Raw genomic sequence first — 55632 nt, 5'->3', positions numbered from 1 at the left:
GGAATGATGGCGGCGGTGTCGCAGATCTTTTCGCGGATGGTGTCGTAATTGGCCGCGAAACCGGTGGAGAGGCGGATTTCTCGCACCGTGGTGTCGAGGCCGCGTTCCAGCATGGCGTGGCGGATGTTCATCCAGCCCATCTCGACCATCGCGCCGAGGAAGACTGCAAACAGCGGCAGGACGATGGCGAATTCGATGACCGAGGCCGCGCCGCTTTCGTCCTTGCAGAACCGGGCGGTTGCCTGTTTCAGGTTGCGTGTCATTGGATCAGCCTCAGGTTGTTGATCTGGCGGGCAATGGCGTGGAAGGTTTCGGTGATCTCGATCCCCTCCACTGCAAAGTAATGCGAGTCCGAGGAGGCGCAGTCCTTGAGCGCGTTCTGCCCCGCTGTCGGCGCCTCGAAGGCGATGGCAAAGACCACGATGCCCTTGTCCCTGGCTGCCTGGCACACCGTCGACAGACGGGTGTCGGCCGAGGTCGCACCGACGATGCCAGTATAGCCGTAGTAGATGTTGGAATAGGCGCTCTGCGAGATGAAGTTGTCGCGCTCGGGCCGTTCCCAGAACTTCTTGGCCACGCCCTTGACCCCCCAGCGGGCATAGACTTCGGCGTTGGTCATCCGGCGAGCCGACGTGCCACCGTCGAGATAGTTGCGATAGCGGTAATCCCAGCTCCAGCCGTCGTAGCGCACCCAGTAGTATGTGTCGTTGCTGGTGCCCGTGTTGTCATCGACAAGCACCGAGAAGCGGTCATCGCTCATCGACGTGGTGCCCCGGTCGTCGATCCAGACGTCGGACCATTCGGTCTTGAACTCGGGTTTGAGGTCATATTGCGTGGTGTTCTGCCCATCGGTCATCAGCACCACCACTTTCATCGCCTCGGTGTCGGTGAAGGTTGCCGGACGCTGGGTGGCCGATTCCGACAGGTGGCCGTCGGCGCGCATCTGGTCGAACACCGGGGCGGCCGCGTCGGACAGCAGGGCCGTCCCCCATTTCATGCCGAGGTCGATGGCGGTATTGCCGCCGGCCCCGAGCGAGTCGATATGGGCCTTCAGCGCATTTGCATCGCTCGAGGCCACGACGATCTGGCCATAGTCGTCATCCGGGCACCAGGGATTGGAGATCTCGGTCGTGGTCTCGCTTGACGAATAGGGATCGAAATGCGCCAGACGCTTGAGCAGCTGGTCCTGTGTGATATCGACCGTGTCGAATTCATTGTCGTTGAAGATCACGCAGTTGGAATAGTCGTGCGTGTCCTCGATGTTGAAATATTGCGAAACGGTCGGGCCGAGGTTCACCGTGGCATTGTACGGCACCACGGAAACGGTGGTCTGATCCATCGCGTCGGTAGTCGGGGTGATCACCGTATCGACGAATTCCTTGGCGGCGGCGCGCAGGTTCTGGATCTTGCTGTTCGATCCCATCGAACCCGAGATATCGAGGATCATCGAGATCTCGACCTTGGAAATCTTTTCTTCCGCGACACTGTGGGCCGGCGCGTTCAGGCTGTCGATCCCGGCCATGCGCATGAACAGCGTCTCGACATCGGTGTTGCCGGTGGCCGAGACCGTCCGATAGTTGAGCCCCTCATCGACGGTGACCTGCGTCAGCGCACCGGCGACGCCGGCGGTGGCGACGTAATCCTGGGCGACGCCGGACGGATCGGCCTCCTGATCGAGATCGGCGGCAGCCAGCACGGCACGGTCGAGCACGTGCTGCATCTTGGTGCGGATCGATTCATAGCGCATCACGTCAATGGCCGCGCCAGTGGTCAGCAGGATCGCGAGGCTCAGGTAGACGCACACGATGGTGGCGTTGCCGGAGTCATCCTGCCAGAAGCGGCGTACAAAGGCGCGGTGCCCTTTCGCAAATCCTGTCATGTTGTCGTTCCCTCTGTGACCACGGAGCGGATCTCTGTGAGGCATTTACTATTGGGTGAGAATTGGTGCGTGCTGAGGGCACAAAAACGGCAAAAAAAGGGTTTTACCCGAGGAATTTAGAAAATCCTGCCACATCTGCGCCACGGCAGACATGGTGTTTTCCTTGAAAACCAGGTGGTTGGGGGAATTCAGCGGAACAGGGCCAAAAGCGGGCCGCGCGTGATCGCGCCGTTATCTTTCCGTAAAGCGCGGCGATCTCCGCCGCATTTCGCCGCGGGTCGGCCCCGCGGCGAAAGCTGTCTGGCCCTAGAGCCCCTTGGCGCGATAACTCGACGCCACCTTGCCGATCGCCACCAGATAGGCGGCGGTGCGCAGATCGTCGACGTCCTCACGCTCGTGCCAGACATCGCGCATCGACTGGAATGCGGTGCGCATGGTGTCATCGAGGCCCGAGCGCACCAGCTCGAGCTCATCCGCGCCCCTGAGGTATTTCTCCTTGAAGTGCGGCGTCATCGACCATTTGTCGCCCAGGTGATCGCTGAGCCGCTCAAGCTCCTTGACGATCAGCTCGTGGCGCGCCTCTTCCTGCCGGCGCTGCATCCGGCCAAAGCGGATGTGCGACAGGTTTTTGACCCATTCGAAATAGGACACCGTGACACCGCCGGCATTGGCATACATATCGGGGATGATCACCGTGCCCTTCTTGCGCAGGATATCGTCGGCCCCGGCCGTCACCGGGCCGTTCGCCGCCTCGATGATCAGCGGCGCCTTGATCCGTTCGGCGTTCGACATGTTGATCACGCCCTCGAGCGCAGCCGGAATGAGGATGTCGCATTCCTCCTCCATCACCGCTGCGCCTTCGGAATGATGCGCGGCATCCGGATAGCCGGTCACACCGCCATGTTTGACGATCCATTCACGCACGCCCTCGACGTTGAGACCTTCGGCGCTGAACAGCGCACCGTCACGCTCGATGATGCCGATCACCTGGCAGCCGTCCTCTTCGGACAGGAACTTGGCGGCGTGATAGCCGACATTGCCGAGCCCCTGAACGATGACCCGCTTGCCGTCGAGCGTGCCCGAGAGACCGGCCTTGTCAACGCCCTGCCGGTCGCGAAAGAACTCGCGCAGGGCATATTGCACACCGCGCCCGGTCGCCTCGACCCGACCGGAGATGCCACCGGCATTGAGCGGTTTGCCGGTCACGCAGGCCCGGGCGTTGATGTCGGTGGTGTTCATCCGGGCGTATTGATCGGCGATCCAGGCCATCTCGCGTTCCGAGGTGCCCATGTCGGGCGCCGGCACGTTCTGCGACGGGTTGATCAGATCGCGCTTGGCCAGCTCATAGGCAAAGCGGCGCGTTACCTGTTCCAGCTCGTGCTCGTCATATTGCCGCGGATCGATGCAGAGCCCGCCCTTGGAGCCACCGAACGGCGCTTCGACCAGCGCGCATTTGTAGGTCATCAGCGCCGCCAGCGCCTCGACCTCGTCCTGGTTGACGGCGTTGGAATAGCGGATGCCGCCCTTGACCGGCTCCATATGCTCGGAATGCACCGACCGATAGCCCACAAAGGTCTGTATCCGCCCCCTTAGCCGCACCCCGAAGCGCACCGTATAGGTCGCGTTGCAGACCCTGATCTTTTCCTCCAGCCCCGGCGGCAGGTCCATGAGAGAGACCGCGCGGTTGAACATCAGATCGACGCTCTCGCGGAATGTCGGTTCATTGGCTGGCTGCATTGGGTTCCTCCATTGGGTCCGGGCAGACGACTCGCCCATTTGATTAATCTTTTGGCATCAAGCCTATGACGCTAAGGTTAAGGCGCGCGAGCATTTTTTCCGGTTTTTCCTTGCCGGATTTTCCCCGCCGCCCCGGGCTTCGGCGCACGAGATGGCCGGGCAAGCCATGCGTCGGACAGCTGACACCGCGCAGTAGGCCCAATTTCCCTCAAATTGTTTCTAGCGCCCAGACAATCCCCCGAAAGAATTTGCACTAACGCTGAAACAGATACAAAAACACGTTATTATACAGTGACTTGCCTTAATTTCGCCGAGTTCGTCGGGCATAGATATTGCAGCACGAGGTCCGTCCCGGGAACAGCTGCTTCCACCGCCATTTCGGCGCCAGACTGAAACTTCGGGGCTTCAGTGAGTGAGGATTGTAATAATGCATAAGGACATTTCTGGTCCGCCGCTTTCCGTAAGGGAAAGGATGGCGACCCGGTTGCACCGGTTCCGGCGCGACGACGCGGGCACCATCACCGTACTTGCCATGATTATTTTTGTCGGCATCATCGCGATCTGCGGCTTCGGCGTCGATCTGATGATGAACGAGATGAAGCGCGCCAAATTGCAGGCCACGCTTGACCGGGCCGTCCTGGCCGCGGCCGATCTCGAACAGGATCTCGATCCTGCCGCGGTGGTCGACGATTACTTCGTCAAATCCGGCATGGACGGCACGCTCAGCTCCACTTCGGTGGACGACGGGCTGAATTACCGCGTGGTCTCGGCCACGGCCCAGCAGTCCTCCAACCCGCTCTTTCTCGGTGTGCTGGGCATCGATCAGATGATCGCCCCGGCCGCCGGCGAAGCCATGGAACGAATGTCGAACGTCGAGATCTCGCTGGTGCTCGACCGCTCCGGTTCGATGGGATCGAACAACAAGATCCAGAACCTGCGCGCCGCCGCCCGCGAATTCGTCGATACGGTGATTCAGCCCGAAGGTGCCCCCAGTCTGACCACGGTCAACCTGGTCAGCTACAATGCCACGGTGAACCTCGGATCGGTGGTGTCGCAGTATTTCAACCTCTCGGCCGAGCACAATTATTCGAGCTGCGCGATCTTTCCCGATACCGCCTTCGACACCCTGGGCATTTCGCGCACTTCCGAGCTTGACCGGTTGAGCCATTTCGACCCCTGGAGCAGCAGCGAATACACCACCGAGATCTCGCAGCCCTGGTGCCCGGATGACGATTACGGCGCGATCGTGGTGCAAAGCGCCGATGCCACGGCGCTCAAGGGTCACATCGACAACCTCGGGGCCGGCGGCAACACCGCGATCGACCTCGGGATGAAATGGGGCACCGCCCTGCTCGATCCGAGCGCGCAATCGCTGGTCGACGACATGATCGCCGATGGCCAGGCCGATCCCATCGTCGCCGGCCGTCCCAGCGCCTATACCGATCCCGACGCGCTCAAGATCATCGTGCTGATGACCGACGGCGCCAATACCACCGAATATGACCTCAAGCCCGAGTTCCAGACCGGCATGTCGGAGATCTTCATTGACGACCGCGGCGACAACAATCCGTCGAACGACCGGTTCTCGTCCCGCATCGTCGACCAGTCGGGTACATCCTCGGATGTCTACTACTGGGATCGCTACGAGAACTACTCGAACAGCTACAAGTACCGCAATTCGCCCGACGGCGGCAGCAACGCGCGGCAGATGAGCAATGCCGAAACCTTTGCCCGCTGGGGCACCCGCGGCCGCGCCACCAAGTTCTATCGCACGCCCTACCGGGATGGCCGGGTGTCCTACAGCACCTATGCCGGGCAGTACAACGCCTATGAGGGTATCGTTTACGCCGACCACGCCGACACCCGGCTTGCCGCGATCTGCGGCCAGGCTCGGGATGCAGGCATCGTGGTCTTCGCCATCGGCTTCGAGGCGCCCCAGCGCGGCCTGAACGCGATGGAGAACTGCGCCTCCTCTCCGTCCCATTACTTCGACGTCGCCGGTGTCGAGATTTCCGACGCCTTCAATTCCATCGCCCGGACCATCACCCAACTGAGGCTGACCCAATGACCCATCGCCTGAAACTCCATATGCGCCGGTTTGTCCGCGAAGAGTCGGGCTCTGTCGAAACCGTGGCCTTTGCCCTCTGGATGCCGATGATCGTGCTGATCCTGCTGACCATGCTCGAAGTGGGCGCCTATACCGCCCGTGCCACGATGCTGGAACGCGCCATGGATCAGACCGTCCGGTCGATCCGGCTCGAGACCGGGGCGGCGCCGCAACACGATGCGATCAAGGACATGATCTGCGAACGCGCCGTGATCCTGCCCGATTGCACCACCAACCTGCGGCTCGAGATGGTGCAGCGCGACCCGCGCGGCTGGACGGCCCTGCCCGGCTCGGCCGACTGCACCGACACTGCGCTCGAGGTCGCGCCGGTGCGCGCCTTCGTCAACGGCCAGACCAACGAGCTGATGGTGCTGCGCGCCTGTGCCAAGGTCACGCCGATCTTTCCGATCACCTTCCTGGCGCCGTCTCTCCAGAAGGACAACGCCGGAGACTACGCCCTGTTGGCCGCAACCTCCTTTGTCCAGGAACCGAGGTAATTCGTCATGATTGTTAAAAATTTCGGAAAACTCGCCTCGCAACTGCGTAAATTCCGCCGCGATGCCGATGGCAGCGTCAATATCGAAGCCATCATCCTGATGCCGGTTCTGCTGCTGACGATGGCGGTGTCGATGGTGTTCTACGATGCGTTCCGCCGCGACAGCATGGGCGAAAAGGCCACCTATACCCTGGGCGACATGCTCTCGCGCGAGACCGCCTATATCACGCCGGCGTATGTCGACAGCGCCAAGGACCTGTTCGGCTTTCTCACCGGCACCGGCGATGCCGACAACACCATCCGCGTCAGCGTCGTGTCCTATGACGGACCGGGCGCAAGCTACAACGTCGAATGGAGCGAGGTGCGCGGCGCCCATGCCATGACGCTGACCGATGCCGAGCTTGCCGGCCAGCATGACCAACTGCCGGTGATGGTGAGCGGCGAACAATTGATCGTGGTCGAAACCTATGTCGATTACGACTGGCCATTGGAGCTCGGGTTCAATGACGGCGTGCTGACCGCGCGCGTCTTTACCCGCCCCCGGTTTGCGCCACAACTCGTCTGGCTGGGAAGCTAACCCCCCAACAGGCACACCGACAGACGTGTTGTGACCAGCGACAGGCCGGGCAGCAATGTCCGGTCTGTTCCTCCTGTCAGAGCCCGCCGCGCCGCTCGACCAGCTGCATGTTCATCAGGTCGGCCATGTATTTCGCATCCGCCGCCGCCGTCACCCCGCCGACCCCGATCCGCTTGCCCATCACCCAGTAGAGCCCGGGCCGCCAGCGCCGGGGCTGTCTGGTCCGGGTGACGATCATGAAGCCGTTCGACGGCTTCATCGCCAGCATGCCGCGTTCGACGGTGACGATATCGTCGAAGGCCGCCAGCAGATGACCTTCGGAATCGAAAAGCCCGTCATCGCGCAGCTCGAGTCGCAGCGCGGTGGCCTGAAGCATCCGCATCGCCGCATAAAGTGCCGCGCCACCCAGCGCGATCAGCGCCAGCTGCCAGTAAAAGGCATCAAAGCTCTGAGACAGCGCCAGATAAAGCACCAGCAGCCCCAGCCCGAACATCGTGCCGACGCCGAAATACCGCCGTGCGGGCGATGCCGCCAGTTCCGCCAAAACCTCTGCCATATGCGCGTTCTCCTCAGCTCCGCCGCCTCTTACCCTGCTTTGCGGCCGGGTGCGAGGGGGCTTGCGGGCCAATGGACTTGTGTCCTGACGCACATGACCCCTTCGGCGACCGCGATTGCAGCGCGCTGATGCACGACCTATCTTTGCCGCAAGAGGCAAGAAAGGACCATACCATGTCTTTGCGACCCACATTGGAAACCCGCCGCGCCCAACCCACGATGGAGGGTGCCGGCGTCAAACTGCACCGCGCCTTCGGCTTTCAGGATCCGAGCGAGCTCGACCCCTTCCTGTTGTTCGACGATTTCCGCGGCGAGACGCCCGGCGACTACAGCGCCGGCTTTCCCTGGCACCCGCACCGCGGCATCGAGACGATCACCTATGTTCTGGGGGGCGCGGTGGATCATGCCGACAGCCTCGGCAATTCCGGCACCCTGGGCGCGGGCTCGGTGCAATGGATGACCGCCGGATCGGGCATTCTTCACCAGGAGATGCCCAAGGGCAACGCCAAAGGCCAGATGCACGGCTTTCAGCTCTGGGCCAACCTGCCGTCCTCGCTGAAGATGACCGCGCCGCGCTATCAGGACATCCATGCGCCGGACATTCCCGAAGTGGTGGATGACGACGGGACGCGGGTCAAGGTGATCACCGGCGAGTTCTGGGGCAAGCGCGGGCCGGTCGACGGTATCGCCGCCGATCCGCAATATCTCGATGTCTTTGTCCCGGCGGGCGTCAAGAAGACCTTCCGGGTCGACACCTACCGCCGCGCCTTTGCCTATGTCTTCGAGGGCGCCGGCGCCTTTGCCGATGCCTCCGGGCCGCAGGGCGTGCTGCTCGAGAAGGAGGTGGCGGGCCAGGAGGTCAATATCCGCGACCTTTCGGGCAACCGCACGCTGGTGCGCTTCGGCACCGGCGACGAGGTGACGGTGCAGGCCGGGCCCGAGGGCATTCGTTTTCTGCTGATCTCCGGCGCGCCGATCAACGAGCCGGTGGCTTGGCACGGGCCGATCGTGATGAACACCCGCGAAGAGCTGACCCAGGCCTTTGCAGAGCTGCGCAACGACACCTTCATCCGCCCGGCGCATTGATCGCACGCGGGGCGCCCGACACCGGGCGCCCCGATCATTTTCGCCACGACATCAGCCGGCGATCAGGATGCCGATCTTGCCCATGTGGGATTTTTCCAGAAAGGCCTCCTGCGCCTGGCGCAGATCGTGCAGCGGATGGGTTTCGGCCACCACCGGGCGAATTTCGCCCCGCTCGATATAACCCACCAGATCGGTGAAGACCCGCGGCTCCTGCCGGGTGCTGCCGATCAGGGTCAGGTCCTTGAGGTAGAGGGTGCGCAGGTCGAGCTCGACAATCGGCCCGGCAATGGCGCCGGAGGTCACATAGCGGCCCCTGGGCGCAAGCGCGTCGAGCAGCCCGGGCCAGCGCGTGCCCCCCACCAGATCGAGCACCACGTCAAAGGCGTCCTGCGGCAGCTGGTCGTCGCGGCCCAGGGTGGCATCGGCACCGAGCGTTCTGAGCGCCGCGGTCTTGGCCGGGCTGGTCACCGCCGTGACATGGGCGCCACGACGTTTGGCCAATTGCACCGCAGCCGAGCCGACCCCGCCGGAGGCGCCGGTAATCAGCACCCGTTCGGCGCCCAGGGCGGCGCGCTGGATCATCCCTTCCGCGGTCGAGAAGGCGCAGGGGAAGGAGGCCAGCTCCACATCCGAGAGCGCGCTGTCGACCGGGACGGTATTGGCGGCATCGATGGTGGTATATTCGGCGAAACCGCCGTCACGCTCCGAACCGAAGGTCTCCAGCGCATCGGCATCGCCCCCTTCAGGCCGGTACATCGGACGCACCAGCACCCGCGCGCCCAGCCGCTCCGGCGCAACACCGGCGCCCAGGGCGACGATCTCACCGCAGCAATCGGCGCCCTGGATCCGGGGAAAGCTCAGCGCACCCGACCAGCCGCCATCGGCATCCGAGGCACCGTCATAACCCCCGGCGGCGGCCGAGCCGGTGTCGCCGCGCACCGCCTTGGAATACCAGCCGGTGCGGGTGTTCACATCGGTGTTGTTCACCGCCGAGGCGCCGACCCGGATCAGCACCTCGCCGGCCCGCGGCTGCGGCACCGGCACGTCCTCGCGCCACTCGAGCCGGTCGAGCCCGCCATGGCCGGTCAGGACAACGGCTTTCATCGTTCGGGGCAATGTCATTGCGGAATCTCCACGTGTAGAATGATCTCTCTACTTGCCCAGGTAGAGCAACCATTCTACATCGTCAAGCATGACCGACACGATGACCAGGATCGCCAGCGGGCTTGAGCGCGCATTTGCCAGCGGCGGCTTTGCCGCGCCCAGCGTCGAGGATCTGCGCGATGCGGCTGGGGTAAGCCTGCGCACGCTTTACAAATACACCCCCTCGCGGGTCGAAATGGTGCGCGCGGCGCTGGAAAACCGGCACCGGCGCTATCTGGCGCGGGTGTTCGACGATCTGCCGCCGGCGCCGGAGGCGGCGCTTGACGAGATCCTGACCCGGATCGGCGGATGGATGGAGACCGAAGCCTCGCATGGTTGTCTGTTTCACGCCGCCGTGGCCGCCGATCCCGGCAATGCCGACCTGCGCGCCCTGCTCGAGCGCCACAAGACCGAAGTCGCCGCCCGCGCGGCGGCCGCCACCGGCCTTGCCGGACGCGAGACCCATCTGCTGCTGTTGTTCGAAGGGCTGACGCAGACCTGGCCGCTGCGCGGCGCCGCGGCCATGGCCGCGGCCGGCGCACTGGCCAAGACGCTCACGGCCGACGCATCGGCGTGAACGCGCCCTGAGCGCCCTGAGACACGCCTCTGCGCCGGGATCAGACGCCCAGGCACCAGCGCATGACGGCCTTTTGTGCATGCAGCCGGTTTTCCGCCTCGTCGAAGACCACCGAATGCTTGCCGTCCATGATCTCCGAGGTCGCCTCTTCCTCGCGGTGGGCCGGCAGGCAATGCATGAAAAGCGCGTCCGGCCGGGCGTGCTGCATCAGCGCCGCATTGACCTGATACGGCCGCAGCATGTTGTGACGCCGCTCCTTCGAGGACTGGCTGTCATGCATCGACACCCAGGTGTCGGTCACCACCAGATCGGCATCGGTCACGGCCCGCACCGGATCGCGCTCGATGGTGACGCTGACACCCTGCTTGCGGGCATGGCCGATGAACTCGGCCTCGGGATCGAGCTGCGACGGGCCGGTAAAGACCATGTCGAAGCCGAACTGCCCGGCGGCATGCAGGAAGGAGGCGCAGACATTGTTGCCGTCGCCGGCCCAGACCACGCGCTTGCCCCGGATCGGCCCGCGGTGTTCCTCGTAGGTCAGGATATCGGCCATGATCTGGCAGGGGTGGGTGCGGTCGGTGAGACCGTTGATCACCGGCACATCGGCATATTCCGCCATTTCGATCAGCACCGATTCATCGAAGGTACGGATCATGATCAGGTCCACATAGCGCGACAGCACGCGGGCGGTATCGGCGATGGTCTCGCCATGGCCCAGCTGCATGTCCTGCCCCGAGAGCACCATGGTCTGCCCGCCCATCTGGCGCACGCCGACGTCAAAGCTGACCCGGGTGCGGGTCGAGGGTTTTTCAAAGATCAGCGCCACCATCCGGCCGGCCAGCGGCTGGTCGTCGTCGGGCGCGCCGCGCGTCCGGCCGAGCCGGGCCTTCTTCATCGTCTGGGCATTGTCGATGATGGTCCGCAGGTCGGCGGCGGCGGTCTTGTGGATGTCGAGGAAATGGTTCATGGCTATTCGCTTTTCTGGCGGAAGATTGGGGGCCAGCCCCCAAGCTCCCGCGGTATTTTCAAACAGAAGAAGATCAGGCAGCGAGCGCGGCGGCGGCCCGGTCGAGACGGCGGGCGGCCTCGGCGATGTCGTCCTCGGTGACGGTCAGCGGCGGCAAGAGGCGCACCACGTTGTCGGCGGCGGGCACGGTGATCACCTGGGCGTCATAGCCGGCGGCGACCAGATTTCCCGGGGCGACCCGGCACTTCAGCCCGAGCATCAGACCCTGGCCGCGAACCCCCTCGAAGATGCCGGGGTGATCCGCCACCAGGCCTTCGAGTTTCTGGCGCAACAGCCCGGCCTTGCGGTTGACGCTGTCGAGGAAGGCCGGCGTGCCGACGTGATCCATCACCGCGCAGCCCACCGCGCAGGCCAGCGGATTGCCGCCATAGGTCGAGCCGTGGCTGCCGGCGGTCATCGGGTCGCCCGCCGCCTCGGTGGCCAGCACCGCGCCCAGCGGGAAGCCGCCGCCGATGCCCTTGGCCACCATCATGATATCCGGCGTCACCCCCGACCATTCATGGGCAAAGAGCCGGCCGGTGCGGCCCATGCCGCATTGCACTTCGTCGAAGATCAAAAGCAGACCGTGGGCATCGCAGAGCGCCCGCAGCCCCTTGAGGAAGGCGTCGGAGGCCGGGCGAATGCCGCCCTCGCCCTGGATCGGCTCGATCAGCACGGCGCCGGTGGTCTCGGTGATCGCCGCCTCGACGGCATCGAGATCGTCCCAGGGCAGAGACGTGAAGCCGGGCATCAGGGGGCCGAAGCCCTGGGTCATCTTTTCGCTGCCCGAGGCGGCGATGGCGGCCGTGGAGCGGCCGTGGAAACAGCCCTCGAAGGTAAGAAAGCCGGTCTTTTCCGGCTGGCCGGCAGCGTGATGATACCGGCGCGCCATCTTGATCGCCAGCTCGGCGCATTCGGTGCCGGAATTGGTAAAGAAAACGGTGTCGGCAAAACTCGCCTCGACCAGCTTCCGGGCCAGCGCCTCCTGCTGCGGGATCTCGTAGAGGTTGGAGACATGCCACAGCGCCTGCGCCTGATCGGTCAGCGCCTTGACCAGCGCCGGATGCGCATGGCCCATGACATTGACCGCGATGCCGCTGCCCAGGTCGAGAAATCGGCGCCCGTCCTCTTCGATCAGCCAGCTGCCTTCGCCCTTGGCGAAGTGCAATTTTGCCCGGTTGTAGGTTGGCAGGACAGGAGGGATCATGGCGTCATCCTTTGCAAGAAGGCCGATTGGTGCCAAGGGCACGCGGTCAAGTCAAGGTTTTGATGGGATTGAAAACAAACAGGCCGGGGCCGCGCGCGGGGCGGCGCGGCGGGAAGATCAGAAATCTCGTCGGATCCGGGGTGTCTGTGTCATGCGCGCTGTCTAGGGCGGAACGCCGCCGCGCGCAAGGGCTCATCGCGCAAAGGGATCCTCGGGATAGCCCACGCCCATCAGGTAAAGCCCCTGCGGCGGGCAGACCGGGCCGCAGGCGGCGCGGTCGCGGGCGTCGAGCGCGTCTTTGACCCGATCGGGCGGCCAGGCGCCCGAGCCCACCCGTTCCAGCGTGCCGACGAAGCTGCGCACCTGGTTGTGCAGGAACGACCGCGCCGCCAGGCGGAACTGGTATTCAGGCCCGGCATCGGTCTCGGCCAGGGTGATCTCGAGGCTGTCGAGCGTCTTGACCGGCGAGGCCGCCTGACAGATCGACGAGCGGAAGGTGGTGAAATCGTGATGCCCCACCAGATGCGCCGCGCCCGCGCGCATCGCCTCGAGATCGAGCGGATTGTTGACTCGCCAGACCTGCCCCGCCTCCATGGTGCAGGGCGCGCGGCGCGACAGCAGCCGGAAGAGATAGCGCCGCTCCAGCGCCGAGAAGCGCGCATGCCAGTCATCGGCCACCGGCGCGCAATCGCGGATCGCCACACGGGCGGGTTTCAGGTGGTGGTTCAACGCCTCGGAGAGCCGGAAGGGATCCCACTCCTTGAGCATGTCGCACTGCGCCACCTGGCCGCGGGCATGCACCCCGGCATCGGTGCGACCGGCGGCGGCGATGGTGTGGTCGCGCGGCTCCAGACGGGCCAGCGCGGCCTCGATCGCACCCTGCACCGAGGGTTGATCGGCCTGCCGTTGCCACCCGGCGAACCCGGTGCCGTCATATTCCACTTTCAGCGCATATCTGGGCATGGCCGCGCATCTACCCCGAGGGCCGGGCCGAAACAATCCCCCTCGCGCCACTGGAACTGCGGCGTCGCGGCGCCTATCCTCTGGAACAGTCAGAACGAGGGGGCAGGTTTGGTCATCAATACTTTGGCCGATGGTGTGTTGCGCAGCGTCGAAGCGGTGACCGATACGGTCAGCGGCACCTTCTTCGAGCCGGTGATCCGGCTGGGCGTCACCGGGCTGGCGCGCTCGGGCAAGACGGTGTTCATCACGTCGCTGGTGGCCAATCTGATGGATCGCGGGCGGATGCCGGGGCTGGTCGCCGCCGCAGAGGGCCGGCTGCTCACCGCCTATCTTCAGCCGCAGCCCGACAATACCGTGCCGCGCTTTGACTATGAGGCGCATCTGGGCGACCTGACCTCGCGCAGCCCGCATTGGCCGGAAAGCACCCGGGCGGTGAGCGAATTGCGGCTCTCGCTCAAGGTGCAGCCCGGCGGGCTGCTTTCGGGCTTGCAGGGGCCGCGGGTCATCCACCTCGACATCGTCGACTATCCCGGTGAATGGCTGCTTGACCTGGCGCTTCTGGACAAGAGCTATGCCGAATGGTCGGAAGAGGTGATGCAACGGATCAAGGGGCGCTCGGAAGCTGCTGATTTTCTGGTGCTTTCCGGTCAGACCGACGCGACGCAGCCGGCCGGGGAGCCGGTCGCCAAGGCGCTGTCGGCGAGCTTCACCACCTATCTCAACGCCGCCCGCGACGCCGGATACTACGACTGCACGCCGGGGCGGTTCCTGCTGCCCGGCGATCTGGCCGGCGCGCCGGTGCTGACCTTCGCGCCGCTGCCGCAGCCGGAAGAGACCCCGCGCAAGGCGCTCTGGCGCGAGATGGAGCGGCGCTACGAGGCCTACAAGCGCGAAGTGGTGAAGCCGTTCTTTCGCGATCACTTTGCCCGGATCGACCGGCAGGTGGTGCTGGTCGATGCCCTCGGCGCGATCCACAAGGGGCCGCAGGCGGTCGAGGATATGCGCCATGCGATGGCCGACATCCTCTCGGCCTTCCGCCCTGGACGCAACGATTTCCTCACCCGCCTGCTGATGGGCAAGCGGGTCGAGAAGATCCTCTTTGCCGCCACCAAGGCCGATCACCTGCACCACGTCCAGCACCCCCGGCTGACCGCGATCATGGAGGCGCTGACCCGCGACGCCCGCGACCGGGCGCGCTTTGCCGGCGCCGATACGGCGGCGATGTCGATCGCGGCGTTGCGCGCCACCACCGAACATACCCTCGACCACAAGGGCCGCAGCCTCGATTGCGTGCGCGGCGCGCTGCTCGACGGCGGCCGGCAGGCGGCCTTCTACCCCGGCGAACTGCCGGAGGATCCGAACGCCCTGCTCGGCCCGGCGCGCGACGGCGCCGAGCGCTGGCTCGACGGCGATTTCCAGGCGATGCGCTTCGCCCCGGCGCCGCTGACACTCAAACCCGGCGACGGCCCGCCCCACATCCGGATTGACCGGGCGGCGCAATTCCTGATCGGAGACAAGCTGTGAGCCCCGACATCCGAGACGCCCGTTCGACTGACGCCGGCAAGATCGCCGCGATCCTGACCGAAGCCATGGACACGCCGCCGTGGAAGCCGAACCTGCACAGCGGCGCGCAGGACGTGGCCCATTGCGGCCGGATGATCGACAAGGGCTGGGTCCGGGTGGTCGAGAGCGGCGACGGCCGCATCCTGGGCTTTATCGCCCGCAATGGCGAAGAGATCGATGCGCTCTTCGTGGCGGCGCCGGAGCGCGGCCAGGGGGTCGGGGTGGCGCTGCTCGACGACGCCAAGGCCCGGGCGAACCGGCTCGAGCTCTGGACCTTCCAGCGCAACACCGGGGCGCAGAAATTCTATGAACGCGAAGGCTTTGCCGAGGTGACGCGCAGCGACGGCGCGGGCAACCAGGAGCAATTGCCCGACGTGCGCTATGCCTGGGAGGCCAAGACATGAGCAAGGGACCGGTGCTGATCGAGCTTGACGAAGACACCCCCTCGCCCGCCGAGGCGCCGCCAGTGCCCGAACTGGGCGCGCCGACGCCCAAGGGCCAGGCTATGCAGACGGCGGCGGTGCTGGCGGCGCGGCGGCCGTCGCGGCTGGCCCGCTGGTTCTGGGGGCTGCTGGGGGCCGTGATCGGCGCGGCGGTCTCGGTCGCGGCCTGGGATTTCGCCACCGCGATGATCGACCGGCAGCCGATCCTGGGCTACGCGGTGACCGCGCTGATCACCGCGCAGCTGCTGGTGATGGTGCTGATCTCGCTCAAGGAGGTCGCCGCCTTCGGCCGGCTGCGGCGGATCGACAGGCTGCGGCTCCGGGCGGATGAGGCACTGGCCAATTCCGATCTCAAGGCCGCCCGTGCGGTGGCCGCCGATCTCCTGACCTTCTACGCCGGGCGCGAGGACACGCGTTGGGGCCGCGACAAGCTGCGCGACGGGATGGAGGATGCCTTTGACGCCGACGCCATGCTCGGGGAGGTCGAGCTTGACCTGCTGGCGCCGCTCGATGCCGCCGCCCGGCGCGAGGTCGAGGCGGCGGCGCGGCAGGTGGCGACGGTGACGGCGGTGGTGCCGCTGGCGCTGGCCGACGTGTTGGCGGCGCTGACCGCCAACCTGCAGATGATCCGCCGCATCGCCGAGATCTACGGCGGCCGCTCGGGCACGCTGGGCAGCTGGCGTCTGACCAAGGCGGTGATGGCGCATATCGTCGCCACCGGCGCGGTGGCGGTGGGCGACGACATGCTCGAGCCGCTGCTCGGCGGCTCGCTGCTGGGCAAGCTCTCGCGGCGCTTTGGCGAGGGCATGGTCAACGGGGCGCTGACCGCGCGGGTCGGCGTCGCCGCGATGGATGTCTGTCGCCCGGTGCCTTTCGGGGTCAAGACCCGCCCCTCGGTGCGCGGCATCGTGCAGAGCGCGCTGACCGGGGTCTTCAAGAGCGATCGCTAAGGCCGCGCTTGCGGCAATCGGGGGGCGCTGCTAGGCAGGCGCGGAACCAAGGAAAGGCCCCGCGCCCATGCGCATCTGCATCGTGACCGGTGAGTATCACCTGCCCGGCGAGACCTTCATCAACCGTCATATCCAGCACATCTTCGGCGGCGCGGCGGCGGTGGTCTGCGGCCGCTATCACGGCGAAAATCCCTATGACGTGGCCTGGTTCAACCGGCGCGGCCGCGACACCGGGCTGGCCGACCGGCTGATGATGCCCCTCGCCGTCGGGATCAACCGGCTGCGCCACGGCACCGGGCGGCTGCCGTTCGGCCAGGCCAAACGCGAGCTGAAGGCCTTTCTGAAAGCACAGCGCATCGAGGGGATCCTAGCCGAGTTCGGCACCCAGGCGCTGGCGGTGGCGCCGCTGGCGAACGAGATGGGCATTCCCTGCTTTTCCTATTTTCGCGGCACCGATGCCTCCAAGGCGCTGAACCAGGGCAATATCCCCGGCGCCTATGCCAAGATGATGCCGCGGCTGGCCGGGGTGTTCTCGGTCTCGCAATTCTTGCTCGACAATCTGGCGGCGCGCGGCGTCACCCATCCCAATGCGCACGTGATCCCTTCGGGGGTGAACGTGCGGCTGTTCCGGCCCGCCGAGAAACGCCCGCTCTCGTGCCTCGCAGTGGGGCGGATGGTCGAGAAGAAGGCGCCGCTGGTGACCCTCCGCGCCTTCCTGAAGGCGAGCGAGGGGCTGGCGGGGGCGCATCTCGATGTCATCGGCGACGGCCCCCTGCTCACGCCGGCCCGGGCCCTGGTGGCCGAAGCCGGAGCCGAGGCCAGGGTGAGTTTCCACGGTGCCCAGCCGCATGAGGCGGTGCGCGACCGTCTGGCCGGCACCGAATTCTTTCTCCAGCATTCGATCACCGCCGCCAACGGCAACACCGAAGGGCTGCCCACCGCCATCCAGGAGGCCATGGCCTGCGGCTGCCTGACCGTCTCGACCCGCCATGCCGGCATCCCCGAGGCGGTCGACGAAGGCCGCACCGGCTGGCTGGTGGACGAGCACGACGAGGCCGGTTTTGCCGACGCGATCCGGAGCGCCATGACCGCCGGGAACCGCGCCGCCATGGCCGCCGAGGCCCGGCAGGTGGCCGAGGACCGCTTTGACAACCAGAAGCTGCTGGAAAAGCTGGAACGGGTGATCCGGGAGACGGTGGCGGGCTGATCCTTCCGCAGCTTCAGCCCCGGTGGCGGCGCGATCAGCCTGCCTGCCGGGCGGCGCTTACGGCATGGGCCGCCCGCTCCAGCGCCGGATACCGCGCCAGGAGGCTGAGGCCGCGGGCGGCAAAGGAGACATGCAGCGCCAGCCACAGGCCATGGTTGGCCCAGACCGGGGTCAGCAACCAGACCGCGGCGAGATAGCAGAGTGCCGCCAGCAACATCATGTTGCGCATGTCGGCCGACCGGGTGGCGCCGATGAAGATGCCGTCGAGCATGGTCAGGCCGATCTGCATCACCGGCGCGGCGATCATCCATGGCAGGAATTCGCGCGCCAGAAGCCGCACGTCGGGGGCCTTGGCCAGGATGTCGATGAAGGCCGGGCCGAACAGCCAGAACAGGAGCGACAGCAGCCCGGCGGTGATCGTCGCCCAGAGCGTGGTGAGCGCGGCGCCGCGCCGGACCCTGTCTACCGCGCCGGCGCCGAAGGCCTGGCCGACCAGCGCCTCGGCGGCAAAGGCGAAACCGTCGAGCGCATAGCCGGTCACGTAGAGGAATTGCAGCAGCACCTGATTGGCCGCCAGTGTGGCATCGCCAAAACGGCCGCCAAAGAGCAGAAAGCTCACCAGGATTGCCTGCAACAGCGCCGAGCGGATCATGATGTCGGCATTGACCACCGCCATCCGCTTGAGCCGCACCCGGTCGAAGACCCGCGCCCAGTCGCGCCAGGACGGGTGACGAAAGGCGGCGCGGCACATCCAGAGCCCCATGGCCAGCCCGCTCCACTCCGCCAGGAAGCTGGCCAATGCCACGCCGCTGACCCCCCAGCCGAGGCCCAGCACGAAGATCACGTCAAGCACCATGTTGGCGCCGTTCATCCAGAGTTGCAGCCCGAGCAGCGCACGCGAGCGTTCCTGGGCGATCAGCCAGCCCGAGATGCCGTAGATGGCGATGGCGGCCGGCGCCGACCAGATGCGGATCTGCATGTAGTCGCGCGCCATTGCTTCGACTTCCGGCGAGGCCGGCGAGACCGCGAAGGCCAGCGGATAGAGCAGCGGCTGAAGCAGGATGAACATCACCCCCGCCGCCAGGCCGATCATCAGCCCGCGGGTGAGCAGCGCCGCCACCTCGGCGCTATCGCCCTGCCCCGCCGCCTGCGCGGTCAGCCCGGTGGTGCCCATGCGCAGAAAGCCGAAGATCCAGTAGACCGCCGAGAGGATCACCGCACCGACACCGACCGCGGCAATCGGTTCGGCGGCGGGGATCTGGCCCACCACGCCGGTATCGACCACCCCGATCAGCGGCGTCGTCATCGCCGCCAGCATGATCGGCAGCGAGATCTTCAGCACCCGCCGATGGGTCAGCGGCGCGGGCCCTGGCGCCGGTCCCATGGCTGGGTCAGTCACGGGGCAGCATCAGGAAATGCCCGGTCGCCTGGGCATGCGGCCGGTTGCGGTTGTCCTGCCAGGCCTCGGCGTGCACGCTGGCATAGCGCCGGCCCGAACGGGTCACCCGGGCGCGGGCATAGCTGTCGCGCGGCAGGCCCGAGCGCAGGTAATCGACGGTGAAATCGATCGTCTTGGGCAGGCGCGGCAATGTGCCGGCCTCGACCTCCTCGAGCGGCAGGGCGCCGCTTTCCATGTCTTCCCAGATGAACGACCACGACAGGCCGACAATCGCCGTCACCTCGAGAAAGGCCGCCGTCACCCCGCCGTGCAATGCCGGCAGCATCGGGTTGCCGATCAGCTTGTCGTCATAGGCCAGCAGCGCCGTCAACTCGTCGCCGCGCCGGTCGAAGGTGATGCCCAGGTATTGCGCATAGGGAATGCCGCCGGCCAGGGCGCGCAGGGCGGCGTCGCGACGGTGCTTGACCTGTTGCAGGGGTTCACGGCGGTTCTGGGGCATGGGGCGACCTCGGGGTCAGGCGGTTTCGGGGCTCAGCTTTTCTCGACGGTGAAGGCGCCGGTTGCGGTGGCGACCGGCCGGTCGAAATCCTCGTCGTAGGTGGTGGCGCGGACAAAGGCCACCGTCCGGGTGACATGGTAGCATTCCGCCCGCGCGGTGATCGTCTGCCCCGGGGTGGCGGCCCGCATGTAATCGATCCGCAGATCGATGGTGGCGGTGGCGCCGCCGACCTGCGGATGGCTCATCACCGCGGTGCCGCAGCAGGTGTCCATCAGCGCCGAGACCGCGCCGCCGTGGATCACCCCGGTTTCGGGGTCGCCGACAAAGCGGGTGTCATATCCCATGGCGATCTCGGCCTTGCCGTCCGAAACCTCGGTGATCGTCATGCCAAGCTCGCGTGAATGCGGGATGCTGCCGATGAACTGTCGGGCAAAGGAAGTCTTGTCGGTCGGCATGTTCTGTCCTTGCAGTGTTTCCGATTTATGCGCATTCCCGCTCACCGGTTGCAAGCGGCGAGCGGTCATTGCGCCCCCCGCCCTTTTTGGCCTAATCTGTCCGCGGATGGCCCGATGCCCGGAGCGCAAGCCGCCTTGGGGGTGGTGTTTCGGTGTGAGGCAGGCAGCAGAGCAACCGGGGGAATGCGGCATGAGCGAGACAAGGCTCAGCTTCAAGGAGATGTGCGCCAAGTTTGACGTCACACCACGAACCTTGCGTTATTACGAGTATATCGAATTGCTTTCGCCAGAGCGCGAAGGCCGTTCTCGGTTTTACGGCCCGCGCGAAATCGCGCGGATGGAACTCGTCATGCGCGGCCGGCGCTTTGGCTTCTCGCTCGAGGAATGCCGGCAATGGCTGATGATCTACGACCACGAAGGCACCCGCGCGCAGATGCGGGTGTTTCTCGATATGGCCGACCGTCAGCTGATCGCATTGGCCGAGCAGAAAGAACAGCTCGACGCCGCGATGCGCGAGCTGAGCGACCTTCGCAAAGAGACCGCAGAGACCTTGAACGACGGGGCCGAAGCGGCCTCCGGCCCTTTTCAAAGCGGTTAGAATGTTGCGCTGACGTAGGGTGATGCGCAGTGATCTTACGTCACCCTGAAACTGACGTAGCGTTTGGGTTACGTCACCCATTTTTCCCATTGTAGGCAGAGGGTGCGATTTGCAACTGCACCTTGGTCGACGATGATCAACAGGTGCTACCAATGACAGAACAAACGATGACAATCCGCGAGATGTGCGATGAATTCGAGGTCACTCCAAGAACTCTCCGCTTCTATGAAGCCAAGGAACTCTTGTTCCCCCGACGCGACGGGCAGAAACGTCTGTTTTCCCGCCGCGACCGGGCCCGGCTCAAGCTCATCCTGCGCGGCAAGCGGTTCGGGTTTTCGCTCGAGGAAATCCGCCAGCTTCTCGACCTCTACGATATCGGCGATCAGCAGCAGACGCAGCTGCGCCAGACCTACGAGCTTGCCAGCAAGCGGCTTGACGATCTGGAGCGCCAGCGTGCCGAACTCGACGCCAACATCAAGGACCTCAAGGACCAGTTGAAGTGGGGCGAAAAGATGATCGCCTCGATGTCCGCTCACAAGAAGGCCGCAGAATAGCGGCCATGTAAGACCCCTAGGGAGACCCAGATGCCCAGCTACTCACCGCCTACCAAGGATCTGCAATTCATTCTGCACGAGGTGCTGAACGCACCGGCGCAGGATGTGCCCGGCTATAACGAGCTGGATGCTGATTTCACCAGCGCGGTGCTGGAAGAAGCCGGCAAGATCGCGCGCGATGTGCTCGCACCGCTCAACGTGGTGGGTGATACCGAAGGCTGCACACTGGAGAACGGCGTCGTGCGCACGCCGAAGGGGTTCAAACAAGCCTTCGATCAGCTGCGTGAAGGTGGCTGGACCGCCCTGGATTGTGACCCGGAGTATGGTGGGCAGGGGCTGCCATACCTGGTTCAGACCGCGGTGGGCGAAATGCTGACCGCATCGAACATGGCGTTCCAGATGTATCCGGGCCTGACCCATGGCGCCTATTCCGCCATCCATGCCCATGGCACGGCGGCACAAAAAGCGATGTACCTGCCGAAGATGGTCACCTGTGACTGGACCGGCACCATGAACCTGACCGAGCCGCATTGCGGCACCGACCTCGGGCTCATGCGCACCAAGGCCGAGCCGCAGGCCGATGGCTCCTACGCCATCACCGGACAGAAGATTTTCATCTCGGCCGGCGATCATGACCTCAGCGACAACGTGATCCACCTGGTGCTGGCGAAAATTCCCGGCGGCCCCGAAGGGATCAAGGGCGTCTCGCTCTTCATCGTGCCCAAGATCCTGGTGAACGACGACGGCAGCCTCGGCGACCGCAACGGCGTCTCGGTCGGCAAGATCGAGGAAAAGATGGGCATCCACGGCAATTCGACCTGCGTGATGAATTACGACGGTGCCAAGGGCTGGCTGCTCGGCACCGAACACAAAGGCATGCGGGCGATGTTCACCATGATGAACGAGGCGCGCATCGCCGTCGGCCTGCAAGGCCTGGGCCAGGCCGCGGTGGCCTATGACAATGCGCTGGCCTATGCAAAGGACCGGCTTCAGGGCCGGGCGGTGACCGGCACGGAAAACCCGGATGGCCCGGCCGATCCGCTGATCGTGCATCCCGACATCCGGCGCAACCTGCTCGACCAGAAGAGCTTTGTCGAAGGCGCGCGGGCCTTTGGCCTCTGGGGCGCCAATTTGATCGACCGGGCGCACCGCAACGATGACCCGCAGGCCGAGGGGCTGATCTCGCTGCTGACGCCGGTGATCAAGGGGTTCCTCACCGACAAGGGCTTTGACTGCACGGTCGCCGCGCAGCAGGTTTACGGCGGCCATGGCTACATCGAGGAATGGGGCATGTCGCAATTTGCCCGCGACGCCCGGATCGCGATGATCTACGAGGGCGCCAATGGTGTGCAGGCGCTCGACCTCGTCGGCCGCAAGCTGGCGCAGGACGGCGGCAAACACGTCATGGGCTTCTTCGACATGGTCAAGGGATTCTGCAAGGAGAACGCCGACGACGCGGATCTCGAGGACTTCGTTGAGCCGCTGAAAGCCGCGTCGAAGGATCTTCAGGCGGCCGGCATGTTCTTCATGCAGCAGGGCATGAAGAACCCCAACGCGGCGCTGGCCGGCAGCCATGACTTCATGCATCTCTTCGGCCATGTCTGCCTCGGGCTGATGTGGGCGCGGATGGCCAAGGCCTCGCAGGCAGCGCTGGCCGCCGGCACCGCCGACCGCGACTTCCACGAAACCAAGCTCGCCACCGGGCGCTATTACATGGCGCGGCAACTGCCGATGACCAAGACGCATCTGGCGCGGATCGAGACCGGCGCGGCGCCGGTGATGGGGCTGGCGGCCGAGAACTTCTGAAAATACGGTGGGGGAACACCCCCCACCCGACCTCTCAGATCAAGGACCGCCCGATGCCCAAACGCTTTCGCCTCACCCGCCGGTTCAACGCGGCGATGACCGAAGACGGCTATCGCCGGCTGCGCCGCTTTGCCGAGGCCGCCGGTCTCGACGAGGGCGAGGCGCTGTCCTTCGTCTTCGAGCATTTCGACAGCATCACCGACAACGAGGCGCTGACCCACAGGCTGCGGCTCTTCAACTCGGACCTGGATGCGCGGAAGCGATGAGGGCGCGGCAGGTGACAGCGACCGGCGCGACAGCGTCCAAAGTCACGCGGGCCCGGACCGCCCGCAGAAAGGCGTATTTGGAAAGAGAAGAAACACGAAAGGGAGGTCCACCCCGTCACCCGGCCCGGACCCGCGGCGGGCTGCTGGCGGGGCGACGGGGCTTCTCCTCTTGCGGTCATCGGCTCGCCAGCCTGTACCGCACCTTCGAGCCTCGCCGATTAACCTTAACAACGGGTTACCCCCTGCTGCTTCTTCTCTTTGAAAAATACGCCAGTGCCACGCCCGCCAGGGGCGACCAGATCAGGAATGGGAAGACATGACCATGAAACTCCACTGCTTCGGCGAATCCGGCAATGCCTACAAGGCGGCGCTGGCGCTGGAACTCTCCGGCCTCGACTGGACGCCGGTCTATGTCGATTTCTTCAATGGCGCGGCCCGCACGCCGGAATACCGCGAGACCATCAACGCCATGGGCGAGGTGCCGGTGCTGGTGGATGGCGACACCCGGCTCAGCCAGTCCGGTGTGATCCAGTCCTATGTCACGGAAAAGACCGGCAAGTTCGGCGGCGCCACGCCGGAAGAGGCGCGCGAGGTGCTGCGCTGGGTGTTGTGGGACAATCACAAGCTGTCCGGCCAGAACGGCCCGCTGCGCTTCCTGATGAACTTTCTGCCGGAAGACCGACGCCCGGCCGAGGTGATCGCCTTCATGCAGGGCCGGCTCAAGGCCGCTTACGGGGTGCTCGATGCCCATCTGGCCGGCCGCGACTGGATCGTCGGCGCGGGCCTCACCAACGCCGATCTGAGCTGCTGCGGCTATCTCTTTTATCCCGAGCCCTTCGGCTTCGAGCGGGCCGACTGGCCCAATATCGACGCCTGGCTCAGCCGGCTTTCCGAAACACCGGGGTGGAAGCCCCCCTATGACCTGATGCCCGGCTCGCCTGCCGACCGGGCCACCTGAGGAGGATGCACGTGACCGACGCCTATATTTACGACGCCCTGCGCAGCCCGCGCGGCAAGGGCCGCAAGGATGGCTCCCTGCACGAGGTGACCAGCCTGCGGCTTTCGGCCCAGATCCTGAACGCGGTCAAGGACCGCAACGGGCTTGACGGCCATGCCGTCGAGGACGTGATCTGGGGCAATGTCACCCAGGTGGGCGAACAGGGCGGCTGCCTGGCGCGCTCGGCGGTGCTGGCCTCCGATCTTGACGAACGCATTCCCGGCCTCTCGATCAACCGCTTCTGCGCCTCCGGCATGGAGGCCGTGAACCTGGCCGCCAATCAGGTGCGCGGCGGCGCCGGCCGGGCCTATATCGCCGGCGGGGTCGAGATGATGGGCCGCGTCGCCATGGGCAGCGATGGCGCGGCGATTGCCGTCGATCCGTCGCTGGCGATGGAGAGCTATTTCGTGCCGCAGGGCATTTCGGCCGATATCATTGCCACCGAATACGGCTTTTCCCGCGATGACGCCGATGCGCTGGCGGTGGAGAGCCAGAAGCGCGCCGCCGCCGCCTGGCAGGACAAGCGGTTCGACAAATCCGTTGTCGCGGTGCGTGACGTCAACGGGCTGCCGATCCTCGAAGCGGACGAATACATGCGGCCTGGCACCGACATGCAAAGCCTCGGCGGCCTCAAGCCCGCCTTCAAGGACATGGGCGAAACCATGCCCGGCTTCGATGCCGTGGCGCTGATGAAATATCCGCATCTCGAGCGCATCAACCACATCCACCACGCCGGCAATTCCTCGGGCATCGTCGATGGCGCCGCCGCCGTGCTGATCGGCAACAAGGAATTCGGCGAGGCGCATGGGCTCAAGCCCCGGGCCCGCATCCGCGCCACCGCCAAGATCGGCACCGATCCGACGATCATGCTGACCGGCCCGGTGCCGGTGACCGAGAAAATTCTCGCCGACAGCGGGATGTCGATCTCCGACATCGATCTCTTCGAGGTCAACGAGGCCTTTGCCAGCGTCGTCTTGCGCTTCATGCAGGCGTTCGATGTCGATCATGACAAGGTCAACGTCAACGGCGGCGCCATCGCCATGGGCCATCCGCTGGGCGCCACCGGCGCGATCATCATCGGCACCCTGCTCGACGAGCTGGAGCGCAGCGGCAAGGGCGTGGGTCTCGCCACGCTCTGCATTGCGTCCGGCATGGGGGCCGCAACGATCATCGAGCGCCTGTGAGCGCCGTTCAAGGATTTGGGAGAGCCAGAATGACCGATTTTACCCTGCGCAAGGACGCCGATGGCGTGGCCATCATCGAATGGGACGTGCCTGAAAAGAGCATGAACGTGCTGTCCCTCGACGGGCTGGCCGAGCTTGACGGCCATCTCGATGCCGCCCTGGCCGATGACGCCGTCAAGGGCATCGTTATCACCTCGGCCAAGCCGGATTTTGCCGGCGGCATGGATCTCAACGTGATCGCCAAGATGAAGGAAAGCGCCGGCGACGATCCCGCGCGCGGGCTGTTCGACGGCATCATGCAGATGCACGCCATCCTGCGCAAGATCGAGCGCGGCGGCATGGACGACAAGAACAAGGGCGGCAAGCCGGTGGCCGCCGCCCTGCCCGGCACCGCGCTGGGCATCGGGCTCGAGATTCCGCTGGCCTGCCACCGGGTCTTTGCCGCCGACAACCCGAAGGCCAAGATCGGCCTGCCCGAGATCATGGTCGGCATCTTCCCCGGCGCCGGCGGCACCACCCGTCTGGTGCGCAAGATGGGCGCCATGGCGGCCTCGCCCTTCCTGCTCGAAGGCAAGCTCTCGGATCCGAAAAAGGCCAAGATGGCCGGGCTGATCGACGAGGTGGCGGATGATCCCGTCGCCGCCGCGAAAGAGTGGATCCTGTCCGAGCCGAAATTCGTCAAACCCTGGGATGAAAAGGGCTACAAGATCCCCGGCGGCGCGCCCTATCACCCGGCCGGTTTCATGACCTTCGTCGGCGCCTCGGCCATGGTCAACGGCAAGACCAAGGGCGTCTATCCGGCCGCCAAGGCACTGCTTTCGGCGGTCTACGAAGGCGCGCTGGTGCCCTTCGACACCGCGCTCAAGGTCGAGGCGCGCTGGTTCACCAACGTGTTGATGAACCCGTCGTCGGCGGCGATGATCCGCTCGCTCTTCATCAACAAGGAAGCGCTAGAGAAAGGCGCCAACCGCCCCGAGGCCCCCGACCAGAAGGTCAAGAAGGTGGGCGTGCTGGGCGCCGGCATGATGGGCGCAGGCATCACCCTGGTCTCGGCCCTCGCCGGCATCGAGGTGGTGCTGATCGACCAGAAGCAGGAAGCGGCGGACAAGGGCAAGGCTTATACCGCCGACTACATGGACAAGGGCATCAAGCGCAAGAAAGCCACCGAAGAGAAGAAAGCGGCCACGCTGTCGCTCATCACAGCCACCACCGAATACGCCGCGCTCGAGGGCTGCGACCTGATCATCGAGGCGGTGTTCGAAGACCCCAAGATCAAGGCCGAAGTCACGGTTAAGGTCGAAGCGGTGATCGGCGACGATTGCATCTTTGCCTCGAACACCTCGACCTTGCCGATCACCCAGCTCGCCAAGGCCTCGAGCCGCCCCGAGCAGTTCATCGGCATTCACTTCTTCTCGCCGGTGGAAAAGATGATGCTGGTCGAGATCATCAAAGGCAAGCAAACCGGTGACCGCGCGGTGGCCAAGGCGCTGGATTATGTCCGCCAGATCCGCAAGACCCCGATCGTGGTCAATGACGCCCGCTTCTTCTACGCCAATCGCTGCATCATCCCCTACATCAACGAGGGCATGCGCATGGTCAAGGAAGGCGTCTCCCCGGTGCTGATCGAGAATGCCGCAAAGATGGTCGGCATGCCGCTCGGCCCGCTGCAACTGGTAGACGAGACCTCGATCGATCTCGGCGCCAAGATCGCCCGTGCCACCCGGGCGGCGATGGGCGACGCCTATCCCGATGGCGAGGTCGACGAGGTGATCTTCTGGATGGAGGCCGAAGGCCGGCTCGGCCGCAAGACCAAGGCCGGATTCTACGATTATGACGCCACCGGCAAACGCCAGGGGCTGTCGGAAACGGTCAAGGCGCAGTACCCGCAGGCCGTGGATCAGCCCGATCTGACCGAGGTGCAGCACCGTCTGCTCTTTGCCCAGGTGCTCGAGGCGGTGCGCGCGCTCGAGGAAGGCGTGCTCGAGGACATCCGCGAAGGCGACGTGGGCGCCATCCTCGCCTGGGGCTTCGCGCCGTGGTCGGGCGGCCCGTTCTCGTGGCTCGACATCATCGGCGCGCCCTACGCCGCCGAGCGCTGTGACCAGCTGACCGAGAAACTCGGCCCCCGCTTCACCACCCCCGACCTCCTGCGCGAGCTGGCCGAGAAGAACCAGAGCTTCTACGCCCGCTTCGGCACCGAGGCCGACCAGGCCGCCTGACCGTTCAGGCGCCTCGCCGAAAAACGAAAAACCGCGCAAGGCCTTCCCCTTGCGCGGTTTCTCTTGCCCGGCCCGATCGTCAGGCCGGCAGGCCCGCCCTGCATCCCTCCGCCGCGATCCGACCGGCCAGAAAGCGCGCCTCGTCCAGCGGCAGGATCGCATAGAGCGGATCCTGCGGCGCCTCCCACGCCGCCGCGACCATGTCGCGCGAGGACGGGCACAGGAACAGCAGACCGTCCCGCGCGAACACCACCTGCTCGGTCGCGAAATGCAGGCGGACGACCTCGAAGCCATCCTGCGGGGGCACCCGGCGGCTCCCGGTCAGCGCGTCCATCGCCTCGGCGGGCAAAAGCGAGAACGGATCGCCGTAAAGGTCCTCGGCAGTGTCGCTCTCCACCATGATCGTCTGTCGCGGCATCAGGTGCATCACGTCGCGATTGCCCAGCACCCCCTCCGGCACCTCGATCGGCCAGAAGGCCCGCGGACATTCGCCCGGCCCCGGAAAGCCGTGGCGCGTCACCCGCACCACCCTCTGCAACCCGGCATCGAAGGTCAGCACCCGGTCGCCCGCGCAGACCCGCTCCACCGGCTGCCAGCCCCGTTCCGTGGCCACCCGCGTGCCCGCCACGAGGCCCGACATCACCGGCCCGTCAGGGCTCTCGGGGTCGACCGCTGGGAATGACTCGAACATCTGACCGTCCATTGCCGGGGCCGGAGGTAGCCGGCCCATGTTGCCATGGTTGATCATCCTGCCACATCTGGGGCCCTTGTTTGCCGAAAAGATGGCCGAAATGCGGCACCGTTTCGCAGGTGGCGACAGTCACGCGACGAAGACAACACCGCCCCCCAAAGCGAAACGCCAACTCACGAAAACACGTATCCGAACCGCGCGATATCCTCCCCGCAGACCTCTCCCACCAGCGCCGAATCGGCCTCCGAGTAATAGTCCCGATACGCCGCCCCCCGCTCCGAGGCATTGGCATGCGGCAACTCCAGCCGAAACCCGAGATGCTCCCACAACGGCGCCGCATCCTCCGCAAACCGCTCCAGCCGGATGAACAGGTCGCACCGCTCCCGCCCGTCCGGCCCGGTGACGTAGCTGCCATAGGGATGCGCCCTGAGGCTCTCCCGCGTCTGCGGATGGTTCAGGAACGCGCTGAACCCCACCGCCTTGGCCAGCCTCACCGCCGGATGATCGAACCCCTGCGCCCGCAGCCAGTGATAATAGCTCACCACCCGATCCCACGGGTTCCGCACCATCGTGACCACGAACGCCCCCTCGACGAACCCCCGGCTCACCAGCCCCTCGATATCCCGCAAGGTCGAATGCTTCCACAGCCGCCCCGCCGAGGCGACCCCCTGCACCCTCTTCCGCCGCTTCCGTGCCTTCGGCGTGTCCCCGATCAACAGGTCATCCTTCATCGCCCGCCCCTCCAGCGCCAGCGCCAGCGAGGTGCCCCCGGTCTTGGGGATATGGACGAAGATGTAATTGCGCCCGGGCGAGATGATCATGGGCGGGATGGTAGGAGGGTGAGGTCGAAAGAGAAAGCTCTCAATCGAGACACCCGCCCGGAGTCAAGCCGCGCCAAAGCGCGGCGCCGGGCGAGCGACTGCCCGTCCCCACGGGCTGGCGCTTTTGCGAATGAAACGCCACACAAGCAGGTTGGATGTACTTGGCAACCATAAAGTGCTCACCACTCAGGTCAGCAGCGCCACCCCACGGGCAGTCACCCGCCCGGCCGACCATCCGATGGCACACGTCCCCTTCAACGCTAGAGGTCCCGGCTCAGGGCCGGGACGCGCAATCACTCACCCACCCGCCCCGGGCCTGACCCGGGGCCTCTCCACCAGCCAAACCGGGATCAGCCCCCCGCCCGGAGTCAAGGTGAGCCAAAGGCTCGCCGCCGGGCAGCGCCCGACCGCCCCCCGGGCGGGCGCTTCTGCAACGGAGCCATGCAGAGCCACCGTCGGATGTAGGCTGAACCATAAATCAACCAACACCCCGTCGGCGCGCCCACCCGCGGTCGGGCCCCGCCCGGCCCTCCCCCAAAACCAAACCCTTTGCTTTGCCGCCCCAAATGCGCAATATCCCTGGTCTGACACCCACCGCGAAGGAGGAGCGCATCATGGGCTGGATGAAGGACGAAACCGGACTCGAAAAGAACGCGGCCAATTTCGTGCCGCTCACGCCCCTGTCCCACCTCCGCCGCGCCGCCCGCCTCTTCCCCGACGACGAGGCGCTCGTCTACAAGACCTTCCGCAAGACCTATGCCGAGTACCACGAGCGCTGCACCCGCCTCGCCTCCGCCCTCACCAAGCTGGGCGCCGAACCGGGCGACGTGGTGGCCACCCTCCTGCCCAACATCCCCGCCCATGCCGAGGCGCATTTCGGCGTGCCCGCCTGCGGCGCCGTGCTCAACGCCATCAACACAAGGCTGGAATCCGACACCATCTCCTACATCCTCGACCATGGCGAGGCGAAGGTGGCGCTCATCGACAGCGCCCTCCTCCCCGTCACGCTCGAGGCCATCGAGAAGATGGAGGGCCCCGCCCCGACGATCATCGAGGTCCCCGACTCCATCGCCGGAATCCCCGCCAGCGGCGATCACATGACCTATGACGACCTCCTCGCCACCGGCGACCCCGATTTCGACTGGATCATGCCGCAGGACGAATGGGAAAGCCTCGCCCTCAACTACACCTCCGGCACCACCGGCCGGCCAAAAGGCGTGGTCTACCACCACCGCGGCGCCTACCTCATGACCATGGGCACCGCCGTCAGCTGGCCCATCCCCCGCGGCGCGAAATACCTCACCATCGTGCCGCTCTTCCATTGCAACAACTGGAACCACACCTGGGCCGTGCCGATGGTCGGCGGCACCGTGATCTGCTGCCGCGACATCACCGCCAAGAACATCTACGACGCCATCGCCGACGAAGGGGTCACCCATTTCGGCGCCGCGCCTATCGTGCTCAACACCATCGTCAACTCCAAGCCCGCCGACCGGCGCGCCTTCGACCATATCGTCGAGGTCTTCACCGCCGGCGCCCCGCCCCCCGCGGCCACCCTCGCCGCGATCGAGCCGCTGGGCTTCAACGTCACGCAGGTCTACGGCCTCACCGAAACCTACGGCCATGTCACCGAATGTGTCTGGCATACCCGCTGGAACGACGAGGCCGACGACGAACGCTACGCCATCAAGGCCCGCACCGGGGTGCTCATGCCGATGATGGAGGACATCACCTCGATGGAGGCCGAAACCATGTCCCAGATCCCGATGGACGGCACCGCCCAGGGCGAGATCATGATCCGCGGCAATGCGGTCATGAAAGGCTACCTCAAGAACCCCGAGGCCACGGCCGAGTCCTTCCGCGGCGGCTATTTCCACTCCGGCGACATCGCCCTCCAGCACCCCGACGGCTACCTCCGCATCGCCGACCGCGCCAAGGACATCATCATCTCCGGCGGCGAGAACATCAGCTCGATCGAGGTCGAGGGCGTGCTCATGCGCCATCCGGCCGTCCTGCTCTGCGCCGTGGTCGCCAAACCCGACGAGAAATGGGGCGAGGTCCCCTGCGCCTTCGTCGAGGTCAAGGAAGACGCCACCGTCACCGAGGACGACCTCATCGCCTTCGCCCGCGAACGCCTCGCCGGGTTCAAGACCCCCAAGAAGGTGGTGTTCCGCGAACTGCCGAAAACCTCGACCGGCAAGATCCAGAAATTCGAACTGCGCCAGGCGCTGAGGGAGGGCTGAGCCCCCTCACTCCACCGGGTACACCAGGCACGGGTCGAGGATCACCTGCCGTGCGCCCACCCGGTTGTACCCGCCGGCAAAGCGCACCGTCCCGCCGCCCGCCTCCTTGGGGTAGTAGGTCACGCACATCACCTGCACCTCCTCGGGCGCGCACATGATCAGGTAGGCCAGCGCCCCGTCCCAGTGGCTCTCGGCGATCTCCCCGTCGATCACCATGGTGACACGCGCGTCGGTCTCCGGCGCCCGCTCGACCCAGCCGGGCAGGCTGGCACAGCTCGCCGGCCGCCCGAACCCCTCGCCGGGGCGGAACGGGCCCTCCTCCTCGTAGATCGGCTCTCCCGCCGCGGCGACGCCCCAAGCGCCCACCGCCAGCGCCATGCCAGCCATCCTGATCCTCACCATATCCTGCCTGCCTCTCCATTGACCCGCGCCTGTCCCGGGCGATTCCACGCCACCCTAGGCCGCCCCGCGCCCTCCGGTCTTCCAGCATCCGCCGGGCTCTATTACGATCCGCCGCACCCCCCGGCCCCAAGGAGACGCGTGTGCCCGGCCCGGCCTATTCCGACCATGCCGATTTCTACCGGCGCGGGCCCTATGCCCGCTACCTCACCGGCCGCAAGACCGTGGGCTCCCGTCCCGTCGCCATGTTCGCGGCCGAACAACCCGCCGGCGCCTACCCCGATCCGCCGATGCCCGGCCTGCTGCTCTACCTCGCCCTGCAAGGCGCGAAAGAGGCGCGGTTCGACTGGGGCGCCGGGCGCTGGCGCGGCACGTGGCGGCGCCATGACCTGACCCTCGTGCCGGCCAACGCCGCCTCCGACGTGACGCTCTCCGACCGCCACGGCTTTCTCGGCCTCTGCCTGCCCGCCTCGCTCTTCACCGAAAGCACCGAAACACTCGGCCCGCTCCACGCGGCCCCCTTCCGCGACCCGCTCACTGCCGAGCTCGTCGCCGCCCTCTGGCGCGACAGCGGCCCCGCCGGGGCGGGCTGCGCGCTCTTCGCCGACAGCGCGCTCACCTGCCTCGCCGACCGCCTCCACCACCTCGCGGCGGCGCCCGCCCCCCGCGCCGAGGCGCCGCCCCTCTCCTCCCGCCTGCTGGCCCGGATCGACGACCATATCCGCGCCCGCCTCGACCAGCCGATCACCGTGGCCGAACTCGCCCGCCTCTCCGGTCACAGCCCCTCACATTTCTCGACCCTCTTCCGGCGCGCGACCGGCGTCTCGCCCTACACCCGCGTCCTCGCCCTGCGCGTCGAACACGCCGCCGGGCTGATCGCCACCTGTCCCGACATGCCCCTCGCCGAAATCGCCCTCGCCAGCGGCTTTTCCAGCCAGTCGCACCTGACCTCCGCCTTCCGCCGCCACACCGGCACCACCCCGGCCGCCCGCCGCGCCGCCTCCCGACCCTGTCCCCGCCCCGGGCCTGACCCGGGGCCTCTCCACCGCACGAGGTCCCGGCTCAAGGCCGGGACGCGCCCCTCAATCCTCACCCGCCCCGGGCTTGACCCGGGGCCTCTCGCCGCCACCCCCAGGGGCCTCACGCGGCCGCCCCCTCCCCCAAACCCCCCGTTGCGCCCAACACAACATCTCGCATGTTGCGCCCGGAACGCCGCATCAACCACCCGCTCCACAGCCCCGGAAACCGACGCGATACCGACAAAATACCGACGTGATACCGACGTCGGCCCCCCTTCAAATCCTCGCCGTTAACCATCGAATCACCAAAATCCTTGATGTCACCCGGCAATTGCCGCCTGCCACCACCCCGTGCTAAGGTCACCGAAAAGGCAGAGCAGGCCCATAAAGCCATGACGGCACTGAAAGAATACCAGCGGCTGGAAGCCTCGGGCCTGTGGCGCCCCACCCCGGATGCCCAGCGCACCGAGGTGATCGTCTCGATCGGCGACGCCACCCTGATCATCAGCGACATGCAGGAACGCGCCCTCACCCACTGGTCGCTCGCCGCCGTGGCCCGTGCCAACCCCGGCAAGCGGCCCGCCATCTACCACCCCGACGGCGACCCGGGCGAGACGCTCGAACTGGCCGATGACGAGGCCGACATGATCGCCGCCATCGAGAAGCTCTGCGCCGCGATCGACCGCCGCCGCCCGCATCCCGGCCGGCTGCGCCTCGTGATCCTGCTGCTGGTGCTGGCCGTCGTCGCCGCCGGCGCCGTCCTGTGGCTGCCGCAGGCGGTGCGTCAGCACGCCGTCACCGTCGTCCCGGAGGTCAAGCGGGCCGAGATCGGCGCCGCCCTCTTCCGCCATATCCAGCAGGAAACCGGCCCGCCCTGCACCACGCCCGAGGGGCGCGCGGCCCTTGATAAACTGGCCCAGCGCGTGCCCGGCCCCGACGGCCCCGGCTATCTCGAGGTCATGCGCGAGGGGATCGACGGCACCATCCACCTGCCCGGCTCGACCATCCTTATCGGCCGCGGGCTGGTCGAACAGTATGACGAGCCCGACGTGGTGGCGGGCTATCTCGTGGCCGAACGCCTCCGGGCCCAGGCCCGCGACCCGCTGGCGCAGCTGCTCGAGGCCAGCTCGGTCTGGGCCAGCTTCCGGCTGCTGACCACCGGCGATATCGACGACGGCACGCTCGACGCCTATGCCGACACACTGCTCGACAGCCCCGGAATGAGCCTCGAGACCGAAACCCTGCTGGCGGGGTTCGAGGCCTGGTCAGTCCGCGCCGCGCCCTACGCCTATGCCCGCGACGAAACCGGCGAGAGCACCCTCGGCCTGATCGAGGCCGACCCCTTCGCCGACGGCGCCCCGCCGGCCCTGCTCAGCGATTCCGACTGGCTCCGCCTGCAGGCGATCTGCAGCGGCTAGGCCGCGGGCTTAACCTGATCTCAACGGGTCCGGCGGCACCTTCAACGCAGCACGCGGCGACCCACCCCGCCACCAATGAAAAAGGCGGCACCGTTTCCGGCCCCGCCTTCATCTTTCATTAACCTTTGCCGGCGCTTACCGCCGCAGGCTCGCCTGCGCAAAGCCCATGCCGCGCACGCGTGTCAGGCCGTTGTCAAGCTGGCTCTGCGTCTTGAACGGCCCGGCCATGACCAGCGTGTAGGTCTTGCCCTTGTGGGTCACCTTGCCCGTCCGCGCCGGCAGGCCGGAATTGGCCAGCTTCTGCGCCGTCCGCTTGGCGTGGGCCGGATCGCTGAAATTGCCAAGCTCCACGTAGCGATGGCTCGCCGCCCGGGCCTCGACCTTGGGCGTCGCGGCCATCGCGGCGGCCGGCTTCGCCGCGGCCTTCGCCTGCGGCGCCGCCTGCTGGGCAAAGCTCATCGCCATCGGGTAGGACGCGGCCGAGCGCGACACCACGTCCGCCTCGGTCACCACCGGGCCCACCGCCGGCTGCTTCAGCCGCCGCGGCGTGGTCTTGGTCCACCGCTGCTCCATCTGCGCCTTGCCGGCAAAGGTCTGGTGCGCGCGGCGGGTGTTCAGCCGGTCATCCTCCCACACCGAGACATAGCCCTCGGGCACATAGACCCCCTCGGTGCTGGCCTTCTGGTTGGCATAGACATGCTTCGGCGCCACCACCGTCGTCGCGCTCACATAGCCCGGCGCGGCATAGCTGCCCGTGCTGTAGGACGTGACCCCGGTCGGCGTGCCGGGATTGTAGACCGTGGCATTGGGCCCGGCGGTCGCCCGCTCGGTCACGTGCGGCGTGCTCTGCGGGCCGCAGCGGATCGTGTAGCGGTTGGTCGAGTTGATATACTGCTGCGATTGCGCGCTCAGGTTCGCGCAGTCGGCCACCACCACCCGGCGCGGCTTGGGCGCGGGTTCGGGCTTGGCCACAGGCGCGGTCACCGGCACCGGGTCCGGCGTGGTCGCCGCCGGCTTCGGCGGCGGGGCAGACCGGTAAAGCGGCGTCGCGGCCGGGGCCGGCGCGGGCTTGCGCGCAACGGTCGTGGTGGCCGGCGCAGGCTGCGTCACCGGGGCCGTGGCCCTCGGCGCCTGGGCCGCCGCGATCTGGTTGCCCGACAATGTCGGCTGCATCCCGCAGATCTGTTTCCGCCCGCGGCTCACCCGCGGCACCCAGTTCACCGCGCCGTCAACGCCCGCACGGATGAACACGCATCCGGTACTGTCGACATATTGCCGGCCGGTGTAGGACGCCGGCGGAAACTCCGCCGGAACCGCTTTTTTGATCTGGGCCTGGGCGATGCCAGACCCGCAAGACACGACGATGGCAGCCGTCGCCAGCACACTTGCTAATCTCATTTTACCCCCAGAGTAACTGGGTCGAGATTGCCTCATAAAAGGATGTGAGTAAACAGGTTTCCCTTACTGCGTGCCGAACATGCGGTCGCCCGCATCCCCCAGCCCCGGCAGGATATAGCCCATCTCGTTAAGCCGCTCGTCCAGCGACGCGGTCACGATCGGCACGTCCGGATGCGCCTCCTTCATCCGCGCCACACCCTCCGGCGCGGCCAGCAGGCAAAGGAATCGGATGTCCTTCGCGCCGGCCTTCTTCACCAGGTCCACCGCCGCGGCCGAGGAATTGCCGGTCGCCAGCATCGGGTCCACCACGATCGACAGCCGCTCGTCCAGAAGCTCGGGCACCTTGAAGTAATACTGCACCGGCTGCAGCGTCTCCTCGTCGCGATAGAGCCCCACGAACCCCACCCGGGCCGAGGGAATCAGCTCCAGCATCCCGTCCAGAAGGCCGTTCCCCGCCCGCAGGATCGAGATCAGCGCCAGCTTGCGCCCGTCCAGCACCGGCGCGTCCATCTCCTCCAGCGGGGTCTCGATCCGCCGCGTCGTCATCGGAAGCTGGTGCGTCACCTCGTAGGCCAGCAACTGGCTGATCTCGCGCAGAAGCTGCCGGAAGACGGCCGTGGATGTGGTCTTCTCCCGCATCAATGTCAGCTTGTGCTGCACCAGCGGGTGCTTGACGACGGTCAGGTGCTCTTTCATCTCCGGCTCCTCTCAGGCTGTCTGCCCCGCCTTTTCCCGCAATCGCGCCCCGAGGGCAACGCCGGATGCCGCGTTCAGCCCTCCGGCGGGGTCAGAAAACTGCGCCCCGGCCCGCCGGCCTCGAGGCCCAGCCACGCCGCCACGCTCGCCGCCACGTCGGTGAACCCCACCTGCCCGATTTCTCCCTTGCCCGCACCGGCCACCAGCACCGGCACCCGCTCACGCGTGTGATCGGTGCCGGGCCATGTGGGGTCATTGCCGTGATCGGCGGTCAGGATCATCACGTCCCCCTTGCCCAGCCGCGGCAGCAACTCGCCGATCTTGCCGTCGAACCATTCCAGCGCGGCGGCATAGCCCTCCACGTCGCGCCGGTGGCCATAGACCGCGTCGAACTCCACGAAATTGGCGAAGGTCAGGCTCCCGTCCTCCGCCGTCTCCAGCGCATCCGCCAGGTGCCCCATCAGCTCCGCATCGGTGCCCTTGGCCACGTCGCTGATCCCCTGCATCGAGAAGATGTCGCCGATCTTGCCGATCGCGTGAACCTTGCCCCCACCGGCCCGCACCCAGTCGCACAGCGTCCAGCCCGGCGGCGCCATGGCGAAATCCCGGCGATAACCGGTGCGGCGGAAACCGCTTTCGGCATCGCCGGTGAACGGCCGGGCGATCACCCGGCCCACCCGCATCTCGTGCAGCATCGGCGCGATCTCGCGACAAAGCGTCAGCAGGCGCTCCCGCCCGAAAACCTCCTCATGCGCCGCGATCTGAAAGACGCTGTCGGCCGAGGTATAGCAGATCGGCCAGCCCGTCCGCATATGCTCCTCGCCCAGCTCCTCGAGGATCACCGTGCCCGAGGCATGGCGATTGCCCAGCACGCCCTCCGTGCCCGCCAGCCGCTTCACCGCCTCCGTCACCTCCTCCGGAAAGGCCGGTTCCTCGTCAGGAAAGTAATGCCAGTCGAACGGCACCGGCAGCCCGGCCAGCTCCCAATGCCCCGAGGTCGTGTCCTTCCCCTTCGACACCTCGCTCGCCGCGCCCCACAGCCCCTCCGGCGCGGCCCCCAGCCCCGGCGCCATCTTGCCCGAGGCCAGCTTCACCGCCGCGCCCAGCCCCAGCCTGTCCAGCACTGGCATCTTCAGCCCGGCCCGCGCCTGCGCGATATGCGCCACGGTGTTCGCGCCCGTGTCCGGCTCGCCCGCGTTCACGTACTCGCCCGCATCCGGCGCCCCGCCGATGCCCACGGAATCCATCACGATCAGGAACACCCGCGCCATCAGCCGACCCTCTCATGCACCAGCGACGGCAGCTCCGGCGCGGCGTCTCCGATGGTTATGGCCCGCCGCAATATCGCCTCGGCCCGGTCGGCATGTTCGGCCCGTGCGGCATGGATGCGCAGCATCGGCTGGCCCGCCTCCACCTCCGCGCCAAGCGCCACGATATCCGACAGCCCCGTGCTCGGCTCGATCACGTCGCTCTCCACCTGCCGGCCGCCGCCCAGCTCGATCACCGCCAGCCCCATCGCCTCGCCATCCATCGCCGCGACGTACCCCGCCCGCTCCGCCTTGAACTCCCGGATCACCGTCGCCTCGGGCAGGAACCACGCCCAGCGCTCGACGAACCCCACCGGCCCACCCATCGCGCCGACCATCCGGCCGAACCGCTCCGCCGCGCGCCCATCAGCCAGCACCGCCCGGATCTTCTCCGCGCCGTCCTCCGCATCCTTCGCCAGCCCCGCCCCGGCCAGCGCCATGCCGCCCAGCACGGCGCTCAGCTCCGCCAGCGGGCCGGCCGCCTGCCCGGTCAGCACCCGCATGGCACAGGCCACTTCCAGCCCGTTGCCCAGCGCCGGCGCCAGCGGCTGGTTCATGTCCGAAATCACCGCGCTCGTCCGACAGCCAGCAGCGTTCGCCGTCTCGACCAGCGCCTCCGCCAGCGCGCGCGCGTCCTCTTTACCTTTCATGAACGCCCCGCTGCCAAGCTTCACGTCCAGCACGAGGCCATCCAGACCGGCGGCCAGCTTCTTCGACAGGATCGACGCGGTGATCAGGTCAAGGCTCTCCACCGTCGCGGTCACGTCGCGGATTGCGTAAAGCCGCCGGTCCGCCGGCGCCACCTGCCCCGTCGCGCCGACAATCGCGCACCCCGCCGCGTTAACGATTTGGTAAAGCTGCGCCTCGCTCATGTCGGTCCGCAGCCCCGGGATCGCCTCCAGCTTGTCGAGCGTCCCGCCGGTATGGCCCAAGCCCCGGCCCGAGATCATCGGCACAAACGCCCCGCAGGCCGCCAGCGCCGGCGCCAGCACGAGGCTCACGCAATCGCCCACCCCGCCGGTCGAATGCTTGTCGATCACCGGCCCGTCCAGCCGCCACCGCAACGTCTCGCCACTGTCCCGCATCGCCAGCGTCAGCGCCGTCCGCGCCTCGGGCGACAGCCCCTTCAGCAGCACGGCCATGGCAAAGGCCCCGGCTTGCGCATCGCTCACGTGCCCGCTGGCCAACCCGTTGGCAAACCACGCCATCTCCTCCGCCGAGGCGCCCCGCCCGTCCCGCAGGGCGGCAATGATCGCACGCGCATCCAACCTGTCAGTCTTTCGCCATATGGGCCTGCTCGAACGCCAGCGGCAGCAACTCCGCCAGCGTCACGGTCTTCTCGACACCCGCCACCGTCGCCATCGTCACCCTGACATCGGCCGCGCCGAACTCCGCCAGCTTCTGCCGGCACCCGCCGCAGGGCGTCACCGGCGCCGGGCTGTCGGCGATCACCGCCACCTCGGCAATCTCGCCCTCGCCCGCCGCCACCATCGCGGCAACGGCCCCCGCCTCGGCACAGGTCCCCTCCGGATAGGCCACGTTCTCGACATTACAGCCCACGAACACCCGGCCCGATACGGTCCGGATCGCCGCGCCCACCTTGAACCCGGAATAGGGCGCATAGGCTCTCCCGCGCACCGTCGCGGCATCCTCGATCAATGACATCTGGCAAACCTCTCCCGATCCTCCGGCGCACCGGCCAGATAAAGATTGCGCGCCATGAAGCCGATATGCAAGCTGACGCTGCGCGACTTGCCGCGCCGGAAGGCAGCTTCTTGCACGCCGCAGAAAATGGTTTAGCACTAAACCAAATCGCGGGAGGGACCAGAATGACCGACAACCCCAAGGATGCCCAGGCCCAGGCGGCGCTGGCCTATCACCAGTTCCCCAAGCCCGGCAAGCTCGAGATACGCGCCACCAAGCCGCTCGCCAACGGCCGCGACCTGTCGCTCGCCTACTCCCCCGGCGTGGCCGAGGCCTGCCTTGAAATCAAGGCCGACGAGAAGGCCGCCAGCCTCTACACCTCCCGCGCCAACCTCGTCGGCGTGGTCTCCAACGGCACCGCCGTGCTCGGCCTCGGCAATATCGGCGCGCTCGCCTCCAAGCCGGTGATGGAGGGCAAGGCGGTGCTCTTCAAGAAATTCGCCAATATCGACTGCTTCGATATCGAGGTGAACGAATCCGACCCCGAGCGCCTTGCCGAAATCGTCTGCGCGCTCGAACCCACCTTCGGCGCCATCAACCTCGAGGACATCAAGGCGCCCGACTGTTTCATCGTCGAGAAGATCTGCCGCGAGCGGATGAACATCCCCGTCTTCCACGACGACCAGCACGGCACCGCCATCGTCGTCGGCGCCGCCGCCCGCAACGCCCTGCACGTCGCCTGCAAATCCTTCGAGGAGATCAAGATCGTCTCCACCGGCGGCGGCGCGGCCGGCATCGCCTGCCTCAACCTCCTGCTCAAACTCGGGGTGAAGCGCGAAAACGTCTGGCTCTGCGACATCCACGGCCTCGTCTACGAAGGCCGCGAGGTCGACATGAACCCCCAGAAAGCCGCCTTCGCCCAGGCAACCGACCTGCGCACGCTCGACGAGGTGATGGACGGCGCCGACCTCTTCCTCGGCCTCTCCGGCCCCAACGTGCTCAAGCCCGAACACGTGGCGAAGATGGCCGACCGCCCGATCATCTTCGCGCTGGCCAACCCCACGCCCGAGATCATGCCCGACATGGCCCGCGAGGTCGCGCCCAAGGCCATCATCGCCACCGGCCGCAGCGATTTCCCCAACCAGGTCAACAACGTCCTCTGCTTCCCCTTCATCTTCCGCGGCGCGCTCGACGTGGGCGCGACCGAGATCAACGACGAGATGCAGATCGCCTGCGTCGAGGGCATCGCGGAACTCGCCCGCCACACCACCTCGGCCGAGGCCGCGGCCGCCTACAAGGGCGAACAACTCACCTTCGGCGCCGACTACCTGATCCCCAAACCCTTCGACCCGCGCCTCTCGGGCATCGTCTCGACCTCCGTCGCCCGCGCGGCCATGGAAACCGGCGTCGCCGCCCGCCCGCTCGACGATCTCGACGCCTACAAGCACCGGCTCGATGCCAGCGTCTACAAATCCGCCCTGCTCATGCGCCCGGTCTTCGACGCCGCCCGCACCGCCTCGCGCCGCATCGTCTTTGCCGAGGGCGAAGACGAACGCGTCCTCCGCGCGGCCCAGGCCATCCTCGAGGAGACCACCGAACAGCCCATCCTGATCGGCCGGCCCGAGGTGATCTCGACCCGCTGCGAACGGCTCGGCCTCGAGATCCGGCCCGACCGCGACTTCAACATCGTCAACCCGGAAAACGACCCCCGCTACCGCGATTACTGGGGCAGCTACCACGCCCTGATGAAACGCCGCGGCGTCTCGCCCGATCTCGCCAAGGCGATCATGCGCACCAACACCACCGCCATCGGCGCCGTCATGGTCCACCGCGACGAGGCCGACAGCCTGATCTGCGGCACGTTCGGCGAATACCACTGGCACCTGAACTACATCTCGCAGGTGCTCTGCTCCGACGATTGCCACCCCCAGGGCGCGCTATCGATGATCATCCTCGAAGACGGCCCGCTCTTCATCGCCGACACCCATGTCAACGTCTTCCCCTCGCCCGAGCAACTGGCCGAGATCGCCATCGGCGCCGCCCGCCACGTGCGCCGCTTCGGGATCGAGCCCAAGATCGCCCTCTGCTCGCAATCCCAGTTCGGCAACCAGGGCAGCGATTCCGGCAAGCGCCTGCGCGCCGCGCTCGACCTGCTCGACAGCAAGCCGCGCGACTTCGCCTATGAAGGGGAGATGAACGTGGACACCGCGCTCAGCGCCGAGCTGCGCGAGCGCCTGCTGCCCGACAACCGGCTCGAAGGGGCGGCCAACATCCTGATCTTCTCGAATTCCGACGCGGCCTCGGGCGTGCGCAACATCCTCAAGGCCAAGGGCGGCGGGCTCGAAGTGGGGCCGATCCTGATGGGCATGGGCAACCGCGCCCATATCGTCACCGCCGGCGTCACGGCGCGCGGCCTGCTCAACATGGCGGCCATCGCGGGCACGCCGGTCGCGCATTACGGCTGAGCGGCAAAAACGAGGTGCCGCAGCGCAGGGGCTGCGCTGCGGCGTCGAGATGGGGATCTGGGAAGATTACTTGTTCGTCGGTTTCGTGCCGGGTTTGGCCGGCTTTTGTTTCTTGTCGCCCATGGCAACAGCACCCTGTGATGATCGGCCCGACACCGCGCCGGACCGTACCCCGACGATAGGCCCGCACCGCCCCTGATTCTGTGATGTTTTCGACATTGCGCATGTCGGAAATCGCCCTGAGCGAAAAACTTCTGTACGTTACCCGCCACTATGCGCAACAGCCCGCCGGGCGTGGTAAACTCTCCCTCAAAATGACGGGAATCGCGGCGGTTGATTCTCCACTCAGGTTCTGCAAACTTTTGCAAACCGGCCACGAATAACCATCCCGGTTGAAAATTTCTTAAACTTTGCAAAAGTTTGCAAAGCAATTCGCGCAGAACCTGCAAATTCTGTGCGGTAATCTGCCACGTATCGCATCGCCCCTCTTGCCGCAGCGGCAGCGCGTCCCGTAACACGTATCCCAACGGAGCGGAGGAGAATACGATGGGATACAAAGAGGTCTACGAGAGCTGGAAACAGGACCCCGAAGCGTTCTGGATGAAAGCCGCCGAGGGCATCGACTGGGAGGAGAAACCGTCGAAGGCGCTCTTCGACGACAAGGCCCCGCTCTACGAGTGGTTTCGCGACGGCAAGGTCAACACCTGCCACAATGCGCTCGACCGCCACGTCGCCGCCGGCAACGGCGACCGCACCGCGATCATCTATGACAGCCCGATCACCGGCACCAAGGAAAAGATCAGCTATGCCGAGATGCTCGACCGCGTGGCCTCCCTCGCCGGCGCGCTGAAGAAACAGGGCATCGAGAAGGGCGACCGCGTGATCATCTACATGCCGATGGTGCCCCAGGCGCTCGAGGCGATGCTCGCCTGCGCGCGTCTCGGCGCGATCCACTCGGTCGTGTTCGGCGGCTTCGCCTCGAACGAACTGGCCGTCCGCATCGACGATGCACAGCCCAAGGCGATCATCGCCGCCTCCTGCGGGCTCGAGCCGGGCCGCGTGGTCGAATACAAACCCCTCTACGACGGCGCCATCGAACAGGCAAAGCACAAGCCCGAGTTCTGCGTCATCTACCAGCGCGAACAGCACAAGGTCGAACTGACCGAGGGCCGCGACCACGACTGGTACGCCTTCCAGGACGGCGCCGAGCCCGCCGATTGCGTGCCGGTCGAGGGCGACCACCCGGCTTACGTCCTCTACACCTCCGGCACCACCGGGTCGCCCAAGGGCGTCGTCCGCCCCACGGCCGGCCATCTCGTGGCGCTCAACTGGTCGATGAAGAACATCTACAATGTCGACCCCGGCGAGGTGTTCTGGGCCGCCTCCGACGTGGGCTGGGTCGTGGGCCACAGCTATATCTGCTACGGGCCCCTGGTCCACGGCAACACGGCCGTCGTGTTCGAGGGCAAGCCCGTCGGCACCCCCGACGCCGGCACCTTCTGGCGGGTGATTTCCGAGCACAACGTGCGCAGCTTCTTCACCGCCCCCACTGCCTTCCGCGCCATCAAGCGCGACGACCCCAAGGGCGAATTCGTCAAGCAATACGACCTGAGCTGCCTCCGCGTCCTCTACCTCGCCGGCGAACGCGCCGACCCCGACACGCTCAACTGGGCCGCCGATCAGCTTGGCGTGCCGGTGGTCGACCACTGGTGGCAGACGGAAACCGGCTGGCCCATCACCGGCATCCCCGTCGGCATCGAGAAGATGGAGGTCAAGATCGGCTCCTCCGGCGTGCCCTTCCCGGGCTACGACATCGACATCCTCGACGGGGAGGGCAAGCCGCAGGCCCCCGGCACCCTCGGCGCCGTCGCGATCAAACTGCCCCTGCCGCCGGGCACCCTGCCGACCCTCTGGCATGCCGAGGACCGCTTCCGCAAATCCTATCTCAACACCTACAAGGGGTATTACGAGACCGGCGATGCCGGGCTGATCGACGAAGACGGCTACCTCTACATCATGGCCCGCACCGACGATGTCATCAACGTCGCGGGCCACCGCCTGTCGACCGGCGGCATGGAAGAGGTGCTGGCCAGCCACCCCGACGTGGCCGAATGCGCCGTCATCGGCGTCACCGACCCGATCAAGGGCCAGCTTCCGGTGGGCTTCGTCTGCCTCACCAAGGGCGTGAACCGCCCGCACGAGGAGATTACCGCCGAATGCGTCAAGCTGGTCCGCGACCGGATCGGCCCGGTCGCGGCCTTCAAGCTCTGCGTAGTGGTCGACCGCCTGCCCAAGACCCGCTCGGGCAAGATCCTGCGCGCCACCATGGTCAAGATCGCCGACTGCCAGGACTACAAGATGCCGGCCACGATCGACGATCCCGCCATCCTCGACGAGATCTCCGAGGCGCTGCAGACCATCGGCTACGCCAAGACCTGACGCACAAAGAAAAGGCGGCCCTCGAAGGGGCCGCCGGAAATCTCGTGTGAAGGGACGGGTCAGATCCGCCGGGCAAACTCGTCGGCTTCGCGCTCGGCCTCTTCGCGAGCCCAGCCATAGCGTTCCTGAAGTTTGCCGACCAGCTGGCTGCGCTGGCCTTTCGCCTGGTCCAGCTCGTCATCGGTCAATTCGCCCCAGCGTTCCTGGGCCTGACCCTTGAATTGCTTCCAGTTGCCTTCGATTTGATCCCAGTTCATGACATCCTCCATGGTGTCGATGGTTGCTGTGTCCAATCCCAACGTGACCAGCCGGGGAAAGGTTCCGTCCACCGCAGCCCCCTCCACCCAAGGCGGCGGCTTTCGGCGCAAACCCCCTCCATCTGCCAGAAACCGTACAGAACTAGCTGAGATTCAAGCCATTTTCCGCCCGCCTCGCGGTCACCACGTGACCACCCATGCACCGCCGGGGCCCTCGCCATGCTGGTTGATGATCACTTCCGTATCGTTGCCCCGCTGAACCACGGTGGCCGTCTTGTTGTTGCCCCGCTGGTTGATCGTGGCCGAGTTGTTGCGGCCCGTCTGTGTAACATGGGCCCGGCTGCCCTGAGCACGGGTCTTGCCGAAAACGACCCCGCCATTCTGCGCCCGCGCCTGCCCAAAGGCGTTCACCCCGCCCCCGGTCCAGCCGACATTCTCGCGCGACTGGCTGTGGGCATATTGCCCGGTCGTGATGCCCATCACCCGGTCGCTCGGGTCGGCAGAGGCGAGGCCGGCGCAAAGCGCAAGACCGGCGGCAAGGGGAAGCATGAAGCGGCGCATCGGAAAACTCCTGTCGTGACGTTGTTGGTTCAAAGGTCTTTGGTATCGGCCGCCGGCCGGCAGCGCAGGCGCTGGCCATTCACGGTCAGTTCGAGATCGGCGGTATAGGATTGTGCCGTGCCGCCCATCGTGGCCTCGCCAAGCGTCACGGTGCGGCCCGCCGCGACGGTGAATTCCCCGCCCTGGTCGATCACCGCCTGTCCGCCGCCGCTCGACTGGCGGATGCTCAGCGCATAGGTGCCCGACACGTCCCGCTCGGCGGTGACCTTGCCGGAAATCTGCACCGTGTCGCCAAGATCGCGGGTGACGACGGCACATCTCAGGCCGTCTGCGGCGGCACGGGCGGTTTCATGGGCCTCGCCCTGGCTGACGAAGGCGCCGAAGGCGGTCGCCGTTCCGGCGGCCAGTATGGCAAGAGCGGCTGTGGGTAGCTTGCGTTTCATCCTCTTGGTCCTTTCCCGGTTGGGCCGGGCACGCGCCAGCCTCGGCGCGCGCCACGACTCTTGTGTCAATCCTGAACGATGACCGAAACGTTGCCCCGGCCCGACTGGCGCGAGGTCGCGTGGTTGCCTTTGCCGGTCTGGATCACGCCGACGGCGTTGCACTTGCCCGACTGGTCGACATCGGCCGTGTGATTGCGCCCGAACTGGGCGACACCCGCGATGTTGCACCCCCCCGACTGGCTAGTGAGCGCGTTGTTGTACCGGCCCTGCTGGCCGATCACCGAGCGGTTGTTGCGCCCGATCTGGCCGGTCACCGCGTCGTTCATGCGGCCCGACTGCTCGACCGAAACGCTGTTCCGGCGCCCGTCCTGCGTGTGGATCGACAGGTTGCTGTTGCCGCGCTGATAGACGTTCAGACGGTTGTAGGTGCCGCCCTGCGACGCGCCGATGCTGTGGTCGCGGCCGAACTGGCTGATCGAGACGCGGTTGCTGTCCGCGAAGGAAGTCGACGCCGCGCCGAACCCGATCAGCAGCGCGAGAGCGGCGGTCTTGATGTGATATGCCTTGGTCATTGTCATGGTCCTTTCAGACGAAGCGTTCTAGTTTCTGGGCGGGCCGGCACTGTGCCGCGTCGGCCTCGTGATCAACGATGGGAGCGGCACCGCGAGACAGGCAATAACCGGGCCCGGACATGGGATAACCACGGCCTTGCTATCCGATAACAATGGCGAAAACGGCTTGTTTACAGGGGGTTGGCTACCGGTTCCCGATTGCGCGCATCGGCGGAAAACCGTCGCCGCCCCTTGCGGGCAGCGCCGATAACACGCGCCTCGAGGCGGTTTATTCGAACTGTTCGCGGATCAGACGCTCTTCGAGCCCGTGGCCCGGGTCGAAAAGGATTCGGTGCTTGATGCTGGGCTCCGACCGGATCACCACCCAGACGACGTTCTCCACCCACAGGCTGTCCGCATCCGCCATCACCGGCCGCTTCTTGGCATCCAGCACGTCGAACCGCACCTCCGCCGCCTTGGGCAGCAGCGCCCCCCGCCAGCGCCGCGGCCGGAACGCCGCCACCGCCGTCAGCGCCAGCACGTCCGACCCGATCGGCAGGATCGGCCCGTGCGCGGAATAGTTGTAGGCGGTCGAACCCGCCGGCGTCGCCAGCAGCGCCCCGTCACAGACCAGCTCGGCCAGCCGCAGCCGCCCGTCGACGGTGATCTTCAGCTTCGCCGCCTGCGGCCCCGCCCGCAAAAGCGAGACCTCGTTGATCGCCAGCGCCTCGTGCAGCTTGCCATCCACCGTCTTGGCGGTCATCGACAGTGGGTTCAGCACCTCTTCCGCCGCCTCGGCCAGCCGGTCGGTCAGGTCGCTCTCGCTGTATTCGTTCATCAGGAACCCGACCGTGCCCCGGTTCATCCCGTAGACCGGCGTGTCGAGGTTTTGCGTCCGGTGCAGCGTGTGCAGCATGAACCCGTCGCCACCCAGCGCCACGATCACGTCGGCCTCTTCCTCTGCGGTCTGGCCGAACCGCTGGACAAGGGCAGACCGCGCCGTCTGGGCCACGGCCACGTCGCTGGCGACAAAGGCGATCTTGAAGTCCTTGGCCATGAGCTTGGGTTTCCGATGCGCCTTTTTCTTGGCTCTTACGATACGCGTGTCTCCGGTGTTGCGCGGAATATGCCGGTACTGCAAGGGGTTTTGTCGCTTTACCACCTTTCAACCAAACCCCGTTTCCGATAGGAAATCGCCGCAAAGGCAATCGGACGGAGTCATCACCATGCCGCACGACGGAAACCAGCCCTTTGAGGGCAAAGACTTTTTCACCCAGTCCCTCGCCCAGCGCGACCCCGAGATCGCCAAGGCCATAGAATCGGAGCTTGGCCGCCAGCGTGACGAGATCGAACTGATCGCCTCCGAGAACATCGTCTCGGCCGCCGTGATGGAGGCGCAAGGCTCCGTCCTCACCAACAAATACGCCGAAGGCTACCCCGGCCGCCGCTACTATGGCGGGTGCCAGTATGTCGACGTGGCCGAGAACCTCGCCATCGAGCGCGCCAAGCAACTCTTCAACTGCGGCTTCGCCAACGTCCAGCCCAACTCGGGCTCGCAGGCCAACCAGGGCGTCAACCAGGCCCTGCTCCAGCCGGGCGACACCATCCTCGGCATGAACCTCGCCTCGGGCGGCCACCTCACCCATGGCGCGGCCCCCAACCAGTCGGGCAAGTGGTTCAACGCCGTGCAATACGGCGTTCGCCAGCAGGACAACCTGATCGACTACGACCAAGTCGAGGAACTGGCCAAGGAACACAAGCCCAAGATGATCATCGCCGGCGGCTCGGCCATCCCGCGCGTGATCGACTTCGCCCGCTTCCGCGAAATCGCCGACATGGTCGGCGCCTACCTGCATGTCGACATGGCCCACTTCGCCGGGCTCGTCGCGGCGGGCGAGCATCCCTCGCCCATCCCCCACGCCCATATCGCCACCACCACCACGCACAAGACCCTGCGCGGCCCCCGTGGCGGCATGATCCTCACCAATGACGAGGACATCGCCAAGAAGGTCAACTCCGCCATCTTCCCCGGCATTCAGGGCGGCCCGCTGATGCACGTGATCGCCGCCAAGGCCGTGGCCTTCGGCGAGGCGCTGCAGCCCGAGTTCAAGACCTACATGAAACAGGTTCGCACCAATGCCGACGCGCTGGCCGACCAACTGATCAAGGGCGGGCTCGACATCGTCACCGGCGGCACCGACACCCACGTGATGCTCGTCGACCTGCGCCCCAAGAAGGTCACCGGCAACATCACCGACGCCGCCCTTGGCCGCGCCCATATCACCACCAACAAGAACGGCATCCCGTTCGACCCGGAAAAGCCCACCGTGACCAGCGGCATCCGCCTCGGCACCCCCGCCGGCACGACCCGCGGCTTCAAGGAGGCCGAGTTCCGCCAGATCGCCGACTGGATCGTCGAAGTGGTCGACGGGCTGGCCGCCAACGGGCCCGACGATAACGGCTCGGTCGAGGCGAAGGTGAAAGGCGAAGTCATGGCCATGTGCCAGCGCTTCCCGCTCTACCCGAACCTCTGATCCGGGCCTGACCCACGGAAAAAGGGCCGCGGCGCTGGACATACCGGCGCCGCGGCTTTCTTATGTCGCCATGACGTCGACCCGCCGGATAGAGCGCCATCTCGGCGACTGGATGCGCGCCCGCCTGCCCGGCTGGGCGGCCGAGCTTGTGATGTTCATCCTCAAGATGGGCTGGTCCGGCCTCTTCGGCCTGTCGCTTCTCGTGGCCATCATCGGCACCAAGCTGATCTGGTCCGACGCCATGCCACTTTACCGCTACGATTTTCTCGTGATCGTGGCGCTCGGGCTTCAAGCGCTCTTCCTCGCCCTGAAACTGGAAACGTGGGAAGAGGCCCGCGTCATCGCCCTCTTCCACCTCACCGGCACGGCAATGGAATTCTTCAAGGTCCACGCCGGATCATGGAGCTACCCGGAACCTGGCCTCTTCAAGATCCTCGGCGTGCCGCTCTTCTCGGGCTTCATGTATGCCAGCGTCGGCAGCTTCATGGCCCGTACCATCCGCGTCTTCGACATGCGCTTCGCCCCCTACCCGCCCTACTGGATGACCATGCTGCTGGCCGTCGGCATCTACGTGAACTTCTTCGCCCACCATTTCCTGCCCGACATCCGGCTCATCCTCTTCGCCGCGACCGTCCTGCTCTTCCTGCGCACACGCATCTGGTACCGCATCGGCGACAACCTCTACTGGATGCCCCTGCCCCTCGCGGCCTTCCTGTCGGCGATCTTCCTCTGGGTGGCCGAGAATATCGGCACGATGACCGGCACCTGGGTCTATTCCGGCCAGGCCCGGCTGGAACTGGTCAGCCTCGGCAAGCTGGGCTCGTGGTACCTGCTCCTTTACGTGGCCTTCGTCACGGTGACCCTCGTGGTCCGCCACCCGCTCTCGCGCCACCCGCTGGTCAGAGAGGACCTTGCCACCGCACCAGCGCCACGACCAAGCCGCCCAGAAGCAGCAGGTTGAACACCACCACCGCCAGCCATGTCATGACAGCATTGCGCCGCGCCTCGGCCCGGTCGAACCGCTTCAGATGCCCGGTAAGGCTGTCGAACGCCTGATCCGTCTCCACCGGGTCGGCCAGCCGCGCCAGCTTGGGATGCCCCATCAGCCGCTCCGCCCGCACCAGCGTCTCGCCCGCGCGCCGCTGCGCCTTGGGCAGCCGCCGGCCCGCCCGCGACAGCCGCGCCTTCAGGGTCTTGCCCCGCACGCCCAGCCGCTTCTGCAGCATCTCGCTCAGGCCCTCGGCCCGCTGGTGAAACTTCGCCGTGTCAATCATCCCGACTTCCCTAGCGCACCCGCGCGGCGCACTCAACAGGGCTGGCGAACGGCGCGCGTCTGCGCTATCGCTCGCCCATGCTCAACGTCATCGAACATGGTGAACCCACCGACAAGCCCGGCCTGCTGATCGCCCACGGGCTCTACGGTTCAGGGCGCAACTGGGGCGTGATCGCCAAGCGGCTGGCGGATGAACGCAAGGTCATCGCCGTCGACATGCGCAACCACGGCCACAGCCCGTGGTTCGACACCCATGCCTACCCCGACCTCGCCGCCGACCTGGCCGAGGTGATCGACCATTTCGACGGACCCTTCGACGTGCTCGGCCATTCCATGGGCGGCAAGGCGGCAATGACGCTGGCGCTGACGCAGCCCGACCTCGTCAACCGCCTGATCGTGGCCGATATCGCACCGGTCGCCTACGGCCACTCGCAGGCGAAATACATCGACGCCATGAAGGCGGTCGACCTCTCGGGCATCGAGCGCCGCTCCGACGCGCAGGAGCTGCTGGCGCCCCATGTCGACGATCCGGCGCTGGTGCCGTTCTTCCTGCAATCGCTCGACGTGAAGAACCGCGAATGGCTGCTCAACCTCGACACGCTCGGCGCCGAGATGGACAGCATCATGAGCTTCCCCGACCTCTCCGGCCCCTACGAGGGCGAGACGCTGTTCCTGACCGGGGCCCAATCCGACTACGTCACCCACGACCACCGCGATACCATCAAGGGTCTCTTCCCCAAGGCCCGCTTCGCCAAGATCCCCGGCGCGGGCCATTGGGTCCATGCCGAGAAACCGCGCGAATTCGAGGCCGCGGTCCGCGCCTGGCTCGGCTGAGGATAACCCGCCCCCATATCGCATTTGTGAAAGCCTTGCGGCCGAAGCTGCGCACGAACCGGCCGCGCAACGCACGCTTCCTTCACACGGAATTCGCCGCAACACGCCAGACCCGACTGTCGGAAAAGATCGGGCGGCGGCGGGCTCCTCCTCCGCACCGCCGCCCTTTAACCCTTCCTTAAGAAGGGGTGTGCCGCCCGGGTGTCCTAGATCATCAGGCGACACCAACACCGGACCGTCCCGCCGGCTCCCCGGCTGCTGCGGCAATCGGGCGATCGCGGGCATCCCCATACCCGCCGCCCGATCCGCTTGCGCGACGGCCCGCCCAGTCCGGGCACCGTCGGCAGTTGCGAACTCATCGCAGGGATCGGCTTGGCACGATCCGGTCTTGTCAGAAGACGATTTACCCAACGGAAGGCCTAATCGCCTTGATGTGAATCAAATGCGATGAAGAATTACTCGATCCCGAGGATTTCCATCGCCTTTCCAAGTTCTTCGACCGAGGCCGCATGGTCACCGGCCTCGTGCAGTTCTTCCCCCTTGGCGCGCAGTTCCTTGACCCGGGCCAGATCCTCTTCGCTCAGATCCGCGCTGCTCGCGGCCAAGGCCGCATCGATCTTGGCCATATCCTGCGGGCAATGCGCAGCCATGACCGGCGCGGCGGCCAGCATCAGGGCGGCGGCAAGGGCATAGCGTGTCATGTCGATCTCCTCTCCGGCATGGGTGACGCAACGGTAACCTGATTCCCCGCGCCGCAATAGCACCCACTCCGGTCTCTGCGGAAAGACGCCGACCCAGATCTTGCAGAAATGCCAGCGCCTCCGGGGAAATGCCGTATGCGCCTACAAGATGTAGTTGATTGCACCTCGGCTCACGTGTATGGGTGGCGTCACAGGTGCAACAGACGCGGTAGCATCCAAGACGGCGGGACCCGATGGCATAGGCCACGGGTCCCGTTTGCCTTGGAAGGCCCAAGTAATAGGAAAGGCGTCAGGTGCTCAGACGCGGTCCTTGCATCGCGGTTCCGGTCGGATGACCTTTCCCGCACCCTGACGCCTAGCTGGTCGTCTCGCCCCGAAGGGTCTGTCGGCCAGTTTGCCTCGGGCCTCGCGGCCGTCAGCGTGCCTCCGGCCTTGCGGCCTTCGGCTGCCACGGCGACCAACCCCTGGGGGTGTCACGGTCTGACGTGGCCTGCTCAGAACCCTGGCATGATCACCGCGATCCGGACGGCTGCGAAGCAATCCGTCTCGCTGCGGCCATGCCATGAACCCTTGCGGAGGGGCCGTTAAACGCCGGGCTCGCGCCCCTTGTCTCGTCTCCCTTCGCGCCGGCTCCGGGGGGCCTTTGCGCACCGTCCGGTCTCTGCTGATCCCGTCCGGTCATATAACTGTTACGCAGCCCCCCGAGTCGCGCAAGAAAATAGCACTGCAGCATCGAAAAAAGCTGTGGATCAAACGGTTGATATCCTTGGAAGAAATCTGTGGACAACGCCGGAAAATCGTTACGTTCGGCTGGCTTGCACGGGGATAAGCTGACGCTTGGCCGAACACGCTGCGACGGCCGGGTTTTCTGCACCCGCGAACGGTTTCGCCCCCTCAGGACAGCCCGCGCAGCCGTTTCGCCACCATCCACGACACAGGAAGCGCCAGGATGAATCCCGCCCCGGCGGCGACCAGGATCGCCCCGAACGTGTCCTGCCCCGAGACAAGCGCGGCGATGACGGCGCTCCCGGCAAGGGTCGATCCGATGAAAAGGTGAAGAATGAAGGTCAGCCACATGGTCTTACTCCCGGGATAGGTGCGTTCCGATGAGCGCCTTTTATCGGCAGGCGCGAGACAGCGCATTGACTAATGTCAAACCCCACCTCTCGCCCCGTCATGACGGCTTTGCGCCCGGAAACACTGTCATTCGAGCAAGCGTCCGCGCGTCTCGGCAGAGCTTTGCCGAAGCACAACCACAGATTTTGCAATCCGCCGTTTCCGCCACATATCGCAACGTAAAGACTGCGAACGAGGCCCGACATGACCCGACTTCTCATTGCCCTGCCCCTGATCGCCGCCCTCGCCGGCTGCGAAACGACCAAAGGTTTCGTCCAGGATGTCGAGGACGTGACCACCGCCGTGATCCGCTGACCCACCCACGAAAAACGAAAGGAGCCCCCGATGACCCGCAAACTCTGGACCGCACTTGCCCTCACCTGCACCCTGCCCCTGCTGGCAAGCTGCGCCCCCCTCATCGGGGCCGGCGCCGTCGTCGCCGCCGACAAGATCGCCGAGGAAGAGAACAACGACGAAGGCCTGTTCTAGGCTTGAACGCTCACGGAACCTGACGCCGGCCGGCAACAGCCGGCGTCAGCCATCCATCTTCAGCGCGGAGATGAACGCTTCCTGCGGAATCTCCACCTTGCCGAACTGGCGCATCTTCTTCTTCCCGGCCTTCTGCTTTTCCAGCAGCTTCTTCTTCCGGGTGATGTCCCCACCATAACACTTCGCCGTCACGTCCTTGCGCAGCGCCGACAGCGTCTCGCGGGCAATCACCTTGCCGCCAATCGCCGCCTGGATCGGGATCTTGAACATGTGGCGCGGGATCAGGTCCTTGAGCTTCTCGCACATCGCCCGCCCGCGCATCTCGGCCCGGTCGCGGTGCACCATCATCGACAGCGCATCGACCGGCTCGTCATTCACCAACACCTGCATCTTCACAAGGTTGTCGGCGCGGTACCCCTCGAGCTGGTAATCGAACGACGCATAGCCCTTCGTCACCGATTTCAGCCGGTCATAGAAATCGAACACCACCTCGTTCAGCGGCAGGTCATAGACCGCCATCGCCCGCCCGCCGACATAGGTCAGGTCAAGCTGGATGCCCCGCCGGTCCTGGCACAGCTTCAGCACGTCGCCAAGGAACTCGTCCGGCACGAGGATCGTCGCCTTGATCCGCGGCTCCTCGACATGGTCCACATGGGTCATGTCGGGCATGTCGGCCGGGTTGTGCAGCTCGATCTGCGAGCCATCCTTCATGTAGACATGGTAGATCACCGAGGGCGCGGTGGTGATCAGCTCGATATCGTATTCCCGCTCGATCCGGTCGCGCACCACTTCGAGGTGCAAGAGCCCGAGGAACCCGCAGCGAAACCCGAAGCCCAGCGCGGCCGAGCTTTCCATCTCGTAGCTGAACGACGCATCGTTCAGCGCCAGCTTCTCGATCGCGTCCCGCAGATCCTCGAACTCGGCCGAATCCACCGGGAAGAGGCCACAGAACACCACCGGCACCGACGGGTTGAAGCCCGGCAGCGGCTTCTCGCAGCCCTTCTTCTCGGTCGTGATCGTGTCGCCCACCCGCGTGTCGCGCACCTGCTTGATCGAGGCGGTGATGAACCCGATCTCGCCCGGGCCCAGCTCGTCGACCACGGTCATCGCCGGGCGGAACACGCCGATCCGCTCGACATTGTAGACCGCGCCGGTCTGCATCATCTTGATCCGGTCGCCCTTCTTCATGACGCCGTCCATGATCCGCACCAGCACCACGACGCCAAGGTATAGGTCGTACTTGCTGTCCACCAGCATCGCCTTGAGCGGCGCGTCGCGGTCGCCCTTCGGCGGCGGCAGATCGCGAATGATCGCCTCCAGCACCTCGCGGATGCCCTGCCCGGTCTTGGCCGACACCGGAATGGCGCCCGAGGCGTCGATGCCGATCACGTCCTCGATCTGCTCGGCCACCCGGTCGATATCGCTGGCCGGCAGGTCGATCTTGTTCAACACCGGGATCAGCTCGTGGTTGGCGTCGATCGCCTGGTAGACATTGGCCAGCGTCTGCGCCTCCACGCCTTGGGTGCTGTCCACCACCAGAAGCGACCCCTCGACCGCCCGCATGCTCCGCGACACTTCGTAGGCAAAGTCGACATGGCCGGGCGTGTCGATCAGGTTCAGCACGTATTGCTCGCCATTGTCGGCGGTATAGTCGATCCGCACCGTGTTGGCCTTGATGGTGATGCCGCGCTCCCGCTCGATATCCATCGAGTCGAGCAACTGCTCCTTCATGTCGCGTTCGGCCACCGTATCCGTCATCTGGATCAGGCGGTCGGCCAGCGTGGATTTCCCGTGGTCGATATGCGCCACGATAGAGAAATTGCGGATGTGCGAGAGCGGTGTCATGACGTTGGGATATGAGGCGGATTGCGCTTAGGGTCAAGGTGGGTCGAGCGGCGCAGGCCCCTGCGGATGACGAATTTGCGCGCCCCGCCGCCGCCACCCGTGGACCGCCCGCCGCCCCGCCCTACCTCCTTGCCGAAAGGAGACCCCCATGCACGCCATCTGGCTCTATCTCGTCACCGCCGTGATCTTCTTCGGGCTCGACTTCCTCGGCCTGCGCTACCTCGTGAAACCGGTCTTCGAACGCCACGCGGGCGAGCTTCTGGCCGACAGCGTGCGCGTGGGTCCGGCCTTCGCCTTCTATGCCGCCTACGTGGCGGGGCTCGTCTACCTCGTCTCGCTCCCCGCCCTGCGCGCGGGCCAGCCCTCGATGGCGCTTCTCAACGGCGCGGTGGTGGGCGCGCTGGCCTATGGCACCTACGAATTCACCAATTTCGCCACGCTGAAACACTGGTCCTGGCAGATGGTCGCGACCGACCTCGCCTGGGGCACCGCGCTGACGGCGGTTTCGGCCTGGGCCGGCGTTCTGGCGGTCAGCCGCCTGTCGTGAAATTCGCCCGGGCGATTCCCGGGCCGCCCTGTGATATACTCCCGTGAAAACTGCCAGGGAGGGGTGTCATGTCCGACACGAAAGCCGTTCACGCCCGGATCGAAGGCCGGGTTCAGGGGGTCTCGTTCCGCGCCTGGACGCAGATCGAGGCCAAGGTGCGGGGGCTGACCGGCTGGGTCAGGAACGAATCCGACGGCGCGGTCACCACGCTGATGGCCGGCCCGGTCGCCTCGGTCGACGAGATGCTGCGCGAGCTGAACCACGGCCCGCCCGCGGCGGTGGTGCATTCCGTCGAGGTAAGCGAAGCCGACTGGCCCGGCGAGAACGGCTTCGAGATCCTGCGCTGACAGGGCTTCTGCCCTCTGCCCCGTAGGCCGGGCTTCAGCCCGGCCCCCCCGGCGCCCCCCGCCCCCCCCCCCGTTACGCAAAAAAAACCCCCCCACAAAAGAAAAACAAACCGATACCCAA

General features: G+C 66.1%; 55 protein-coding genes (1 of these 55 only partly in view). 27 read left to right on the top strand and 28 right to left on the bottom strand.

Annotated elements, in window-relative coordinates:
* The 3 genes from RLN94_RS12800 to RLN94_RS12790 all read right to left on the bottom strand — a co-directional run.
* A protein-coding gene (locus RLN94_RS12800; RefSeq protein ID WP_074834816.1) for a TadE/TadG family type IV pilus assembly protein crosses the window boundary here: on the bottom strand, window positions 1–263 show its 5' portion. Its footprint begins 277 nt before the window's first position; 263 of the gene's 540 nt are visible here — the first part of the coding sequence; the start codon lies at window positions 261–263; the stop codon falls past the left edge of the window.
* Complete coding sequence (locus RLN94_RS12795; protein ID WP_074834814.1) at window positions 260–1879, bottom strand: TadE/TadG family type IV pilus assembly protein; 1620 nt, start codon at window positions 1877–1879, stop codon at window positions 260–262. Before RLN94_RS12795 ends, RLN94_RS12800 begins: the two co-directional genes overlap by 4 nt.
* A 306-nt stretch (window positions 1880–2185) precedes the next feature.
* Window positions 2186–3616 (bottom strand): Glu/Leu/Phe/Val family dehydrogenase, encoded by a 1431-nt coding sequence (locus RLN94_RS12790; protein ID WP_074834812.1) that lies wholly within the window; start codon window positions 3614–3616, stop codon window positions 2186–2188.
* 472 nt (window positions 3617–4088) lie between these two features.
* Between RLN94_RS12790 and RLN94_RS12785 the strand changes: the two genes are divergently transcribed.
* From RLN94_RS12785 to RLN94_RS12775, 3 genes are read left to right on the top strand one after another with little or no spacing between them, the layout of a single operon-like run.
* Window positions 4089–5684 carry a pilus assembly protein TadG-related protein gene (locus tag RLN94_RS12785; protein WP_350044480.1) on the top strand — a complete coding sequence of 532 codons (1596 nt, stop codon included), beginning with the start codon at window positions 4089–4091 and terminating at the stop codon, window positions 5682–5684.
* Complete coding sequence (locus tag RLN94_RS12780) at window positions 5681–6220, top strand: TadE/TadG family type IV pilus assembly protein (RefSeq protein WP_283614528.1); 540 nt, start codon at window positions 5681–5683, stop codon at window positions 6218–6220. Before RLN94_RS12785 ends, RLN94_RS12780 begins: the two co-directional genes overlap by 4 nt.
* A gap of 6 nt (window positions 6221–6226) precedes the next feature.
* Window positions 6227–6796, top strand: a complete 570-nt coding sequence (locus tag RLN94_RS12775; RefSeq protein ID WP_048532433.1) for a TadE/TadG family type IV pilus assembly protein — start codon at window positions 6227–6229, stop codon at window positions 6794–6796.
* Window positions 6797–6872: 76 nt separating this feature from the next.
* Here RLN94_RS12775 and RLN94_RS12770 read toward each other — a convergent pair whose 3' ends face one another.
* Window positions 6873–7352, bottom strand: coding sequence for a hypothetical protein (locus tag RLN94_RS12770; RefSeq protein WP_074834807.1), 480 nt, complete (start codon window positions 7350–7352; stop codon window positions 6873–6875).
* Window positions 7353–7525: 173 nt separating this feature from the next.
* Here RLN94_RS12770 and RLN94_RS12765 point away from each other — a divergent pair, with 173 nt between their 5' ends.
* Window positions 7526–8437 carry a pirin family protein gene (locus RLN94_RS12765; RefSeq protein WP_048532435.1) on the top strand — a complete coding sequence of 304 codons (912 nt, stop codon included), beginning with the start codon at window positions 7526–7528 and terminating at the stop codon, window positions 8435–8437.
* Between the two features lie 51 nt (window positions 8438–8488).
* Here the strand turns inward: RLN94_RS12765 and RLN94_RS12760 are convergent, their stop codons facing one another.
* Window positions 8489–9559, bottom strand: coding sequence for an alcohol dehydrogenase family protein (locus RLN94_RS12760; protein ID WP_074834806.1), 1071 nt, complete (start codon window positions 9557–9559; stop codon window positions 8489–8491).
* Between the two features lie 70 nt (window positions 9560–9629).
* Between RLN94_RS12760 and RLN94_RS12755 the strand changes: the two genes are divergently transcribed.
* On the top strand, window positions 9630–10157 hold the full coding sequence (locus RLN94_RS12755) for a TetR/AcrR family transcriptional regulator (RefSeq protein WP_074834804.1): 528 nt from the start codon (window positions 9630–9632) through the stop codon (window positions 10155–10157).
* 40 nt (window positions 10158–10197) lie between these two features.
* On the opposite strand, the gene argF is transcribed toward RLN94_RS12755, so the two are convergent.
* The 3 genes from argF to truA all read right to left on the bottom strand — a co-directional run bounded on the left by argF (window position 10198) and on the right by truA (window position 13333).
* Window positions 10198–11124 (bottom strand): ornithine carbamoyltransferase, encoded by a 927-nt coding sequence (gene argF, locus RLN94_RS12750; protein WP_074834802.1) that lies wholly within the window; start codon window positions 11122–11124, stop codon window positions 10198–10200.
* Window positions 11125–11197: 73 nt separating this feature from the next.
* Entirely contained in the window at window positions 11198–12370 is a 1173-nt protein-coding gene (locus tag RLN94_RS12745; RefSeq protein ID WP_074834800.1) for an aspartate aminotransferase family protein, read from the bottom strand.
* 192 nt (window positions 12371–12562) lie between these two features.
* Window positions 12563–13333: a tRNA pseudouridine(38-40) synthase TruA gene (gene truA, locus RLN94_RS12740; protein ID WP_074834798.1), complete on the bottom strand. Its 771-nt coding sequence runs from the start codon at window positions 13331–13333 to the stop codon at window positions 12563–12565.
* Between the two features lie 108 nt (window positions 13334–13441).
* Between truA and RLN94_RS12735 the strand changes: the two genes are divergently transcribed.
* The 4 genes from RLN94_RS12735 to RLN94_RS12720 all read left to right on the top strand — a co-directional run bounded on the left by RLN94_RS12735 (window position 13442) and on the right by RLN94_RS12720 (window position 17496).
* Window positions 13442–14857 carry a YcjX family GTP-binding protein gene (locus tag RLN94_RS12735; protein WP_350044475.1) on the top strand — a complete coding sequence of 472 codons (1416 nt, stop codon included), beginning with the start codon at window positions 13442–13444 and terminating at the stop codon, window positions 14855–14857.
* Window positions 14854–15300 carry a GNAT family N-acetyltransferase gene (locus RLN94_RS12730; RefSeq protein ID WP_074834795.1) on the top strand — a complete coding sequence of 149 codons (447 nt, stop codon included), beginning with the start codon at window positions 14854–14856 and terminating at the stop codon, window positions 15298–15300. Before RLN94_RS12735 ends, RLN94_RS12730 begins: the two co-directional genes overlap by 4 nt.
* The gene (locus RLN94_RS12725; protein ID WP_350044473.1) at window positions 15297–16289 is read left to right on the top strand and encodes a YcjF family protein; all 993 of its coding nucleotides are present in this window, start codon (window positions 15297–15299) and stop codon (window positions 16287–16289) included. The genes RLN94_RS12730 and RLN94_RS12725 overlap by 4 nt, the downstream gene beginning before the upstream one ends.
* 67 nt (window positions 16290–16356) lie before the next feature.
* On the top strand, window positions 16357–17496 hold the full coding sequence (locus tag RLN94_RS12720) for a glycosyltransferase (RefSeq protein ID WP_074834790.1): 1140 nt from the start codon (window positions 16357–16359) through the stop codon (window positions 17494–17496).
* A 34-nt stretch (window positions 17497–17530) separates the two neighbouring features.
* On the opposite strand, the gene RLN94_RS12715 is transcribed toward RLN94_RS12720, so the two are convergent.
* From RLN94_RS12715 to RLN94_RS12705, 3 genes are read right to left on the bottom strand one after another with little or no spacing between them, the layout of a single operon-like run.
* Window positions 17531–18880: an MATE family efflux transporter gene (locus tag RLN94_RS12715; protein ID WP_350044470.1), complete on the bottom strand. Its 1350-nt coding sequence runs from the start codon at window positions 18878–18880 to the stop codon at window positions 17531–17533.
* A 7-nt stretch (window positions 18881–18887) separates the two neighbouring features.
* Window positions 18888–19394: a PaaI family thioesterase gene (locus RLN94_RS12710; RefSeq protein ID WP_048532446.1), complete on the bottom strand. Its 507-nt coding sequence runs from the start codon at window positions 19392–19394 to the stop codon at window positions 18888–18890.
* Between the two features lie 32 nt (window positions 19395–19426).
* Window positions 19427–19849, bottom strand: coding sequence for a PaaI family thioesterase (locus tag RLN94_RS12705; RefSeq protein ID WP_074834786.1), 423 nt, complete (start codon window positions 19847–19849; stop codon window positions 19427–19429).
* A 190-nt stretch (window positions 19850–20039) separates the two neighbouring features.
* On the opposite strand from RLN94_RS12705, the gene RLN94_RS12700 reads away from it, so the two are divergent.
* The 7 genes from RLN94_RS12700 to RLN94_RS12670 all read left to right on the top strand — a co-directional run bounded on the left by RLN94_RS12700 (window position 20040) and on the right by RLN94_RS12670 (window position 27473).
* On the top strand, window positions 20040–20447 hold the full coding sequence (locus RLN94_RS12700; protein ID WP_074834784.1) for a MerR family transcriptional regulator: 408 nt from the start codon (window positions 20040–20042) through the stop codon (window positions 20445–20447).
* Between the two features lie 152 nt (window positions 20448–20599).
* Window positions 20600–21001 (top strand): MerR family transcriptional regulator, encoded by a 402-nt coding sequence (locus RLN94_RS12695; RefSeq protein ID WP_048532449.1) that lies wholly within the window; start codon window positions 20600–20602, stop codon window positions 20999–21001.
* Window positions 21002–21031: 30 nt separating this feature from the next.
* On the top strand, window positions 21032–22807 hold the full coding sequence (locus tag RLN94_RS12690; RefSeq protein WP_074834782.1) for an acyl-CoA dehydrogenase C-terminal domain-containing protein: 1776 nt from the start codon (window positions 21032–21034) through the stop codon (window positions 22805–22807).
* A 53-nt stretch (window positions 22808–22860) separates the two neighbouring features.
* Window positions 22861–23073 carry a hypothetical protein gene (locus tag RLN94_RS12685; RefSeq protein WP_048532451.1) on the top strand — a complete coding sequence of 71 codons (213 nt, stop codon included), beginning with the start codon at window positions 22861–22863 and terminating at the stop codon, window positions 23071–23073.
* A 316-nt stretch (window positions 23074–23389) separates the two neighbouring features.
* Complete coding sequence (locus tag RLN94_RS12680) at window positions 23390–24031, top strand: glutathione S-transferase family protein (protein WP_074834780.1); 642 nt, start codon at window positions 23390–23392, stop codon at window positions 24029–24031.
* A gap of 11 nt (window positions 24032–24042) precedes the next feature.
* Window positions 24043–25254: an acetyl-CoA C-acetyltransferase gene (locus RLN94_RS12675; RefSeq protein WP_048533881.1), complete on the top strand. Its 1212-nt coding sequence runs from the start codon at window positions 24043–24045 to the stop codon at window positions 25252–25254.
* Window positions 25255–25283: 29 nt separating this feature from the next.
* Window positions 25284–27473 (top strand): 3-hydroxyacyl-CoA dehydrogenase NAD-binding domain-containing protein, encoded by a 2190-nt coding sequence (locus RLN94_RS12670; protein WP_350169059.1) that lies wholly within the window; start codon window positions 25284–25286, stop codon window positions 27471–27473.
* Between the two features lie 79 nt (window positions 27474–27552).
* On the opposite strand, the gene RLN94_RS12665 is transcribed toward RLN94_RS12670, so the two are convergent.
* Both RLN94_RS12665 and RLN94_RS12660 read right to left on the bottom strand, forming a co-directional pair.
* Window positions 27553–28164, bottom strand: coding sequence for a Hint domain-containing protein (locus tag RLN94_RS12665; protein ID WP_350129606.1), 612 nt, complete (start codon window positions 28162–28164; stop codon window positions 27553–27555).
* A 173-nt stretch (window positions 28165–28337) separates the two neighbouring features.
* A complete protein-coding gene (locus RLN94_RS12660) occupies window positions 28338–28985 on the bottom strand; it encodes a sulfotransferase family protein (RefSeq protein ID WP_350129609.1) in 648 nt (215 codons plus the stop codon).
* A 614-nt stretch (window positions 28986–29599) separates the two neighbouring features.
* Here RLN94_RS12660 and RLN94_RS12655 point away from each other — a divergent pair.
* Window positions 29600–31228, top strand: a complete 1629-nt coding sequence (locus RLN94_RS12655; protein WP_350129654.1) for an AMP-binding protein — start codon at window positions 29600–29602, stop codon at window positions 31226–31228.
* 6 nt (window positions 31229–31234) lie between these two features.
* Here RLN94_RS12655 and RLN94_RS12650 read toward each other — a convergent pair whose 3' ends face one another.
* Complete coding sequence (locus tag RLN94_RS12650) at window positions 31235–31606, bottom strand: hypothetical protein (protein ID WP_350129612.1); 372 nt, start codon at window positions 31604–31606, stop codon at window positions 31235–31237.
* A 164-nt stretch (window positions 31607–31770) separates the two neighbouring features.
* On the opposite strand from RLN94_RS12650, the gene RLN94_RS12645 reads away from it, so the two are divergent.
* The gene (locus RLN94_RS12645) at window positions 31771–32940 is read left to right on the top strand and encodes an AraC family transcriptional regulator (protein WP_350169057.1); all 1170 of its coding nucleotides are present in this window, start codon (window positions 31771–31773) and stop codon (window positions 32938–32940) included.
* A 98-nt stretch (window positions 32941–33038) separates the two neighbouring features.
* The gene (locus tag RLN94_RS12640) at window positions 33039–34064 is read left to right on the top strand and encodes a hypothetical protein (RefSeq protein ID WP_350129618.1); all 1026 of its coding nucleotides are present in this window, start codon (window positions 33039–33041) and stop codon (window positions 34062–34064) included.
* Between the two features lie 135 nt (window positions 34065–34199).
* Here the strand turns inward: RLN94_RS12640 and RLN94_RS12635 are convergent, their stop codons facing one another.
* The 5 genes from RLN94_RS12635 to RLN94_RS12615 all read right to left on the bottom strand — a co-directional run bounded on the left by RLN94_RS12635 (window position 34200) and on the right by RLN94_RS12615 (window position 39130).
* On the bottom strand, window positions 34200–35462 hold the full coding sequence (locus RLN94_RS12635) for an SPOR domain-containing protein (RefSeq protein WP_350129621.1): 1263 nt from the start codon (window positions 35460–35462) through the stop codon (window positions 34200–34202).
* A 63-nt stretch (window positions 35463–35525) separates the two neighbouring features.
* A complete protein-coding gene (gene upp / locus RLN94_RS12630; protein WP_300896318.1) occupies window positions 35526–36158 on the bottom strand; it encodes a uracil phosphoribosyltransferase in 633 nt (210 codons plus the stop codon).
* Window positions 36159–36232: 74 nt separating this feature from the next.
* Window positions 36233–37429 carry a phosphopentomutase gene (locus tag RLN94_RS12625; protein ID WP_350129624.1) on the bottom strand — a complete coding sequence of 399 codons (1197 nt, stop codon included), beginning with the start codon at window positions 37427–37429 and terminating at the stop codon, window positions 36233–36235.
* Complete coding sequence (locus RLN94_RS12620) at window positions 37429–38733, bottom strand: thymidine phosphorylase (protein WP_350129627.1); 1305 nt, start codon at window positions 38731–38733, stop codon at window positions 37429–37431. Before RLN94_RS12620 ends, RLN94_RS12625 begins: the two co-directional genes overlap by 1 nt.
* A gap of 4 nt (window positions 38734–38737) precedes the next feature.
* Window positions 38738–39130: a cytidine deaminase gene (locus RLN94_RS12615; RefSeq protein WP_350129630.1), complete on the bottom strand. Its 393-nt coding sequence runs from the start codon at window positions 39128–39130 to the stop codon at window positions 38738–38740.
* A gap of 164 nt (window positions 39131–39294) precedes the next feature.
* Between RLN94_RS12615 and RLN94_RS12610 the strand changes: the two genes are divergently transcribed.
* Entirely contained in the window at window positions 39295–41574 is a 2280-nt protein-coding gene (locus RLN94_RS12610; RefSeq protein WP_350129633.1) for an NADP-dependent malic enzyme, read from the top strand.
* Between the two features lie 546 nt (window positions 41575–42120).
* On the top strand, window positions 42121–44013 hold the full coding sequence (locus tag RLN94_RS12605) for a propionyl-CoA synthetase (protein ID WP_350129636.1): 1893 nt from the start codon (window positions 42121–42123) through the stop codon (window positions 44011–44013).
* Window positions 44014–44072: 59 nt separating this feature from the next.
* Here RLN94_RS12605 and RLN94_RS12600 read toward each other — a convergent pair whose 3' ends face one another.
* The 5 genes from RLN94_RS12600 to RLN94_RS12580 all read right to left on the bottom strand — a co-directional run bounded on the left by RLN94_RS12600 (window position 44073) and on the right by RLN94_RS12580 (window position 46882).
* A complete protein-coding gene (locus RLN94_RS12600; protein ID WP_350129639.1) occupies window positions 44073–44270 on the bottom strand; it encodes a CsbD family protein in 198 nt (65 codons plus the stop codon).
* A gap of 180 nt (window positions 44271–44450) precedes the next feature.
* On the bottom strand, window positions 44451–44831 hold the full coding sequence (locus tag RLN94_RS12595; RefSeq protein ID WP_350129642.1) for a curlin repeat-containing protein: 381 nt from the start codon (window positions 44829–44831) through the stop codon (window positions 44451–44453).
* A 29-nt stretch (window positions 44832–44860) separates the two neighbouring features.
* The gene (csgH, locus tag RLN94_RS12590) at window positions 44861–45274 is read right to left on the bottom strand and encodes a curli-like amyloid fiber formation chaperone CsgH (protein ID WP_350129645.1); all 414 of its coding nucleotides are present in this window, start codon (window positions 45272–45274) and stop codon (window positions 44861–44863) included.
* 65 nt (window positions 45275–45339) lie between these two features.
* A complete protein-coding gene (locus RLN94_RS12585; protein WP_350129648.1) occupies window positions 45340–45846 on the bottom strand; it encodes a hypothetical protein in 507 nt (168 codons plus the stop codon).
* Window positions 45847–46114: 268 nt separating this feature from the next.
* Complete coding sequence (locus tag RLN94_RS12580) at window positions 46115–46882, bottom strand: NAD kinase (protein WP_350129651.1); 768 nt, start codon at window positions 46880–46882, stop codon at window positions 46115–46117.
* A 169-nt stretch (window positions 46883–47051) separates the two neighbouring features.
* Between RLN94_RS12580 and glyA the strand changes: the two genes are divergently transcribed.
* Both glyA and RLN94_RS12570 read left to right on the top strand, forming a co-directional pair.
* Window positions 47052–48359 (top strand): serine hydroxymethyltransferase, encoded by a 1308-nt coding sequence (gene glyA, locus RLN94_RS12575; RefSeq protein WP_350169054.1) that lies wholly within the window; start codon window positions 47052–47054, stop codon window positions 48357–48359.
* 70 nt (window positions 48360–48429) lie between these two features.
* Window positions 48430–49320 (top strand): DUF817 domain-containing protein, encoded by an 891-nt coding sequence (locus RLN94_RS12570; RefSeq protein ID WP_350130068.1) that lies wholly within the window; start codon window positions 48430–48432, stop codon window positions 49318–49320.
* On the opposite strand, the gene RLN94_RS12565 is transcribed toward RLN94_RS12570, so the two are convergent.
* Complete coding sequence (locus tag RLN94_RS12565) at window positions 49259–49633, bottom strand: hypothetical protein (protein ID WP_350130066.1); 375 nt, start codon at window positions 49631–49633, stop codon at window positions 49259–49261. The genes RLN94_RS12570 and RLN94_RS12565 overlap by 62 nt on opposite strands.
* Window positions 49634–49710: 77 nt before the next feature.
* Here RLN94_RS12565 and RLN94_RS12560 point away from each other — a divergent pair, with 77 nt between their 5' ends.
* Window positions 49711–50466, top strand: a complete 756-nt coding sequence (locus RLN94_RS12560; protein WP_350130064.1) for an alpha/beta fold hydrolase — start codon at window positions 49711–49713, stop codon at window positions 50464–50466.
* 455 nt (window positions 50467–50921) lie between these two features.
* Here the strand turns inward: RLN94_RS12560 and RLN94_RS12555 are convergent, their stop codons facing one another.
* Window positions 50922–51167: a PA2433 domain-containing protein gene (locus RLN94_RS12555; RefSeq protein WP_350130062.1), complete on the bottom strand. Its 246-nt coding sequence runs from the start codon at window positions 51165–51167 to the stop codon at window positions 50922–50924.
* Between the two features lie 894 nt (window positions 51168–52061).
* On the bottom strand, window positions 52062–52244 hold the full coding sequence (locus RLN94_RS12550; RefSeq protein ID WP_350130060.1) for a CTP synthetase: 183 nt from the start codon (window positions 52242–52244) through the stop codon (window positions 52062–52064).
* Between the two features lie 384 nt (window positions 52245–52628).
* On the opposite strand from RLN94_RS12550, the gene RLN94_RS12545 reads away from it, so the two are divergent.
* Window positions 52629–52772, top strand: coding sequence for a hypothetical protein (locus RLN94_RS12545; RefSeq protein ID WP_350130058.1), 144 nt, complete (start codon window positions 52629–52631; stop codon window positions 52770–52772).
* A gap of 45 nt (window positions 52773–52817) precedes the next feature.
* Here RLN94_RS12545 and lepA read toward each other — a convergent pair whose 3' ends face one another.
* Window positions 52818–54617, bottom strand: coding sequence for a translation elongation factor 4 (gene lepA, locus RLN94_RS12540; RefSeq protein ID WP_350130056.1), 1800 nt, complete (start codon window positions 54615–54617; stop codon window positions 52818–52820).
* A 148-nt stretch (window positions 54618–54765) separates the two neighbouring features.
* Here lepA and RLN94_RS12535 point away from each other — a divergent pair, with 148 nt between their 5' ends.
* Both RLN94_RS12535 and RLN94_RS12530 read left to right on the top strand, forming a co-directional pair.
* Entirely contained in the window at window positions 54766–55164 is a 399-nt protein-coding gene (locus RLN94_RS12535; protein WP_350130054.1) for a DUF2177 family protein, read from the top strand.
* Between the two features lie 68 nt (window positions 55165–55232).
* Entirely contained in the window at window positions 55233–55511 is a 279-nt protein-coding gene (locus tag RLN94_RS12530; RefSeq protein ID WP_350130052.1) for an acylphosphatase, read from the top strand.
* The last annotated feature ends 121 nt before the right edge of the window (window positions 55512–55632 follow it).

The organism is Roseovarius sp. (assembly GCF_040223625.1).
Taxonomy (GTDB): Bacteria; Pseudomonadota; Alphaproteobacteria; order Rhodobacterales; family Rhodobacteraceae; genus Roseovarius.
The sequence above is the reverse complement of the archived record's forward strand: the minus strand, read 5'-3'. Positions and strand labels throughout refer to the sequence as shown.

Excerpts from the sequence above, each read along its gene's own strand:
- RLN94_RS12795 (WP_074834814.1), bottom strand. The coding sequence starts at position 1,879 with ATGACAGGATTTGCGAAAGGGCACCGCGCCTTTGTACGCCGCTTCTGG.
- RLN94_RS12790 (WP_074834812.1), bottom strand. The coding sequence starts at position 3,616 with ATGCAGCCAGCCAATGAACCGACATTCCGCGAGAGCGTCGATCTGATG.
- RLN94_RS12785 (WP_350044480.1), top strand. The coding sequence starts at position 4,089 with ATGGCGACCCGGTTGCACCGGTTCCGGCGCGACGACGCGGGCACCATC.
- RLN94_RS12780 (WP_283614528.1), top strand. The coding sequence starts at position 5,681 with ATGACCCATCGCCTGAAACTCCATATGCGCCGGTTTGTCCGCGAAGAG.
- RLN94_RS12775 (WP_048532433.1), top strand. The coding sequence starts at position 6,227 with ATGATTGTTAAAAATTTCGGAAAACTCGCCTCGCAACTGCGTAAATTC.
- RLN94_RS12770 (WP_074834807.1), bottom strand. The coding sequence starts at position 7,352 with ATGGCAGAGGTTTTGGCGGAACTGGCGGCATCGCCCGCACGGCGGTAT.
- RLN94_RS12765 (WP_048532435.1), top strand. The coding sequence starts at position 7,526 with ATGTCTTTGCGACCCACATTGGAAACCCGCCGCGCCCAACCCACGATG.
- RLN94_RS12760 (WP_074834806.1), bottom strand. The coding sequence starts at position 9,559 with ATGACATTGCCCCGAACGATGAAAGCCGTTGTCCTGACCGGCCATGGC.
- RLN94_RS12755 (WP_074834804.1), top strand. The coding sequence starts at position 9,630 with ATGACCGACACGATGACCAGGATCGCCAGCGGGCTTGAGCGCGCATTT.
- argF (WP_074834802.1), bottom strand. The coding sequence starts at position 11,124 with ATGAACCATTTCCTCGACATCCACAAGACCGCCGCCGCCGACCTGCGG.
- RLN94_RS12745 (WP_074834800.1), bottom strand. The coding sequence starts at position 12,370 with ATGATCCCTCCTGTCCTGCCAACCTACAACCGGGCAAAATTGCACTTC.
- truA (WP_074834798.1), bottom strand. The coding sequence starts at position 13,333 with ATGCCCAGATATGCGCTGAAAGTGGAATATGACGGCACCGGGTTCGCC.
- RLN94_RS12725 (WP_350044473.1), top strand. The coding sequence starts at position 15,297 with ATGAGCAAGGGACCGGTGCTGATCGAGCTTGACGAAGACACCCCCTCG.
- RLN94_RS12720 (WP_074834790.1), top strand. The coding sequence starts at position 16,357 with ATGCGCATCTGCATCGTGACCGGTGAGTATCACCTGCCCGGCGAGACC.
- RLN94_RS12715 (WP_350044470.1), bottom strand. The coding sequence starts at position 18,880 with ATGGGACCGGCGCCAGGGCCCGCGCCGCTGACCCATCGGCGGGTGCTG.
- RLN94_RS12710 (WP_048532446.1), bottom strand. The coding sequence starts at position 19,394 with ATGCCCCAGAACCGCCGTGAACCCCTGCAACAGGTCAAGCACCGTCGC.
- RLN94_RS12705 (WP_074834786.1), bottom strand. The coding sequence starts at position 19,849 with ATGCCGACCGACAAGACTTCCTTTGCCCGACAGTTCATCGGCAGCATC.
- RLN94_RS12700 (WP_074834784.1), top strand. The coding sequence starts at position 20,040 with ATGAGCGAGACAAGGCTCAGCTTCAAGGAGATGTGCGCCAAGTTTGAC.
- RLN94_RS12695 (WP_048532449.1), top strand. The coding sequence starts at position 20,600 with ATGACAGAACAAACGATGACAATCCGCGAGATGTGCGATGAATTCGAG.
- RLN94_RS12690 (WP_074834782.1), top strand. The coding sequence starts at position 21,032 with ATGCCCAGCTACTCACCGCCTACCAAGGATCTGCAATTCATTCTGCAC.
- RLN94_RS12685 (WP_048532451.1), top strand. The coding sequence starts at position 22,861 with ATGCCCAAACGCTTTCGCCTCACCCGCCGGTTCAACGCGGCGATGACC.
- RLN94_RS12680 (WP_074834780.1), top strand. The coding sequence starts at position 23,390 with ATGACCATGAAACTCCACTGCTTCGGCGAATCCGGCAATGCCTACAAG.
- RLN94_RS12670 (WP_350169059.1), top strand. The coding sequence starts at position 25,284 with ATGACCGATTTTACCCTGCGCAAGGACGCCGATGGCGTGGCCATCATC.
- RLN94_RS12665 (WP_350129606.1), bottom strand. The coding sequence starts at position 28,164 with ATGTTCGAGTCATTCCCAGCGGTCGACCCCGAGAGCCCTGACGGGCCG.
- RLN94_RS12660 (WP_350129609.1), bottom strand. The coding sequence starts at position 28,985 with ATGATCATCTCGCCCGGGCGCAATTACATCTTCGTCCATATCCCCAAG.
- RLN94_RS12655 (WP_350129654.1), top strand. The coding sequence starts at position 29,600 with ATGGGCTGGATGAAGGACGAAACCGGACTCGAAAAGAACGCGGCCAAT.
- RLN94_RS12650 (WP_350129612.1), bottom strand. The coding sequence starts at position 31,606 with ATGGCGCTGGCGGTGGGCGCTTGGGGCGTCGCCGCGGCGGGAGAGCCG.
- RLN94_RS12640 (WP_350129618.1), top strand. The coding sequence starts at position 33,039 with ATGACGGCACTGAAAGAATACCAGCGGCTGGAAGCCTCGGGCCTGTGG.
- RLN94_RS12635 (WP_350129621.1), bottom strand. The coding sequence starts at position 35,462 with ATGAGATTAGCAAGTGTGCTGGCGACGGCTGCCATCGTCGTGTCTTGC.
- upp (WP_300896318.1), bottom strand. The coding sequence starts at position 36,158 with ATGAAAGAGCACCTGACCGTCGTCAAGCACCCGCTGGTGCAGCACAAG.
- RLN94_RS12625 (WP_350129624.1), bottom strand. The coding sequence starts at position 37,429 with ATGGCGCGGGTGTTCCTGATCGTGATGGATTCCGTGGGCATCGGCGGG.
- RLN94_RS12615 (WP_350129630.1), bottom strand. The coding sequence starts at position 39,130 with ATGTCATTGATCGAGGATGCCGCGACGGTGCGCGGGAGAGCCTATGCG.
- RLN94_RS12610 (WP_350129633.1), top strand. The coding sequence starts at position 39,295 with ATGACCGACAACCCCAAGGATGCCCAGGCCCAGGCGGCGCTGGCCTAT.
- RLN94_RS12605 (WP_350129636.1), top strand. The coding sequence starts at position 42,121 with ATGGGATACAAAGAGGTCTACGAGAGCTGGAAACAGGACCCCGAAGCG.
- RLN94_RS12600 (WP_350129639.1), bottom strand. The coding sequence starts at position 44,270 with ATGAACTGGGATCAAATCGAAGGCAACTGGAAGCAATTCAAGGGTCAG.
- RLN94_RS12595 (WP_350129642.1), bottom strand. The coding sequence starts at position 44,831 with ATGCGCCGCTTCATGCTTCCCCTTGCCGCCGGTCTTGCGCTTTGCGCC.
- csgH (WP_350129645.1), bottom strand. The coding sequence starts at position 45,274 with ATGAAACGCAAGCTACCCACAGCCGCTCTTGCCATACTGGCCGCCGGA.
- RLN94_RS12585 (WP_350129648.1), bottom strand. The coding sequence starts at position 45,846 with ATGACCAAGGCATATCACATCAAGACCGCCGCTCTCGCGCTGCTGATC.
- RLN94_RS12580 (WP_350129651.1), bottom strand. The coding sequence starts at position 46,882 with ATGGCCAAGGACTTCAAGATCGCCTTTGTCGCCAGCGACGTGGCCGTG.
- glyA (WP_350169054.1), top strand. The coding sequence starts at position 47,052 with ATGCCGCACGACGGAAACCAGCCCTTTGAGGGCAAAGACTTTTTCACC.
- RLN94_RS12570 (WP_350130068.1), top strand. The coding sequence starts at position 48,430 with ATGACGTCGACCCGCCGGATAGAGCGCCATCTCGGCGACTGGATGCGC.
- RLN94_RS12565 (WP_350130066.1), bottom strand. The coding sequence starts at position 49,633 with ATGATTGACACGGCGAAGTTTCACCAGCGGGCCGAGGGCCTGAGCGAG.
- RLN94_RS12560 (WP_350130064.1), top strand. The coding sequence starts at position 49,711 with ATGCTCAACGTCATCGAACATGGTGAACCCACCGACAAGCCCGGCCTG.
- RLN94_RS12555 (WP_350130062.1), bottom strand. The coding sequence starts at position 51,167 with ATGACACGCTATGCCCTTGCCGCCGCCCTGATGCTGGCCGCCGCGCCG.
- RLN94_RS12550 (WP_350130060.1), bottom strand. The coding sequence starts at position 52,244 with ATGTGGCTGACCTTCATTCTTCACCTTTTCATCGGATCGACCCTTGCC.
- RLN94_RS12545 (WP_350130058.1), top strand. The coding sequence starts at position 52,629 with ATGACCCGCAAACTCTGGACCGCACTTGCCCTCACCTGCACCCTGCCC.
- lepA (WP_350130056.1), bottom strand. The coding sequence starts at position 54,617 with ATGACACCGCTCTCGCACATCCGCAATTTCTCTATCGTGGCGCATATC.
- RLN94_RS12535 (WP_350130054.1), top strand. The coding sequence starts at position 54,766 with ATGCACGCCATCTGGCTCTATCTCGTCACCGCCGTGATCTTCTTCGGG.
- RLN94_RS12530 (WP_350130052.1), top strand. The coding sequence starts at position 55,233 with ATGTCCGACACGAAAGCCGTTCACGCCCGGATCGAAGGCCGGGTTCAG.